Source organism: Actinocrispum sp. NPDC049592 (assembly GCF_040675465.1).
GTDB lineage: Bacteria > Actinomycetota > Actinomycetes > Mycobacteriales > Pseudonocardiaceae > Kibdelosporangium.
Genome location: NZ_JBFAPA010000002.1, coordinates 115343 through 173013, shown reverse-complemented (window position 1 = coordinate 173013; position 57671 = coordinate 115343). Strand labels below are relative to the sequence as shown.

Sequence of the window (57671 nt, the reverse complement as noted above, 5' to 3'; positions counted from 1 at the left end):
TCGGCATTTCCGGTCAAGGAGGGTGCGGCTCCGGCACCGTCCTATCCGGACACTGCCGAGGAGCTGGCTGATCTGGCCGAGCGGGAGCGGGAACTGCTCAACTCGGATGCCGCTGCGGCCGTGTGGCGGCGGTTCGACGAGATCATGCCTTCGCCTACCGGGTTGTTGCTGGCGCGGCGGCTGGATGGGCGGGTGCCTGCCGGCGATGATGACGTGGACTCGGCGCGAGAGGATTGGGAGCGCGCGGCCGAGCTGTTCGCCGAGGCCGGAGATTCGGCCCGGCGGTGGAACTCCTTTGCCCGCACTGGGTCTGCCCTGCAGCACGTCGGGCAGGTGGACGCCGGTATCGCGCGGATCGAGGCGGCGATCGCCGGTCAGGCGGGTAACGCTCTCGGGCTGCACCGCGCCTGGGGGCGGCTCGCTACGACCTACATGTCGATGGGTGAGGTCGACAAGGCCAAGGCGGCCGGCGCTCGGGCGCACGAGTTCGCCGAGCAGGTGGGGACGGCTTCGGAATTGGGGCAGTCCTTTATGAGCCTGGCGATTCTGCACGGGAGTAGCCAGGAGGACTTGGAGAAGGCTCGGGAGTTCGCTGGGCGGGCCGTGGCTTTGCTGCGGGAGGCCGGGTCGGTGGAGGGGCTGGCTCGCGTTCAGCTGTTGGAAGCTCAGATATACGCGGGAATGGGGGATTTCGAGCACGCCTACGGTTTGCTGGCTGGTGTGGTGCCGCCTGCTTCGAGTACGGCCGTGCAGGCGACTCTGCTTGATACGCGTAGTGCGTTCGCGATGGAGCTGGACCGGCCTGCTGAGGCTGTTGAGCACATCACTGCGATGACAGCCATTGCTTCACCTGGTGGGTACACGTTGTCGCGCTTGGCGGCTGCTTGCGTGGAGCTGGATCGGTATGAGCAGGCGGCGAATGCGGCGGAGCAGGCTCTTGCTTTGCTGCAGGAGGACGAGGATGAGACGGCGACTGTGAAGTTCCTGCTGTCCAAGGCTTACACGCAGCTGGGGCTTGCCGAGCAGGCGCTGGAGTTGCTGGAGGATGTCGAGGCGCACTGTCTGGCGCAGTCGAATATTGTCGGTGCTGCTCAGATGCGTGGGCTTGCTGGGGATCTTTTGGATGGTTTGGACCGGGATGCTGAGGCGGCTGTCAGTTTTACGGGGGCCGCGGATGCGTGTCGCGAGGCGGAGTGGGTTCTGGATGAGTTGATCAATCGGCGGCGCGCGGCCTTGTCGTGGCATTGGGCGCGGCGGCCGGAGGAGGCTCGTTCCGCGTTGGCTCTGGCGGACTCCCTGGCGGCGGATCTGGCTTCGTCGGCGGAGGCCGCGGTGGTTTGGGAGCGGGCGATGCTTGGGTATGACGGGGCTCGGATTTTGGCTGGGGGGCAGGAGCTTGACGCGGCTCTTGTTCGGGTTGGGCCGGTTGCTGAGGCTTTTCGGTCTGTTGGGGCTTCGACTGAGGCGGCTATTGCTGTGGCGATGCAGGGGCGGTTGCTGGCTGATCTTGGGCGCGGGTCGGAGGCGGTTCCGGTGTTGAGGCAGGCTTTGGCCGAGTTGCCTGAGGAGGCTGAGCAACAGCGGGAGGGGGTTCGGCAGCTGCTGGCCGACTTGGGTCAGTCCTGACCGCGATTGCACGGATAGCCGAGCATCTCGACGCGCGCACCGACCCGGACGCTTATGACTTCCCGGCTTTGCACGGGTTGTGTTGCGTTCTTTGGCGGCAGACGGCACTTTCTGGCGGCGCAGTCATGACCTGGAGACCGACGAACTGGTGGAGTTGGCTGGGGTGAAGAGATGTCCTCGCCGGACAGGCAGACCACCAAGAGGGGCAAGGGCAACGGATCCTTCGGATCCTTGGGTGGGGTTGGTGCGTGTCCTGTCCCTCCCGTATGGCCTGCCGGAGGTGATCACAGGTGTCAAGGGGGGATCCGTATGGCTTCCAGCGTTTGTGCTTTGGGAGGGCGGATCCCCCCTTGACACCTGTGATGAGGCTTCGCCCAGGCCATACGGGAGGGACAGAACACGAGGCCGGGGTCTGTTGCGCTGCGCTTGTGCTTGTGGGCGTGGGTCTCCTACCGTCGCTAAGCTTCTGGGTATGCACAAGTTGGTTGTTCTGTATCCGGAGCCTGTTGATCGCGAGCACTTTCGCGAGTACTACGTCAACACCCATCTGCCGCTGGTGGCCAGGATCCCTGGGGTTCTTGCCTACCGGTACAGCTTCGAGGTGCAAGCGCCCCGGGGAGAATCCCCCTACTTCGCGGTCTTTGAGGCCGACTTCGCCGACCTCGAGTCCTACCGGGCGGGGATGTCCACGCCGGAGGCCGCGGCGGTTGTCGCGGATGTGCCGAACTATGCCACCGGTGGCAGCCTCACGCTGACCTACTCCACAAAGGACTGACCGCCTGACTGACTATCAGCCTGCCAGGGCGATGGTGTGGCCGGTGTGCTCGACCTTTGCTCGGAGGTAGCTGAGGTTGGTGGGGGTGGTGAAGACGCCGGTGGGGACGTGGCCGCGGACGGTGATGCCGAGGTTGCTCAGTTGATGACCCTTGTCGGGGTTGTTCGACAGGAGGTCGATCGTGTCGATGTTCAGGGCGCGGAGCATTTGGGCTGCTGCGGTGTAGTCACGGCCGTCCTCGGGGAGACCCAGGGCGCTGTTGGCCTCATAGGTGTCCAGGCCGTGGTCCTGGAGGGCGTAGGCGTCCAGTTTGTTGTACAGGCCGATGCCTCGGCCTTCTTGGCGGAGGTAGAGCAGCACGCCGCCCGCCACTGACATGCGCTCGACGGCTTCGCGTAGCTGGGGGCCGCAGTCGCAGCGGGCCGAGCCGAACACGTCGCCGGTGAGGCATTCGCTGTGCATCCGGACCAGTGGGGTGGGGCCGGGGTCGCCGAAGACCATGGCGACGTGCTCGGCCTGGTCGGCCAGGCCGTGGAAGGTCACCGCGTCCGCGACTGTGCTGAACCCGTCGCTGAACCGCAGGGGAATCCGGACGCGGGTCCGGATGTTGGCACTGGCAGACGCAGTGGGTGTCGTCATGGTCGGCTCCGATCAATACTTGAACCTTCAACCAAGTCAGACGCTACACCGATTGTTCGAGTTTGAACAACCCATGTGATCATGGCCACTGGTAGAAAGCAGCCATGGAGACCCGGCAGCTGGAGTACTTCGTGGCTGTGGCCGAGGAGCTGAGCTTCACGAGGGCCGCGCAACGCCTGTACGCGGTCCAGTCAACCGTCTCGGCCGCAATCAAATCGCTAGAGGCGGAGGTCGGCGCGACGCTGTTCGACCGGTCCACCCGGCGGGTCACCCTCACGCCCGCAGGTCAGGCGTTTCTGGTGGAGGCGCGTGCGATGCTGGACGCGTTCGCCCGCGCGGTGGCCGCTGTCCAGGACACCGCCACGGGTCTGCGCGGCAGCCTGCGGATCGGGACGATGACCGGGATGAACGTGTTCGACCTGCCCGCCGTGCTGGGTGTGTTCCACCAGCGCCATCCGCTGGTCGACATCCACGTCACGGTCTCCACCAGCGGGTCCACCGGGCTGGCCGAGGACCTGCGGCACGGCCGGCTGGACATCGCCCTGCTCGGCCTGCCCGAGACCGACCTGACCGGGTTCACCACCCGTCCCCTCGCCCGCCGCCCTTACCTCGTGCTGCTCCCGGCCGAACACCCTCTGGCCGGCCGCGCGGAGATCGACCTGCACGACCTGATCGACGAGTCGTTCGTGGACACCCCGGCGGGGTTCGGCAACCGGATCGTGGTGGACCGCGCGTTCGAGCGGTTCGGGGTCCGCCGCCGGGTCAGCGTGGAGGTCGACAGCCTGTTCGCGATCCCCAGCTATGTGCGCACGGGTCTCGGCGTCGCGGTGACGCCTGAGCTGGACCTGCCCGAGACGCCGGGTGTGATCTCCGTGCCGGTGGCCGGGACACAACTGTGCTGGCTGATGACCGTTGCCACGGCTGGGAACAAGGAACCCAACGTCGTGACCCGGACATTGCTGGACCTCATCGACGCGGAACTAGACCGCTAGACCGATCGAGCGACAGAAACCCGGACGATAACTACACTACGTCGGCGTGCGGTTCTCACTCCTTGGCCCAATCAGGGCATGGCTGGGCGACGAGGAGCTGGAGACCGGGCCGCCCACGCAGCGGGCGCTGCTCGCGTTCCTGCTCGTTCACGCTGGTCAGCCGGTCGCATTGAGCGAGATCGTGGATGCGTTGTGGCCGGACGACCCACCACGGACCGCAGTCAACATCATCCACCGGCACATCGGCATGCTCCGCCGCCTGATCGAGCCCGACCTGCCCGCGCGGGCCAGCGGCAGCGTGCTGTTGCGCAGCTCCGGCGGCTACCGGCTCAACGCCGGCCCCGACGAGCTGGACCTGCTGCGGTTCCGCGACCTGCACTCGGCCGCGCGGGCCGCGACCGGCGCCGATGCAGCCGCTCTGTACGCCGAGGCGATCGGGCTCTGGCACGGTCACGTCGCCGCGGACCTCCCGGACAACGTCCGCGCGCACGCGGCGTTCGCCGAGGTCGAACGGGAGTACCTGGCCGCGTTGCAGGAGGCCGCGGTGCTCAGCCCCGCGCGGATGCTGTCGCGGTTGCAGCAGGCGTCGGCCGGCCACCCGCTGGACGAGGTGCTGCACGCGCGGCTGATCGAGGCGCTGGCCGCGTCCGGGTACGAGACCGAGGCCCTGCAGGCCTACGAGGCGGTCCGCGAACGGCTGGCCGACGAGCTGGGCATAGACCCGGGCGCGGAGCTGCGCGCGGCCCACTCCCGGGTCGTGCACCCGCAGGCCGCGTCCCGCAACGGCCGCCCCACCCAGCTGCCCGCCGACCTGGCCGGGTTCGCCGGGCGCGCAACGGAACTGGCGCATGCCGCCCGGGTGAACACCTCGGCGATGACCACGGTGGCGATCTTCGGGATGGCCGGGGTCGGCAAGACGACGATGGCCGTGCGGCTGGCGCACGAGGTCGCGCCCGAGTTCCCGGACGGCCAGCTTTACGTGCACCTGCGCGGGTTTGACCCGGGCGGCCAGGTGACCAGCTCGGCCGCGATCCGCGGGTTCCTTGAGGCACTGGGGGTTCCGCCGAACCGGATGCCCGGTGATCTCGAAGCTCAGGCCGCGTTGTACCGGAGTCTGCTGGCGGGTAAGCGAATGCTCGTCGTGCTCGACGACGCCCGCGACACCGAGCACGTGCGCCAGCTGCTTCCCGGCACGCCGGGGTGCATGGCGATCATCACGAGCCGCAGCCAGCTGCGTGGCCTGGTAGTTCGGACCGGAGCCATGCCGGTCGCGTTGGATGTGTTGTCCAGCAACGAAGCTCGCGATCTCCTGAGCCAACGGCTTGGCGCCGGACGGGTCGCCGCGGAGCCGGTGGCCGTCGAGGAGATCATCGACCACTGTGGACGGTTGCCGCTCGCGCTCGCGGTCGTCGCCGCCCGCGCGGCCACCTACCCGGACGTCCCACTAGCCTCGATCGCCGCCGAGCTGCACGGCTCGGCCAGCCTGGACGCGTTGGGCGACTGGGAGATCGACGTCCGCACGGTGTTCTCGTGGTCGTATCACGCGCTCAATACCCAGGCGGCGCGGCTGTTCCGGTTGCTGGGCGTGCATCCCGGGCCGGACATCTCGGTGGCCGCCGCGGCGAGCCTGGCCGGGCTGTCACTGCACCAGACAATGTCCCTTTTGGATGATCTGACCCACGCGCACCTGGTCAACGAGTTGATCTCCGGCCGGTACATGTTCCACGACCTGCTTCGCACGTATGCCGCCGAACTCGTCGACTCAGCCGAGGCCGGCCCGGCGCGGGAACGCCTGCTCGACCACTACCTGCACTCGACGGTCGCCGCGACGACGCTGCTTTTCCCGTTCCGCGAACGGGTTCCGCTGTCGGTGCCGCACGCGGGCGCGATCATCACCGACCTGGTGGACCACAACCACGCGGCGGAGTGGCTGACCGAGGAGCTCGCGGTGCTGCAGGTGTTGCCCGTGATGGCCGCGGAGGCCGGGTTCGACGGGCACGCGTGGCGGATTCCCCTGACCATAGAACGGTTTCTGGACCGCCAGGGCCGGTGGCAGGAGCAGGTCGCCCTGCAGCGCGCCGGGTTGAGCAGCGCGGAACGGGCAAACGATCGCTATGGCGTGGCGCAGGAACACCGGGCGCTCGGGTTCGGCCTGGGCCGGTGGCGGCGCTACGAAGAAGGAGTGCGGCACCTCACCCGCGCGGCGGACCTGTTCGCCGCCGAGGAGGACTTCGACAGCCAGGCGCACACCTACCGCAACCTGGCGTTCCTGTCGAACATGCAGGAACACCACGACCAGGCGCTCGAGCACTACCGGCGGGCCCGCGAACTGTACGAGATCACCGGCAACCAGAACGGCCAGGCCTTGCTGTACAACGAGGTCGGCTGGACCTACATCCTCCAGGGCGACTACGAGAAGGCGCTGCCCGAGTGCCTGCTCGCGATCGACCTGCACCGCGCGATCGGCAACCCCAACGGCGAGGCATCGGCGGCCGACAGCGTCGGCTACGCCCTGCACCACCTCGACCGAAACCTCGAAGCCATCCCCTACCTCGAACAAGCGCTGCGCATCTACCAGGACATCGCCGACCGCCCAACCGAAGCGGACACCCTCTCGCACATCGGCGACGCCCGCCTCGCCCTCGGCGACATCGAGGCCGCCCGTACCGCCTGGCAACAGGCCCTGGCGATCCTGGAGGAAGTCGGCCACTCCGACGCCGAGGAAGTCCGCGGCAAACTCCAGACCCTCGACACCCGCGCCCCGGCCTGATCGGTCCGAACAGGACGGGGCCTGCATCTCCTACGTGCTCACCGGCACAGGGCTTCGATGGTCTCCTCGAAGTCGGTGAACTCCTTGCGGGCGGCGGCGACGACCTCGGCGGCGGTCTTGCGCGCGCCGGGGGCGTGGCGTTCGGCGATGGCGGTCATCTCCTCGTTGGGTTCGAGGGGGAGGCCGTCGTTGACGTACTCGTCGACGGCTTCCATGGGGCCGAGGCCGCCGGCGAGCAGCCACAGGAAGTCGGCGAGGTTGCGGGCCACCACGCCGGTCTCGCCCTCGCTGCCGAGGAAGACCACGGGTTGCTCGGTCAGCGGTTGTCCTTCGCGGACAAGCCAGAACGCGGCGTAGCCGCCGGTGCCGTCCTGGCCGAAGACGCGGAACGCGTCCCCGGTGACGTCGGGGTTGCCGGTCCAGGAACGCAACCAGTCGGTGGTGTCCTCGGCGGAGTTGAACTCGTCGAACGGCTCGTAGTCGACGCCGCCGCCCTCCTCGTAGAACTCGAACTCGACGTCGTACACCTCGGCCAGCGCGGCCGGGAATGCTCTGTCATCCACGCGCACAGGCTAAACGTGGTACTCAGGGGCATGCTCATCACCTCCCGGTCCGCGGCCGAGTACACCGCGATGTTCGACCTGCCGGACCTGAGTGGGGTGCCGGTGCTGGACTGCTGTGCGGGGGCGTCGAGCTTCGCGGCCGAGAGCGCCGGGGAGGTGGTCGCGTGCGATCCGGGCTACCGCAACGGGTACGCGAGCCTCGCAGACGAGGTCGAGGCCGGGTTGCGCGGGGTCGAGGGGATCATCGACGACCACCGGGACGACTTCGTCTGGAGCTGGTACGGCGACCGGGACCGCCGGATCGAGCTGCGCCGGACCGCCGCGCGGCTGTTCCTCGATGACGTCCGGGACAACGCGAACCGTTATGTCGCGGGCGCATTGCCGTGTCTGCCCTTCGCGAACAAGAGTTTCGACGTGGCGCTGTGCTCGCACCTGTTGTTCACGTGGTCGGACGTGTTCGACGAGGACTGGCACCGGCGGGCTTTGGCCGAGCTGGTCCGGGTGGCCCGGCGCGAGGTGCGAGTGTTCCCGCTGGTAGTCCAGGGAACGGGGGCGCCGGTGCCGTTCCTGCCGCGGCTGCTGGACGAGCTCGGTCCGGCCGCCGAGGTGGTCAAGGTGCCGTTCTGCTTCCAGCGCGGTGCCGACGAGATGCTGCGCATTTCCATTGCACCCATTGGGTGATACGGCCCAAGTCCGGGCGGCGCAGCGGCTACAACGTAGAGATGAGCAACTCTCGCAAGATCGACCGTGGCGAAGGCGGCTGCCCCGTGCACCGCGACGCCGACGGGATCTGGCAGATACACGAGTTCAACGCCGCCAAAACCGTTCTGCGCAGCACCGACACCGTCCAGGCCGGACTCGGCGTCGAGTTCATGGACAGGATGCCGGCGAGTATCCGCAGGCCAGTGCTCTACCGGGACGGCCCGGAACACCGCGAGCACCGTCGGCAGACCGCCAAGTACTTCACCCCGCGGCACGTGGACTCGCACTACCGGGAGCTGATGGAGCGGTATGCCGACCGGGAGATCGCCGCGCTGCGCCGGGACGGCAGCGGCGACCTGGCCGAGATCAGCTTCCGGTTCGCGGTGGACGTGGCCAAGGCGATCGTCGGCCTGACCGAGAGCCGGCCCGGCACGGACAAGCGGCTCGCCCGGTTCTTCGTCGGCCGTGACGTGGCGCCCGGGTTCTCCTCGCCGACCGCGGTGTACAACCTGTGGCTGCAGGGCTGGTGGTGGACCTCGTTCTATGTCAACGACGTCCGGCCCGCGATCAAGGTCCGCCGGCACGCCCGCCAGGACGACCTGATCTCGCACCTGATCGACGAGGACTGCACGAACGTCGAGATCCTCGCCGAGTGCCTGACCTTCGCGTCCGCGGGCATGGTGACCACGCGCGAGTTCATCAGCGCCGCCGCCTGGCACCTGTTCGGCGACGTCGAGCTGCGCAAACGGTTCCACGAGGGCGACCAGGCCCAGCGGTACGCCCTGCTGCACGAGATCCTGCGCCTGGAGCCGCCGCTGGACCGGTTGAAGCGGCGCACCACGAAAACCCTTGAGCTGCCGGACGGTTCGACGATCCCCGATGGCGAGTTCGTGCACATCAAGACCTCCGCGGTGAACACCGACGAGACCGCGGTCGGCCCGGAGCCGTTGGAGGTCCAGCCCGACCGCGCGATCAGTCCCGGGCTGTCGTTCGGCGAGGGACCGCACAAGTGCCCGGGGATGTACGTGGCCATCCAGGAGACGGACATCTTCCTGACCAAGCTGTTCGCCATCGACACCCTCGACCTGGCCGCCCCGCCGAAGGTCACGCACAACGCGGTGTTCGAGAGCTACGAGATCCGCGACATGGCGGTCACCGTTCGCTGATGTACGCCCGCGCGCGGGCAGTGCGCACGGCGTTCGACAGCGTCTCGATGTCGTAGGCGCCCCGGTGCCGCCGTCCGTTGATGAAGAACGTCGGCGTGCCCGACACCCCGCTGAGGTCCGCTGAGTCGACGTCGTCCGAGATCCGGGCGGCGCCGACCCGGCGGCGCACGTGCTCGGCGAACTTCTCCACGTCCAGCTCCAGCTCCTGGCCGTAGCGCAGCAGATCATCCATGGTCAGCTCGTCCTGGTGGGTCAGCAGCAGGTCGTGCATGGGCCAGAACGCGCCCTGCTTGGCCGCCGCCTCGGCCGCCTCCGCGGCGAGCTGGGCGTTCGGGTGCACGTCGGTCAACGGCAGGTGCCGCCACACGTACCGGACATCCCCGAAGTCCGCCAGCAGTTCGCGCACAACGGGTTCGGCCAGACCGCAGTAGGGGCACTCGAAGTCGCCGTACTCGACCACCGTGACCGGGGCGTCCTCCGGGCCGCGAATGTGGTCGCGCTCGCTGACCGGTTCGCTCAGGTCGACAATGGACTCACTCGTGCCCAGCAGCAGCCGCAGCCTGAGTCGCTTGGGCAGCAACGAGGTCACCCGGAACACCAGCCAGCTCAGCAAGGCCGCGCAGACCGCCGCGGACAGCACGCCGAGCTTGGCCTCCTCCAGCCGGTCGCCGGTGAACGCCAGGGTCGCGATCAGCAGCGACACGGTGAACCCGATGCCGGCGATCGCGCCGCCGCCGGCCACGCCCGCCCAGCCGATCGGCGGCCGCAACCGGCCCCGGCTGAGCTTGGTGGCCAGCCAGGACAACCCGAGCACGCCGATGGGTTTGCCCAGGACGTAGCCGAGGAAGATGCCCCACGTGACCGGCGAGGTGAGCGCCCGCGCCAGGAAGTCGCCGTTGATCCGCAGGCCCGCGTTGGCCAGCGCGAACAGCGGCACGATCAGGTAGCTCGTCCAGGGGTGGAACAGCTGCTGCATGCGTTCGTTCGGGGAGATCGCCCTGGCCACGCCGACCTGCGCGGTCCGGGCCAGCTCCGGCGTCGGCTGCTCGCGGAAGAGCCGGAACAGGTCGGTCGCCCGTTCGAGGTCGCCGCGGGCGGCCGGGTAGGCGTACGTGACCAGGCCCATCGCCAGGCCGATCACCACCGGCTCGACCCCGGCGTGCATCAGCGCACCCCAGGACACGAGGCCGAGCAGCAGGTAGAGCCCGCCGCCGCGGATCCGGGCGAACCGGATCACCAGGGCCACCCCGAACGCGGCCACCGCCACCAGCAGGGCCGGCACCGAGATGTGCGTGCTGTAGGCGATCGCGATGACCGCCAGCGCGACGATGTCGTCGACGACCGTGACGGTCAGGAAGAACGTGCGCAGCCGGGCCGCCGAGCGGGCGGCCACCAGCGTGATCATGCCGAGCGCGAACGCGGTGTCGGTGGACATCGCGGCGCCCCAGCCGTTCACGGTCGGCGTGCCGGCGTTGATCGCCAGGTAGATCAGCACCGGGATGACCATCCCGCCGACCCCGGCCAGCAGCGGCAGCATGATCCGGCGGCGGTCGCGCAGCTCGCCCATGTCGAACTCGCGCCGCGCCTCCAGGCCGACCACGAAGAAGAACAGGGTCATCAGGCCGTTGTTCACCCACAGCCGCAGGTCCTGGCCGATCGACCAGTCACCGGCCCGGATGGACAGCTGCGTGCCCCAGAAGCCCTCGTAGGACTCCGGCGCCACGTTCACCCAGACGAGTGCGATGACAGTGGCGGCGAACATCACCACCGCGCTGCCGGTCTCGGCGCGCACGAACGCCCGCAGCGGCGTGGGGATGTTGCGTGCCCATGCCGTGCGACGGGACCATCGCCCGCCGTTGCCCTCCGTCTCGCTCATGTCAGGGATTCTGTCCGAAACATTCAAGACCGGCGTGCCATCGTGAACAGGTGGACATCAACGCAGCAGCTTCCTTCCTGACCGGCCACGGCCGGCTGCTTGACCGACGACGGTTCCAACTGCTGACGGGGCACGGAGATTCCGCGGCGGTACTGGCCGCTGTGGACGGTTACCGCAATCCGGACGGCGGCTACGGCTGGGGCATGGAACCCGACCTGCGGGCTGCCGAGAGCCAGCCCGGCGGGGCCTTGCACGCGATGGAGGTGTTCGCCGAGCTCGGCACACCCACGCCACAGGCCGCCGAGCTGTGCTCGTGGCTCGCGACGATCTCGCTGCCCGACGGTGGTGTGCCGTTCGCCCTGCCGGTGGCCGACCCGACCGCGTGCGCGCCGTTCTGGCTCGAGGCCGCGCCGGAGTCGTCCTTGCACAGCACGGCCTTCGTGACCGCGATGGCCTTGCGAGTGGCGAAGTTCGACACCGCGGTGGCCTCGCATCCCTGGCTGACCTCAGCCGTCGCCTACTGCGAACGTGAGATCGCCTCGCTGACCTCGGCGCCGCATCCGATCGCCCTCTCGTACGCCGTGCAGGTCGCGGATTGCCTGGACTCACGGGAGCTTTTGGACAAACTCGGCTCGTACCTGCCGGACGACGGGGTCCTGCACGTCACGGGCGGCGCGCCGGACGAGTACCTGCGGCCGTTGGACTTCGCGCCGTTCCCCGGCCCGGCGCGGTCGCTGTTCTCCCCCGCGGTGATCAAGGCGGATCTGGCCCGGGTCGACGGTGAGCAGCAGGCCGACGGCGGCTGGCCGGTCCCGTTCGGCAGCTTCTCCCCCATGGCCACGCTGGAGTGGCGCGGCTACGCGACCGTCAAGGCCGTCGCGGTCATAGCCAGCGGTTCTTCCTGAACACGCGGTAGAGCAGCACGCAGACCACCAGGACGATGACGATGATCGTGGGATAGCCGTAGCGCCAGTCCTTGAGCGGCAGGTTGTCGAAGTTCATCCCGTAGATGCCGAACACCATGGTCGGCACGGTGATGATGGCGACCCACGAGGAGATCCGCCGGACGTCGGTGTTCTGCTGCAGGCTGATCTTGGCCAGGGCGGCGTCGACCAGGCTGGTGAGCACCTCGTCGAAGGTCGCCACCCGCTCGGAGACCTGGATCAGGTGGTCGGCGACGTCCTGGAAGTAGGGCCGGACCTCGGCGAACAGCTCGGTCTCCGACAGCCGGCGCAGTGGCGTCAGCAGTGGCGTGACCGCGTGCCGCAGCTCGAGGACCTCGCGTTTCATCATGTAGATCTGCTCGGCACCGATCTCGCTGCGCGGCTCGAAGATGACCGACTCGACCTGCTCGATGTCCTGGCCGAACGCCTCGGTGACCGCCAGGTAGCTGTCCACCACCCGGTCGGCGATGCCGTGCAGCACGGCTGACGGGCCGCGGCTGAGCCGCTCCGGGTTGGCCTCCAGCTCCCGGCGCAGCGACCTCAGCCCGGAGTGGTCGCCGTGCCGGACCGTGACGATGAAGTCCTTGCCGACGAACGCCATGATCTCGCCGGTCTCCACGATCTCGTTGGCCGTGGTCGGCGACTCGTGCTCCAGGTAGTGCACGGTCTTGAGCACCATGAACAGGTTGTGGTCGTAGCGCTCCAGCTTGGGCCGCTGATGCGCGCACACCGCGTCCTCGACCGCCAGCGGGTGCAGGCCGTAGGTCTCGGCGACCTTCTGCATGTGCTCGAGATCGGGTTCGTACAGGCCGATCCAGGCGAACCCGTCACCCCGCCGCCGCACCTCGGCGATGGCCTCCGCGTGCGACCACCGTCCGGGCAGCCGCTTGCCGCCCACGTACACCGCGCAGTCCACGACGTACACCGACATCGGCACCGGAATGGTCACGCTCTGAGAATAGGCAGGATTCCCAGGTCACGGCAGGTCCATCCGGTAACGGGTCACGGCCGGATGGTTTCGGCGGTGTTGATCAGCTGGTCGGCGAGGGTGTGGAAGGGGTGGCCCTCGGGGGTGGCCCGGCGGATCTGCTTGGCCAGGGCGGTGGCGGTCTTGCGGTCCTGTTTGGTGCCGGTGGCCTGGTAGCGGGCGAGGTGGACGGCGCTGAGCTCGAGGGTGCGCTCGATGTGGTCGGGGTGGTCCCGGGAGGTGGCTTGCACGGCGTCCTGCCCGAGGGAGACGGCCGCGTCGAGGTCGGCGAGGTTGTGGTCGCGGTAGAAGCGGGCGTGGTGGGCCTGTTGCAGGGCGGAGATCCGGGTGCCGAGCCCCGGGTCGTCGCCGGGGGTGGTGGACACGGCGGTGGCCAGCAGCGCGAGGCCTTCGTCGAGGTCGGTGGGGACCGTGGTGCCGTAGATGTGCCGGGCGATCAGGGTGCGGCCGAGGTTGGACTGGTGCATGGGGTGGTTCTCGTGGGCCGGCGGGCTGGTCGCGAGGGCCTTGCGGAACGCCTCGGCGGACTCGTCCAGGTCCTCCGGCGTGCCGGTCAGCCCGAACCGCACCTGGTACAGGCCGCCGACCACGCTCGGCGCCTCGGGGTAGTTCGGGTCAGGCTGCGGGGTCGAGAGCATCAGCTCGATGGCGGCGGCCAGCGTCGCGTCGAGGTCGTCCAGGCAGCCGGTGCACCCGAACCGCAACCGCAGCGCGTCCACCAGATCCATCCGGGAGCGCCACGTCCCGGAGGCGCGGATCTGGTGCCTCGCCGAGAAGATCACGCGGTTGATCTCGTCCAGCGGTGATCCCATGAACGTGAACACGGCGACCTTGTGCGGATACAGCGCCACCGGCCGGTTCGCGGCCTCGTCCAGCTGCCGCAGCTGCGAGGGGATGTCCGGGAACTCGCCCCGCACCCGGTCCAGCATCGACTCGGCCAGCTCCCGTTCGGGCTCGTGCTCGTTCACCAGTGACCGGGCGTAGTGCAGCATCCCCGCCGCGTGCCACATGTCCGGAGTGCTCTCGGTGTTCGACTCCCACAGCCCTTCGATGTCGCGTACGCACGCCGGGTCCAGCAGATCATCGGGATCGGAGTACTTGGCGAACCGGCCCACCCGGCCCCGCACGGCGGCGAGCATCTCCTCGTAGGTCACCCCGCCCATTGAACCCCGCCGAGGTGACGAACAGGATACCTGTCCACAGTGGACCTCGACACTTGACAGACCGGCGGGCACACGGGATGTTGGGATCTCCGCCGCCTCGATCCGCCGCACGGACGAGGAGGAGTCCATGACCAGTGTGTTCAGCCGCCGCGCGGTGCTGCTCGCCGCCGCGGCGACCCCGATGTACCGAGCGTCCGCCGATGTCACGGCGAACGCGTTCACGCTGCGCTGGCACCCCGACCCCGCGAAGGACGGGCTGAAGGCGTTCGTGGGTGTGGAGGACGACCGGTCGAACTCGCATCCGGGGGTCAAGCACATCTTCGCCGAGGCCACGCAGTACCGGTTCGTCATGCACAAGTCCGACCGGGACGGTTCCGACCGCCAGCGCCAGGAGGTCCGCGGCATGGCGGTGAACGGCACCCGCACGGACATGAAGAAGAACGAGACCTGGCGCTACAACTACCAGATGTACATTCCGGCCTCGCTGAAGGGAACGACCAGCTTCACGCACATCTTCCAGGTCAAGCACAACGGCGTCGCCTCGCCCGCGGTGACGATGTCGCTGTTCCGCAGCGGTGGCTCCGAGACCGTGGAGACGCGTCTTTTCGGTGCGGGCCAGGCGAAACTGGGCTCGACCAACCTGGCGCCGCTGCGCGACAAGTGGATCGACGTGGAGATCGAGGTCAAGGTGGCCGACGGCTCAGCCGGCCGGGTCCGCTACGCCCTGAAGGACAACGGGAGCACGGTCGTCAACGCCAGCCGCTCGGGGATCGACACCTGGATGGGCGGCAGCGAGGCGCATCCGAAGTGGGGAATCTACCGTTCGATCAACGACTCCGGCCAGCTTCAGGACACTTATCTGTTGCTGCGCAACATGCAGGCCTACCGCGACGAATGACCCAGAGCCGCGTGGTCGGCGCTGTGCCGACCACGCGGCGCGTTGCTAGGCGGGATTGTCGGCGCGGGAACCGATTGGCGTGGCCGCCGCGGTCACAGTGTGGGTGCCAGCAAGGGTTTGCCAGCTGGTGGTGTAGGCCGGGCGGACGGTTTGGTCCACCCGCGGGTCTGGCTTGGCCGACGTTGGTGTTGAGGTGTGGTGGAAGTCGGCCTGGACGCGGTCGGGGGTCACGTCGATCAGGGTGAAGCCGTGGCCGAGGCCGTCCAGGTACTTGATCCAGGGGTTGACCTTGGTCAGGGTCGAGGTGATTCCGCGAGTCGCGGCGACGACCTGTTCGACCGGCGTTCCCGCGGGCAGCGAACCCCGCACAAGCTCGTAGAACCCGTCAGAAGTCACCGAAGGACACACGAACTCGACACCGGCGGACTTGTAGCCGGCGCCGAGGGAGGCCGGGATGTCCATCGCCCACGAGGAGTGGATGTCGCCGGTCAGCACGACCACGTTGGCCTGTTGCGCGGCGAAGTGCGAGATCAGCGCCGCCTGGTCGGCCTGGTAGCCGTCCCACTGGTCGGAGTTGATCATCGTGAGGTTCGCCGGGGCACCGAGAACCGCACCGGGGAAGCGAACCGGGGTCAGCACGACCTGGTTGCCGATGAGGTGCCACGGTTTGCGCCGGGAGACCCCGTCACGAAGCCAGCGCATCTGTTCCGGCTCCAGCAGATGCCGTGCGGGATCGGCCAGCTTGGCGTCCACCTCGGGCACGCCAAGGGGAATGAACCCGCCGCCGGTCTTGGTGTACGGCGCGAGATCCACCTGGGCGCTGCGGTTCTGCCGGGTTTCCACAATGGACAGATCGCCGAGCGGGCCGAAGGTGAACCGCCGGAAGAACCGGATCCCGCGGTGCGGCACATCCCACTGGGTCGGCAGCCGGAACGGCATCCACTCCAGGTACGCGCGATAGGCGTCCCGGCGCCGCTGCGCGAAGCTGCCCTCGCCGGCCGAGTGGTTCTCCGCGCCGGTGTCCCAGGCGTTGTTGGCCACCTCGTGGTCGTCGAAGATGGTGATCCACGGGTGCTGCCGGTGCGCCAGCGCCAGGTCGGGATCGGCCTTGTGCAACGCGTGCCGCAACCGGTATCCGGCCAGGTCAACGGTCTCGGTCGCAGGCTTGCCGTCCCGCTTGCCGATCAGCTCCGGCGGCCCGTACCGGTCGGCGCCGTTGCCGTACTCGTACACGTAGTCGCCGACGTGCAGCACGAAGTCGAGGTCGGTGCGCTCCCCCAGCGCCCGGTAGGCGGAGAAGTACCCGCCCGTGTAGTTGCTGCACGACACCAGCGCGAACCGCAACGCGTGCAGGCGGCCGTCGTCCGGCGCGGTCTGCGTGCGGCCGACCGGGCTCGTCTCACCCGACGCGCGGAACCGGTAGTAGTACCGCGTGTACGGCCGCAACCCGCACACGTCGACCTTCACCGTGTGGTCGGTCGCGGAGGTCGCCAGGGCGGTCCCCGCCTGCACGACGTGGCGGAACGAGGGGTCGCGCGCGACCTCCCACCGGACCGGGACCGGTCGCCCGATGCCACTCCCCGGCACCGCATCGGGAGACGGGGTCGCCCGGGTCCAGATCACCACGGCGTCCCCGGTCGGGTCGCCGCTGGCCACGCCGTACCCGAAGATCCCCCGGGAGGCCGGGGCGGCGGCCGCCTCGGCGTCGAACACGCGTAAGGACACGGCGGCCGCGGCCGCCCCCTTCAACACCAACCTTCTGCTGGGCGTCATGCGGACACCTTTGTTCAGGTGATCACCGCCGACAACCGCCGATCGGTGAACTCCCGGATTATTCCCGCTGTCCCACCTGCTGACACGGCACCCCGGAAAGCCGGTCCCCGGCGCAGGATGGCCGGAGAGCCTGCTGGAGGGACCACGACATGTCACGACTGCACCTCGCGGTGGCGCTGGACGGCACCGGGTGGCACCCGGCCTCCTGGCGCGAACCCGACGCCCGGCCGGACCAGCTGTTCACCGCCGGGTACTGGACCGGCCTCGTGCGCACGGCCGAGTCGGGCAAGCTCGACTTCGTCACCATCGCGGACGCCCTGCACCTGGACCGGGAGCCCGGCCGGCTGGACGCGGTGCTGATCGCGTCCCGGGTCGCGCCGCTGACCAGGAACATCGGGCTCGTGCCCGTCGCGGTGGTCACGCACACCGAGCCGTTCCACCTGTCCAAGGCGATCGCGACCCTCGACTACGTCAGCAAGGGCCGCGCGGGCATCGCCGTGCAGGTGTCCACCAGCGTGGAGGAGAACCGGCATTTCGGACGGCGTGAGTTCCCGATCGCCGAGGCCGACCTGGTCGCCGAGGCCGCGGACTACGTCGAGGTGCTGCGCCGGCTGTGGGACTCCTGGGAGGACGACGCCGAGATCCGGGACGTGGCCACCGGCCGGTTCGTCGACCGGGACAAGCTGCACTACATCGACTTCACCGGGAAGTGGTTCTCGGTCAAGGGCCCGTCGATCACGCCTCGACCGCCACAAGGCCAGCCGATCGTCGCCGCCGAAGAGCCCGTGGGCGAGGACGTCCGGTTCACCGACGCGCCCGGCGACCTCAACTTCCGTGACGTGGTGGTCTTCCTGGACACCACCGAGACCGAGGCCAGGGCCCGCAAAGCACGCCTCGATGCGCGGGCGTCCGCGCCGGAAGGGTTCGTCGGCACACCGGAGGCGTTGGCGGACCAGCTGATCGCGTGGCAGAACGAGGGCCACACCGGGTTCCGGTTGTGGCCGGGCGTGCTTCCCCACGACCTCAACGCGATCGTGGACGGTCTCGTCCCCATCTTGCAGGAGCGCGGGGTGTTCCGCACCGAGTACGAGGCGCCGGCCCTGCGCGGGCTGCTCGGCCTCGACCGGCCCAAGAACCGTTACGCCGCTTAGAAAGGACGCGCGATGCCCAAGCAGATCCACCTCGCCGCGCACTTCCCCGGCGTGAACAACACGACGGTGTGGAGCGACCCCAAGGCGGGCAGCCACATCGAGTTCGACTCGTTCGTGCACCTGGCGCAGACCGCGGAACGGGCCAAGTTCGACTTCTTCTTCCTCGCCGAGGGCCTGCGGCTGCGTGAGCAGAACGGCGTGATCTACGACCTGGACGTGGTCGGGCGGCCGGACACGTTCACCGTCCTGGCGGCGCTGGCGGCCGTGACCGACCACATTGGACTCACCGGCACGATCAACTCGACCTTCAACGAGCCCTACGAGGTGGCCCGCCAGTTCGCGTCACTGGACCACCTGTCCGAGGGGCGCGCGGGCTGGAACGTTGTCACGTCGTGGGATGCGTTCACCGGCGAGAACTTCCGGCGCGGTGGGTTCCTGCCGCAGGACCAGCGGTATGCGCGCGCCGAGACGTTCCTGCGCACCGCGTGGGAGCTGTTCGATTCGTGGCGGGGCAACGAGATCGTCGCCGACAAGCAGGCCGGCGAGTACGTCAGCTCACCGCGGGCGGGCGCGTTCCGGCACCAGGACGTCCACTTCGACATCGAGGGCCGGTTCAACGTCCCGCGCAGCCCGCAGGGCCGCCCGGTGATCCTGCAGGCCGGGGATTCCAATGAGGGCAGGGAGTTCGCCGCGGCCACCGCCGATGCGATCTTCTCGCACTACGGCACTCTCCAGGAGGGCCAAGCGTTCTACACCGACGTGAAACAGCGCCTCGCCAAGTACGGCCGGACCCCCGACCAGCTGAAGATCCTGCCCGCGGCCACGTTCGTGCTCGGCGACACCGACGCGGACGCCCGCGAACGCGCCCATGAGGTGCGCCGCCAGCAGGTCAGCGGCCAGACCGCGATCAAGTTCGCCGAACAGCTGTGGAACAAGGACCTCAGCGACCTCGACCCGGACGGCCCGCTGCCCGCCTTCGACCCGGTCGTCGGCGAGACCATCGCCAAGGGCCGCGCCAGCGTGCGGATGTACCGCGACCCGGTGAAGACCGCCCGGGAATGGCGGGAGATCGCCGCGGCCAAGAACCTCTCGCTGCGTGAGGTGATCATCGAGGTCACCGCCCGGCAGAACTTCATCGGCTCCGCGACCACCATCGCCACCAGCATCAACGAGCTCGTCCAGGCCGACGCCGCCGACGGGTTCATCCTCGTCCCGCACGTCACCCCCGGCGGCCTGGACGAGTTCGCCGACACCGTCGTCCCGATCCTGCAAGAGAAGGGCGTGTTCCGCACCGAGTACACCGGTCCGACCCTCCGCGACCACCTGGGTCTCAACCGCGAATGAACGCGATCACCTCTTCGTAGACCTTGTCGCGGTCGATTTCGTTGAGGATGTTGTGCAGGTCGTCGGGGTAGATGACGGCGCGGGCATCCGGCAGGAGTTCGGCTACGCGCTGGGCGCCCGCGGCGGGGGCCATGTCGTCCTTCTCGCCGTGGACGAGCAGCACCGGGACATCGATGGTGCCGAGCACTGTGGACACCCGGCCGGCCGCGAGTCCCAGTGCCTGCAGGGTTTCCAGGCGGATACCGCCCTGCCAGGTCAGCGGGTCGTCGCGGATCTGGTCGGCGTACCCGGCGTTGCGGGTCATCTCGCTGGGGTCCTTGCGGAGGTCCATCGGGTCGATGCCGGTCGCGAGCAGCGCCACGAGGCCGTTCGGCACGTCCGGCAGTTGAACGAGCGAGGACCCGGCCAGCACCAGGCCGTCGGGGCGGACACCGTTGGGCAGCAGCCGTTCGGCGGTCAACAGCGTGGTGACCATCGCGCCCAGGGAGTGTCCGATGAGGACGAAGGGCAGCGACGGGTGCGCCTCGCGGGCGAGACCGAGCACGGCTTCGGAGTCGTCGAGCAGGGAGTCGATGTCGTTGATGAGGACACGGGTTCCCCCGCTGCGGCCGTGCCCCGCGTGATCGTGTGCCCACAAGGCGATCCCGGCCTGGGTGAGGGCCTCGGCGAACGGTTCGTAGAGGCCGATGTGCTCGCCCAGGCCATGGTTGAACACCGCGAGAAACGAGGGGTCGTCCGGGATCCACGAACGGTAGTGGACGGTCCCGGTCGATCCGGCGAACTCAGGCACTGGATCCTCCCGCGGCCTTCAGGCCCTGGTCGAGGTCGGCGATCAGGTCGTCGGCACCCTCGATGCCGACGGACAACCGGACCAGCCCGGGCGTCACCCCGCTGGCCAGCTGCTGGTCCGGGTCGAGCTGGGCGTGCGTGGTCGACGCCGGGTGGATCACCAGGCTGCGCACGTCCCCGATGTTGGCGAGCTGGCTGAACAGCGAAAGCCCGTCCACGAACCGTTTCCCGGCGTCCACTCCCCCGGCCAGCTCGAACGCCAGCACGGCACCGGGTCCCCGCGGCAGATACCGTTGAGCCGCGGAGTACCAACGGTTCCCCGGCAGGCCCGCGTAGTGCACCTGAGTCACGCCGGGCTGCGAGGCGAGCCAAGTCGCGATCGTCTGGGCGTTCGCGGTGTGCCGTTCCATTCGCAACGACAACGTCTCGATCCCTTGCAACAGCAGGAAACTGTTGAACGGCGACACCGCCGGTCCCAGATCCCGGACCAGCTTGGTCCGCAGCCGCAGGGCATAACCGAGCTTGCCGAACGACGAGAACGCCAGCCCGTTGTAGTTCGGATCGGGATCCCGGAACTGCGGCCAGGAATCGAACGAGAATCGTCCACTGTCGACGATCACGCCACCGATCCCGGTGCCATGCCCGGACAGGAACTTCGTCGTCGAATGCACCACGATGTCGGCGCCATGGTCAACAGGCCGAGACAGGTACGGCGTGGGAACGGTGTTGTCCACGATCAAGGGCACCCCGGCCGAATGCGCGACCGAGGCCACCGCGGCCACATCGAGCACGTTGCCGAGCGGGTTGCCCACGCTCTCGGCGTACAAGGCCTTGGTGTTGGGCCGCAACGCCGCCTGCCACTCGGCCAAGGAGTCGGGATCCCGGACGAACGTCACCGAGATCCCCATGTCCTGCAACGTGTACGCGAACAGGTTGTACGTGCCGCCGTACAGCGTCGCCGCGGACACGATGTGGTCCCCGGCCCGCGCGATGTTCAGCAACGCCAACGCGGAAGCCGCCTGACCGCTGGCCACGGCGACCGAGGCGTACCCGTTCTCCAAGTCCGCCAACCGTTCCTCCACGACCGCGGTGGTCGGGTTGGACAGTCGCGTGTACGCGTGCGTCTGCAAGTCCTGCAACGCGAACACTTCGGCCGCATGGGAAGCGTCCCGGAACACGTACGAGGTCGTCTGGTAGATCGGCGTGGCCCGCGCGCCGGTGGCCGGATCGGGCTGGGCGCCGGCGTGGATCTGGCGCGTCTCGAACGACCAGCGCGTCATCCGGTCACGTCCGCCCACCAGCGCTCGGCCACCTTGGGATGCGACCGCAGCCAGCCCACCAGCGCGTTCTCGCCGAACTGCGCGTGCAGCGGGTTGTCCTTGTCCTGGCTGACACCCCGGGCCTGTGCGGCCAGAGAAGAGGGCAGCCGCAACGGTTCCACCACCGCGTCCAGGCGCGGCCCGAGGAAGAACGGCACGGAGAACCGTTCCACCCCAGCGGGTGGCGAGATCACCCGGTGCCGGGTCGCGGTCAGGTAGCCCTGGGTGGCGATCTCCAGCATCTCGCCGATGTTGAACACGAAGCTGCCCGGGATCGGCGTCGCGTCGATCCAGCCGCCGTCCCGTGCCTGGACCTGCAGCCCGCCGACCGAGTCCTGCTGCAGCAACGCCAGGTACCCGTAATCCTTGTGCGCCCCAACGCCTTGCGTGGCGTCCTCGGACGTGCGACCCGGGTACCGGACGATCTTGACGTGCGTCGAGGCCTCCTCGTCGAACCACGTGTCGAAGTAGCCCTCGTCCTGGCCCAACGCCGCCGCCAGCGCCCGCAGCACCTCCCGCGACACCCGCAGCGCCTCGTCCTGCCACGCCAGGGTGACCGTGCGCAGCTCGGGCAGCGACGACGGCCACTGGTTCGGCCCGATCAGCCGCTTCCAGGCCGGTGCGGACACATCCAGGGCCGCGCGCTCCGGGCCGATGTCGATCTGCTCCCGCCAGTCCGGTTTGCCCCCGGTGTACTCGTAACCGGTGCGCGTGTAGCCGCGGAACTGGGGCGAGTTGATGTTCTCGATCGCCAGCCGTTCCTCGACCGGCAACGCGAAGAACCTCCGCGCGACCTCGAAGATCCCCTCGGTCAACTCGTCCGGCACGCCGTGCCCGACGACGTAGAAGAAGCCGACCTCGTGGGCCGCGTGCCGCAGTTCGGCCAGGAAGGAGTCGCGGTCCGGGCCGCGCAACCGGGTCAGGTCCATCAGCGGCAGCGGCGCCTGCTCGTACGTGGTCACCTTCGCAGCGTAGGTGGCCTGCCAAGCGGCTCTCACATGCCGGACACCTGCGGCATCACCTCGGCGGCGAAGAACTCCTGGTCCTCCACCGAGCCGAGGTCCAGCGAGAGCAGGGTGAACCCGGCCGCCGCGACCCGGCGGAGCTGGTCCACAAGGGACGGAACATGCCCGAGGTTCACCCGGAGGTTGCACGCGATCCTCAGCTCGTCCGGGTCACGCCCGGCGGCCCGCGCCCCCGCCCGGACCCGTTCCAGCATGACCACCGCCTGGCCCAGACCGACGCGGTTGAGCGAGGGCAGCCAGCCGTCGGCGACCTGGCCGGTCAGCGCGAGCGCGTTGGGGCCGTGCGAGCCGAGCCAGATCGGGATCGGACCGGCCTTCGGGGAGATCTGCGCGGACCGGACCGTGAAATGCCGTCCCTCGAAGGTGGTCTCGTCGCCGGTCCACAGCCGGCGCATGATCGCGATGGCCTCGCGCTGGGCGCCGATCTTGCCGCCCGGGGTGCGCACCGGCAGGCCGAACGCGGTGAACTCGTGGTCGTGGCCGCCCGCGCCGAGCCCGAGCACCAGCCGTCCGGGCGCCATCTGGTCGAAGGTGGCCGCCATCTTGGCCAGCACGGCCGGATGGCGGTAGGGCAGGGCGAACACGTTCCCGCCGAGCTTGATCGTCCTGGTCTGCCCGGCCAGCCAGCTCAGCGTGGTCCACGGGTCGGCCGAGGGCTGCGTGCCGTGCAGGTGGTCGCTCAGGCTGAACAGCTCGAACCCCAGCTCGTCCGCGCTCTGCGCGAGGTCGAGCAGCTGGGCCGGGTCCCGGCCGGCGACCAGTCCTCCTGCCCCGAACCCCAGTCTTCGTTGCATTCCGAAATGATTTCACGACGACACGATTCTGCCCAGGCTATGGTTCCCGGCATGCGGCCACCCACCCTGCTCGCGCTGCCGTCCTATCTCGCCGGTCACGTCTCCAAGATCGGCCGCCAGCACCTTGACCAGGCACTTTCCGATCGCGGCCTGCGTCCGCCGCACTTCGCGGTGCTCGCCGCGCTGGCCGATTTCGGCCCACTTGTCCAGCACGAGGTGGCCGACCGCCTCGGTCTCAACCGCAGTCATCTCGTGGGCTACCTCGACGTGGTCGAGCACCTGGGCCTGGTCTGCCGGGAGCGCGACCCGGACGACCGGCGGCGCCAGCACGTGCTGCTGACGCCGGCCGGGCGGCAGGTGTTCGAGGACCTGGTCGGCGTGGCCGTCCGCGCGCAGGACGAGTACCTGGGCGCGCTCACCGAACCGGAGCGTGAGGTGCTGATCGACCTGCTCCGGCGGATCGTGCTGGCCGAAGACGAGGAGTGAACGTCAGCCCAGCGGCCACTTCATCAGGACCGTCGTCCCCCGCCGGTCGTGGTGCAGGTCGAACGTGCCCGCGAGGACGTTCATCAGGTACAGGCCGCGACCGCGGGTCCCCGGGTCCGCGGGCGGTTTCTGCCAGGTGCCGTTGTCCGCGACGATGATGCACACCGTGCGCCGGCGTGCGTCGTAACCGGCGAACAGCGTCACGGTGCCGGCCTCGGCCGGCGGTTCGAACGCGTGCTCGATCGCGTTGGACATCGCCTCGTCGACCGCCAGCACGATGTCGTCCGTCTGGTCGGGACTCAGCCCGACGTCGGCCGACCAGCGGGTCAGCTGCGACCGAAGCGGTCCGAGCACCCCAGGTGCCGGCTCCATGGTCACGTACACAGTGGGCTGACCAAGGTCTGCGCCCGCCAGCGCGGCAGCGGCGTGACGGGGCAGCCCACGCCCCCAGTCGCGCAGCGGCTGTCTAGTCGTCAGGAACGTGTTCGAATCCAGCATGCCGCTGCGGCCTCCAGGGGATAGTGACCATCACGGCCCCGGGGTACCCCAACCGGACGCACTTAATGCAACCCTCGTACGGCCCATGCCCGTGCGGGCAGCGAGATCCGCCCGTCCGGGCCGGCCACCAGCCGGGACCGCAACTCCTCCCGCAGCTCGGCGCGGTGGCTCTCGTCCAGGGACATCGCATAGCCGGGGGCCGGGCCGGTGCCGCCGAGGAACGGCGTCCAGTAGTCGTCGAAGTCGCTGAACACGGTCTGTACGGTGATATCGCGCACTTCGACCTGGCGCAGGCCCGCGTCCGTCCACAGCCGACTCAACGGCTGGGGTGCGCAGACCGGGAACCGGCGGCCCTCGTCCAGTTCGGCCGCGGCCGGGTCGAGATCCGCGGCGGCGTCCCAGAAGTGCCGCATCATCGCCATGCCCTCGGCGTAGTCCCAGACGTAGGCGGCGACCGTCGAGCCGACCCGCGCGAACTCGGCCACCGCCCGCTCGGGTTCCGGCACGAAGTTCAGCGCGAGACCGCTGACCACCACGTCGAAGCTACGGTCGGGAAACGGCAGCTCACGGGCGTCTGCCTGATGGAACTCGGCGCCGGGAACGGCGGCGGAGGCCACCTCCAGGAACGGGCCGGACGGGTCGACACCGACCACCTCACCGGCGGGAACGGCCGCGGTCAGCACGCCGGTCCCGCAGCCCACGTCGAGCCAACGGCCGCCGGCGGGCAGGTCCAGCCAGCGGACGAACGCCTCGGCGACCGGACGGCTCCACCGCCCGACATACCGCTGGTACGCATCCCCAGCTGCCCAAACGTCGTGTGCCACGCCGCTGAGGCTACGCGGGCCTTGACGCGGGCGCCCGGCGGCGAAAAGGTAATCCTTGATCCGCCGCGAAGTGCCAGCGAAACGTTGTCAACCAAGGAGACATCGTGGGCAGGTTAACTCGCCGGAGCATGTTCACCGCTGGGGTCGCGTTGCCGTTCGTCGGCGGCGCCCAGACAGCCCTCGCCGACCCCGTCGTCACCTACGGTCGCGTGTTCGACGTGACCAGGTTCGGTGCGAGAGGCGACGGCACCACGATCGACTCGGACGCGATCAACCGGGCGATCGACACCGCCGCGCAGAACGGCGGCACGGTCTACTTCCCGGCCGGGACGTACGCGAGCTACTCGATCCGGCTCAAGAGCAACATCGCGCTGTACCTCGCCGCGAACGCGACGATCCTCGCGGCCACCCCGGCCAACGGCAAGGGCTTCGACCTGGCCGAACCCGGTGCGGGCAACCCGTACCAGGACTACGGCCACAGCCACTGGCACAACAGTCTGATCTGGGGCGAGGGGCTGCAGAACATCACGATCCACGGACCCGGCAAGATCGACGGCAAGGGCCTGGTCAGCGGCGGCAGCCGCGAATCGGAACCGTTGCAGGGCAACAAGGCGATCTCGCTGAAGCTGTGCCGGAACGTCTACATCCAGGGCGTCACCATCGTCAACGGCGGCCACTTCGGGATCCTGCCGACGGGCGTGGACAACTTCCGGATCGAGGGTGTCGTGATCGACACCAACCGGGACGGCATCAACATCGACTGCTGCAAGAACGTGCGGATCGCCAACACGACGGTCAACTCCCCCAACGACGACGCCATCGTGCTGAAGAGCTCGTACGCGCTCAACCAGGTGCGGGACACCGAGAACGTCACCATCGACAACTGCTTCGTCAGCGGCTACGACCTCGGGACGCTGATCGACGGCACGTTCAAGACCGGCCCGTACAGCCGGACCGGGCGGGTCAAGTTCGGCACCGAGGCCAACGGCGGGTTCCGCAACATCGCCATCTCCAACGTGATCTTCGAGTACTGCCGGGGCCTGGCGCTGGAGTCGGTGGACGGCGGCCTGCTGGAGGACGTGACCATCAGCAACCTCACCATGCGGCACGTGCAGATGCCGTTGTTCCTGCGGCTGGGAGCGCGGATGCGCGGTCCGGCCGGGATCCCGGTCGGCCAGCTGCGGCGGGTGAACATCAGCAATGTCATGGCGTACAACGCCGATCCCAAGTACCCGTCCTGCATCTCCGGTATTCCCGGCCACACCATCGAGGACATCCGGATCAGCAACGTCCGCCACCACATGGCCGGCGGCCTGACCCCGAACGACGCCCCGATCAACCCACCGGAGCTGGAGAACGCCTACCCAGAGCCGTCGATGTTCGGCACGTTGCCTGCCTACGGCTTGTTCATCAGGCACGCCAAGGGCATCACGCTGGACAACGTTCAGGTCAAGTACGAGCAGCAGGACACCCGCCCGGCCTTCGTCGTGCGCGACGTGACGGACCTCGACGTCCACCACTGCCGCGCCGACAAAGCCGCTGGTACCCCGACCTTCTGGCTCGACGCGGTGAACGACTTCGCGGTGACCACAAGCCGTCCCGTGGCCGATACCTACCTGGACCACGTGGACCACAAGGAGCTGTGATCCCCGGGGCCCGGCCGGGATATTCGCTTCGTATCCCGGCCGGGCCCTGCGCATCACCGGAAAGACCTAGCACTGCTCCCGCGGCGGGAACCCTGAGGTGTCTGGGGTTCGGTCGCGGTAGGTGTGTTCGGCGAAGGACAGGAAGCGGTCGAGGTCCTGGAGGGTGGAGGCCAGGCCGAAGGAGACGCGGACGGCACCGGCGGTGGGCAGGCCGATGAGGCGCAGGTAGTCGTCCAAAGTGGAGGATCGGAGCCTGCGGAGGCCGCGCAGGCGCTCCTTGTGCAGGTCGAAGGCGTTCTCGCCGGCGCCGGGGTTGCAGAAGCAGCCGGTGCGCAGGGAGATGTTGGCGTCGGTGGATTCGGCGGCGATCAGGCGTTCGTCGACGATGTCGCCGGTGGGCGTGAGGAAGTTGAAAGTCACGGTGCCGCCGCGGGCTTCGGTCGTCGAGGGGCCGTAGCGGCGGATCATGGGTTCGCCGTTGCTGTGCCTGAGTTCCGCGATCCGGTCGAGGAACCAGCCGGTCAGGCAGCGCACGCGTTGGCCGATCAGCGGCACGCCGATGCCCGCGAGCCAGTTCAGGCCCACCTCGATGTCCGGGATGGCCAGGAAGTTCACCGTGCCGTCCTCGAACGCGGCCTCGGCCGGGGCCATCGTGTGCCAGTCGGCCTGGACGCTCACGGCCTGGATCGTGCCGCCGGAGAACCACGGGCGATGCAGGCGCGCCAACGCATCCCGCCGGGCGACGAGGGCACCGACGCCCGTGGGGTAACCGAACAGCTTGTACCAGCTGATGATCACGAACTCCGGCCGGACCGCGCTCAGGTCCAGCAGGTTCGTCGGGAGGTACGCGGCCGCGTCGAGCAGCACGTCATAACCCTGCCGTTGAGCCAGAGCGACCCAGTCGAGGGGATGCTGGACACCGGTGAAGTTGCTCTGCGCGGGATACGCGAACAGGCCACGGCCGCGGGACAGCGCCTGGTGGATACGGGCGGTGGGGACGCGCAGGTCCGGCGGCACCATCGGCACATATGTCGTGCGGGCGTGCCGTTGCTTGGCGAACTCGCGGATCCCGTTGATGGAGTTGTGGTTGTCGAACGTCAGCACCAGACGGTTGGTGCGGGAGAACGGATACGCCTCACCGACCAGACGCGCGGCGGCGGTGGCGTTCGCGGTGAAGATGACCACGTAGTCGTCCGGCGAGGCGTTCAGGTGCCGCAGGACTCGGTGGCGGGCGCTCTCGACCAGTTCGGTGGCCGCCAGCGAGGTCGGGTTGACCGAGTGCGGGTTGCCGAACAGCTTGCCGCTCAACCGGTCCTGGTGCGCCCGCAGCTGACTCCGGGCCGCGAGCCCGGAACCGGTGTAGTCCAGGTAGATGTGATCGTGCTCGTCCAGATAGCCGTACTCGGTCGAGCGCAACTCATCCAGCACGTGCGTCACCGCGTAATCCGGGTAGCGGGCCAGGAAAGACTCGCCGGTGATGGTCATCGCCGCACACCCACCTTGCGCCGCAGCACAGCGACCGTGCCGACGCTGGACGCGACGGCGAACGCGGCCAGGATCACCCAGTCCACCCAGGGCGCGGTCGCGAAACTGTCCCCATAGGACGCCAGCAGCGGCGGGCCGAGCGGGGATCCGCCGTTCTGCCACAGGTTCGGCAGCCCGGCGATGTTGCCCAGGGCTTCGAAAGCCCACCGGTTGGTCATGGCGTAGCTCAGCCACCGCCCGACCTCGGCCATCACCGGCACCGGCAGGAACGCGCCCACGAACAACACCTGCGGGAAGCAGAGCATCGGCAGCATCAACGCCGCCTGCGACGGGTTGTTCACCACGGCCGCCGACAACAACCCCAAAGTCAAGGCACACAACGAGGTCAGCGCGAGCGTCAGGAACATCGCCCCGGTGTCGGCGGACGGCAACCGATCCGTCGCACTGAGCAAGCCCAGCAACAGAGCATCAACGACGAGCAGCAACGGCAGCAGAGACGCCACTTTGGACAGGACGTACGGCAACAACCGAAGCCCGGCCCGGCGTTCGGTCCGGAGAATGGCGAACTCGTCGGCGATCTGCGACAGACCATAGGTGAGCCCGAAGAAGAACCCGCCGAACGCGATCCAGAACAGGATCATCACCGTGGTGCTCGGGCTCGGGTGCGCGAAGTCGAACGCGCCCGGCTGGAACAGCATCAGGAACATCAGCGCGATCACCACCGGCGACCCGGCCAGGATCGCGAGCGTGAGCTTGTTGCGCACCAACAATTCGGCGTTGCGGCGCGTGAGCAACCACCACTGCCGCCAGGCCCCGACCGACGGAGCCACCACCGGGCGGGCGACGGACTCCATGACGCGGTTCGTCTGCGGCCACGGCGAAACGCCCTCGGCGAGCCGGTCGTAGATCTCCTCGTAGCTGGCCGCCTGGAAGTGTTCCCGCGCCTGCAAAGGAGGTCCGGCGAAGGCCAACTGGCCACCGAAGGCGACCGCGAGCACCTCGTCGCTGAACGAGATGTCCCCGGGATTGTGCGTCGTGAACACGACTGTGCTGCCCCGCGCCGCAATGGCCTTGAGGTGCCGCATGACATCACGCGCGGTCACCGGGTCGAGACCGCTGGTGGGTTCGTCCAGGAACAACACCGCCGGATGGCCCAGCAGTTCAACGGCGACGCTCGCGCGCTTGCGTTCGCCGCCGCTGAGCGTGGCCACGCGTTGCGTGCGCAGATGCGTGAGCCCAAGCACGTCAAGCACTTCGGCGACAAGCGACGAGACCTTGCCAGGGCTTGCGTCCGAACGCAGTAACGCCGCGTACGTCAGCGCGCTCTCCAACGGCAGCTGTGAGTGCACGATGTCCTGCTGCGGCACGTATCCGACGCCGGTGGCGTTGTGCCGGACCTGGCCCGCGCTCGGCGCGCGCACCCCGGCCAGCACCTCGAGCAGCGTGGTCTTTCCCGCTCCGCTCGGGCCGATGATGGCGACCAGTTGGCCGGCCGCGATGTCCAGGGTCACCGGCTGCAGGATCGTCTCGCCCTTGCCCGCGACCCAGGACGCCGCACTGGATTCCACACGCAGTTCCCCGCTGGCAGTCACCTCCCCATGATGAGAGCGCGATCATGTAGTTCGCCCGGAACCGAAGAAATGTTGGCGAGTTGTAGCCCGATCTGGCGATAAATGTGGCTCAACCAAGCCAATTGGGCGTCACCAAAGCGTCACTTCCGTTACCATGCCATGAGATCCTCAGGTGCCCGCGCGCAGGGCGTCGACCGGTTGCATCCGGGCTGCGCGCAACGCCGGGTAAACGCCTGCCAGCAGGCCGACGATCGCGCCGGCGACCGGCGCCCCGGCGGCCAGCCGGAGATCCAGCACGGGTGTCCACTCGCGACTGACCGACACCACGACGACGGTGATCATCCCGGCGCTGGCACCGAGAATGCCGCCGAGCAGGCCGATCGCGCTGGACTCGACCAGGAACTGGGCCGCGATGTGCCGCCGGGCCGCGCCCAGCGCGCGGCGCAGCCCGATCTCACCGGTCCGTTCCAGCACGGTCACCAACGTGACGTTCGCGATCCCGATCGCCCCGACCACCAGCGATACCAGGCCCAGCACCAGGAACAGGCCGTTGACGTCATGCTCGACCCCGCCGCGCAGGGACGCCGGATCCGGCGGGGCGAGCACCCGCAGCTGGGCGTGGTCGTTGGGGCTCAAGGCAAGCGGCGCCTGACCGGCGACCAGCTGGGCCGCGCCGAGGGCGGTGTGGATCAGTACCTCGGTTGGGTTGCCGGTGCGCAGGCGGTCGTTCGCGCTGGTGTACGGCAGGATCACGGCGCTGGCCATGCCCAGCTCGGACGCGCGGCCGATGTTGTCGATGATGCCGATCACGGTGAACGGCTCGTTGTTGACGAACACCGTGGGCGCGTCGTCGATCCGGGTGATGCCAACGAGTTTCGCCGCGGACTCACCCAGGACCGCGACCCGGTCGTGCCGGGCGACATGGCCGTCGTCGAAGAACCGGCCCTGTTTGATCGACGCATCAAGCACCTTGAGCAGGCCTGAAGTCGCCGCCACCGCGGGCAGCGTCCGGTCGGTGACGGCGGTCGGGTCCTTCAGGTCGTTGGCCCGGACCTGTGCGCTGCTCGTCCGCGTAGGCCGGGCGACGGCGGCGGCCGACTCGACGCCGTTCAACCTGGTCAGATCGGGCAGGGCGGCCCACGTGACGTACGGCGGCGCTGAAGGGTCTCGCTGGTCCGGGATGGCGACGGTGACCTCGGTGGCGCTGGCCTCGTCGAACCGCCCGGCGATCTGGTTGCCCGCGGTCGCGGCGACGCCGAGCGTGATCACCAGCGTCGTGATGCCCAGCACCGTCCCCAGCACGGTCAAAGCCGAACGCAACGGCCGCGCGGCGATCCCCGCCAACGCCTCGCTGGCGAGATCCCGCCAGCCCATCGTCGGTTTCACCTGAGAACGCTGCCCTGGAACGAAGTACTGCCGTCGGATAGCACACCGTCGTCGATCCGGACCCGCCGGTCGGCCCGCATGCTCACCTCTTCGTCGTGTGTGATCACCACGAGCGTCACGCCCTGGGCGCGCAGCTCGTCGAACAGGTCCAGGACCGCGTTGGTGTTAGCCTTGTCCAGGTTTCCGGTCGGCTCGTCACACAACAGCAGCGACGGCTCGCCCAGCAACGCCCGCGCGATCGCGACACGCTGACGTTCCCCGCCGGACAACCGGTCCGGCCGGAACAGCGTCCGGTGCCCCAGCCCGACCCGCTGCAAGGCCGCCTCCGCGCGCTGGGTGCGGCTGCGGCGCTCACCTTTCTGGTACAGCTCGGCAAGGCCGACGTTGTCGACGGCGCTTCGGTGCGCCAGCAGGTGGAACGCCTGGAACACGAACCCGATCCGGTTGCCCCGCAACGCCGTCCGGCGGGCGTCGTCGAGCTCGGTGGTCTCGATGCCGTCCAGCCGGTAGCTGCCCTTGTCCGGCCGGTCGAGCAGGCCGAGCGTGGTGAGCAGGGTGGACTTGCCGGACCCGGACGGGCCCACAATCGAGAGGTACTCCCCTTTCTCGACCCGCAGCCGCACGTTCTTCAAGGCGCGCACGGGTGGGTCGGCGTCGAAGGTCCGCTCGATCTCGGTCAGCTCGATGACTGGGGTCATGACGTGCCCACCACCACTCGGTCGCCTGCGTTGAGCGAGCCCTCCTCGGGTGTCACCTGCACCGAACCCTGAGCCGTCAGGCCAAGTTTGACCTGCACATCCCGGGTCTGGCCGGGTGCGGACTCGACGTGGACCCGGGCCCGGCCATCGGAGTTCGTCACGACCGCCGCGACCGGCACAGTGAGCACATCCCCGTCGGTCGCCCCGACTTCGACGGTCACCTTGATCGCCTGCCCGGAAAAGGGCGCCAGCGCGGCGGGATCGTTGGCCACGAACCGCAGTGGCGTCGACGGCGGCCCGGAGGACGAGGAGTCGTCCGGCTTGGCCGGCGCTTGTCCGCTGGCCGGTGGCGACTGTTGCGTTTGGACAGCAGCGTCCCGGCCCATCGCGTCCAGCTTGCCCGGCAACGCGTTCCCGTCGGGCAGCTGAAGTGAGGCTGTGAGTCCAGTGTGGAGCAACTGGGCGTCCTGGTTGGGCAGCGAGCTCTGTACGACGACCGTCGAGTCGGTGACTGTGCCGATCTGGCCGGTCGCCGGGGCGCCCGCCTTGGCGGACACGGTGTCCAGCCGCACTGGCAGCTGGGGCAGGAACAACACCTCCCCGGACGGCACGCTGACCTGCGCGGGATCGTTGGGCGCGGTGACCGGATCGTAGCCTGCCTTGGTGTACAAGCGTTTCACCGCGGTCGCCGTAGCCGCGTCGAAGGTCCCGTTCACCGGCGAGCTGTGTCCCAGTGCCTTCAACGCCTTCTGCAGTTGCTTGACGTCATCGCCCTTGGCGTTCAAGGCGAGCGTCCGGTACATCGGCACGGCGCCGGTCAGCACGAACACCGGCCGGCCGCTCACCTCCAGGGCCACGTCGCCCTGTTTGAGGGTGGTGCCCGCGGCAGGCGCCTTGGTGATCAGCTGGGTTCCTTCCACCCCGCCGACGGTTCCGGTGAGCTGCAAGGGGGACGGCGCTCCATAGGCGACCGTTCCCTGTGCCACCACCGTGCTTTTCAACGTCTTGCGCTCAACCGGCGCGGTCACCAGCGACGCAGGCGGTGGCTGGTGTGCGGCGGCCGCGTCGGCGGGCGACTGGACGTGGCTGCCCACGAACCAGCCACCCGCCCCGGCCACCACCGCGATACCGGCGACCAGCAGGATCACCCGTTTCGGGTTGGCCGCGAAGGGTCCTGGCATGTCAGCCGTTGCCCCCTGGCGCGGCCAGCAGCGCGGCCATCAACGGCTTTTCCACCTTCAGGTAGTCCTTGCCGCACTCCAGGTCGTCCAGCGACTTGCGGATCTCGTCCTGCAGGCCCTGCTGGGCGCGGGCGGGGTCGATCTTGTCGCCCAGGTCGGTGCGTTCCTTGAGGATCGCCTGCTGAACGGTCGACTCGACCACCCCGGGTTTGGTCGACGGCACCTGGAAACCCTTCTGGCGCAGGCAGGACCCGTAAGCGGCGGCGGCCGACAGCAGTTGCGGGTCGGTGTCGAACTTCTGCTTGACCTTCTGGTACTCGGCCTCCTTGGCCGGGTCCGGCTTCTGCTCGGGCCGCGGGGGGTAGACCTGCTCGGCGGCTTTGCCCACGCAGCCCAGGTCGACGGGGCCGGTCGGCTTCTTGCCCGCGTTGGCCTTGAGCGACTGGACGTCACCGTTCAGCGCCTTGTCGTAGGCGTCGCGGCGGGCCGGGTCCAGGCCGTTGCGGATCGGTTCGTTGGGGTCGGGCGGGATGGGGGTGTTGCCGACCGCCGGGTCGTCCGGGAACACGTCCCGGCCGTACACACCGTATCCGTACTTCTCGCGGTACTTCTTGAGGTCCTCGTAGGGCGCCTGGGACGGGTCCCCGACGCCAGCGGTCGACCGGTTGGCGTCGATGTGGGTGACCGGGCGCGGGATATAGGTGAAGCCCTGGGCCTTCATGCAGTCCGCGGTCAGGTTCTGCACCTTGGCCTGGTCCTGCTCGTCCTTGGTCTGCGCCTGGGCCGCGGCGGCGCTGCCGGACGGCTGCTGCTGCGGCTGCTGCTCGGGCGCGTTGCTGGAGCACCCCGCGGCCAACGCGAGCACGACGGCCAATCCACTCAAAACACGCATGCAAGATCCCTTCTCGTGTGCAGAGGGTTACGAGCGGCATCGCGCGAAAGTTGACCGGCGGGGTTGTCAACCTTTTGGCACACTCGCCCGTAGTAGAGGGGCGTGATGACTGGCAAGGGCACGCATGGCCGCAGCTGACGAGCAGTTCGTCGAGTTCGTGCAGGCGTACTCGACGCGGCTGCTGCACGCCGCCTTCCTGATGACCGGCGACCGCCACCAGGCCGAGGACGCGGTGCAGACCGCCCTCGCGCGCACTTACGCAGCGTGGTCACGCGTCCAGCGCGACGACGCCTACGCGTACACCCGCAAGGTGCTGGCGAACCACGTCATCGACGCCTGGCGCAGACCCATCCGCGAGCACGCGACCGACCACGTGCCGGAGCGGCCGGTGCGAGGCGACGTGGCACACGAGGTGATCCAGCGGCAGTGGCTGCTGCGCGCGCTGGACTCGCTGGGCGCGCGGGAACGCACGATCGTGGTCATGCGGCACTTCTTCGACCTGTCCGAGGCCGAGGTCGCGCGGGAGCTGCGGGTGACGGTCGGCACAGTGAAGCGCGCGAACTCACGGGCACTGGCCAAGCTGCGGGTCACCGTCCAGCCGGGACAGACATCCATGGTCGCTGGGGAGGGAACGGCATGACGGACCTCGAGGCGCTGCGCCGCGCGTTGCAGGCGCCGCCGGACGAGCAGTTCGGCGAGCTGGACGTCACCAAGATCATGGCCACCGGCACGCGGATCCGGCGGCGCCGCCGGGTGCTGGTCGGCGGCGGCGCGATGCTGGCCACGGCGGCCGTGCTGGTCGGCGTGGCCGTGATCCCGCAGCTCGGCGGCCCGGCTCCGGCCCCTCCGGCCGACACCCTGACGACCGCCCCACCGCCGTCGTCGACCGCTCCGTACACACCTCCGCCACGGCCGCCGCTGGGCGACGTCGTGTACACCGGGATCAAGGACGCGCAGGGCGAGGTGATCCTCTACTTCGTGCGGACCGACGTGCCCAATGTGCCGTTCGGGCTGGTGGCAGCGCACATGACCGCCTCCGGTCCCCGCTCCGGGGTGCTCAACAACGAGACCCAGCGAGCGGGCGACGCGCCGGGATTCCACCCGATCATGGGCGGCGGCTCGGAGACGGGCACGTTCCTGCCGGTGTTCGGGTACTTCGTGGGGCCGGCGGCCCGGATCGAGACCAAGGTGCTCGGCAAGACCTACCGTGCCCGGCTCGCGCGGTGGAGCGAGAACCCCTCCGTCGTGGTGTTCTGGTGGCCGCGGGAGGCCGTGCCGGACCAGGAGCTGCTGAGCAAACCGGTGGCCTACGACGCGAACGGACGGCGGCTCAACTGAGCTGCTGGAAGACCTTGTCCAGCTTGCCGAGCGCGGGCACGAGGTGGGTCGTCGCGTCCGGCAACCGGGCGGTGACTAGCTGAGGGTACGGCTGTCGGCGAGTTTCACAGCCTGCGCAACGCCTCATGCGTCGGAGTGCCTGGCTCGGCGGTGTACAGGATCACGCGGTGGTCGGTTCCGGGCACATCCAGGATCTCGCAGTCCAGCTCCAGTTCACCCACCACCGGGTGAACTGTCCGTTTAGTCAGGCTTCGCTGCACCCCCACATCCCCCGCCGCCCACACCCGCGCGAACTCCGGACTGTCCGCCATCAACCCGTCCACCAACCGCTTCACCCCCACATCCCGCGGATACCGCCCACCCGCCCGCAGATCCGCGACACACCGCCGAGCCAACTCCCGCTTGTGCCCATCCCGGAAGTCGGACTCGTCGAACAACCACCGCAACATATTCCGCGGCGCCCTCCCCTCCCCCACCAACGCTGTCATCACTCCGTTCACAGCCACCACGTCATAGCACCCGTCAATCACCATCGCGGGAACATCCCCAAGCCGCCCAAGCAACCGCAACACACTGCCCGGCACCTCTCCGGTGCGCTCAATCCGCCCCGGATGCACCAACCGCAACAGGTAATCGCGCTCCTCCCCCGTCAACCGCAACGCATCCGCCAACGCCCCCACCACCTGATCGGACGGCTGAGGCCCTCGCCCCTGCTCCAACCGCACGTAGTAGTCAACGGAAATCCCCGCCAACAACGCCACCTCCTCCCGCCGCAACCCCGGCGTCTGCCGCCTCCCACCCCCAACCAACCCAACCTCCGCAGGCCCCACCCGCGCCCGCCGGCTCCGCAAGAACTCCCCCAACGCCACCCGATCCATGCCCCCATTGTTCCGGAAGAACCAAGGACCACGCGCGCAAGCGCGCCAGACCCCGGCCTCGTGTTCCACCCAGCCAAACCCAAACAGGGTGGTACAACCAGTCCTACCCCACCCACCTCCACCCCTACCAAACTAAAACCATGACGATCTTGGTAACCGGAGCCCGAGGAAGAGTCGCCCGCAGTCTCATCCAGCAACTGCAGGCAGCGGGACACGAGGTACGCACGACCTCAACCACAGACCCAGCAACGGATCTCAACGGAATCCACAAAGCCTTCCTCTACGCCACAACCCCCGAGCGATACCTCTCCATCCCAACCCTGAAGCACGTAGTCCTGCTGTCCGCCCTAGGAGCCACCAACAACAACGACGCCATCCAAAGACTCCACGCCGAAGCCGAACAAACCGTGGCCGAGTCCGACATCCCGTGGACCTTCCTACGCCCAGGCGGTTTCGCCACCAACCGCCTCAGGTGGGCAGAATCGATCCGCACCGAAGGCGTGGTCCGCAGCCCGTTCGGAGACTCACACTCGGCGTTGATCCACGAGGCCGACATCGCCGCAGTCGCGTTGCACGCCCTGACAGAACCCGGCCACGAGAAGGCAATCCACACACTCACAGGACCCGAGTCCCTCACCGAACGACAGCAAGCCGAACTGATCGCCAAAGCAACCGGCCGCCCCATCGTCTTCGAGCCGCAGTCCATCAACGACTTCCGCAACTCCCTCCACATAGGACCCCCAGAGGTGGTCGACGCGGTAGTGAACCGGCTCACGGCACTCATCGACCACCCCCACGAAACAACCAACACCGTCACCGAAATCACCGGCCGCGCCCGAACATTCGCCGACTGGGCCAAAGACCACGCCGAAGACTTCACCCCGCGCAACGAAGGATAGCCGCCACGGTCTTGTCCACATCGGACTCAGTCGTATTCCAGCCCGAGACACTGATCCGCATGACCCGACGCCCCCGCCACACAGACGGCCCACACCAACAAGTCCCATCAGCCTGAACATCGGCAATCAACCGAGCCGTCGCCGAGTCCGAACCAGCGGCAACGAGAACCTGGTTCAGCACAACATCGTTGAGCACCTCCAACCGCCCCCGCACCCCATCGGCGATGTCCCGGGCAAACCGGCAGGACCGCGACACCAGATCTGCCACCCCAGCACGCCCGAGAGTCCGCAAAACGGCCCAAATCTCGATCTGCCGGGCGCGCTGGGATGACTGAGGTGTGTGATGCATGGCCTCGAAGGCGTCGTCCGGCGGCAAGTACCCAGCACTGGCAGCAAAGCTACGACGGAGATCAGCGGGATCCCGCACGAACACGATCCCGCTGTCATAACTGACGTTCAGCCACTTGTGCGCATCTGTAGCCCACGAGTCAAACCCATCCAAGCCCGAAGTCGAAGCGCCAAGCGAGGGATCAGCAAGAGCCCACAACCCAAAAGCCCCATCGACGTGCAACCAGGCATCCCGCTCCCGCCCCCAGGAAACGATGTCCTCAAAAGGATCGAACGCCCCCGTGTTCACCTCCCCCGCCTGAGCACACACAATCACCGGCCCCGACAACGCGGGCAGAGCGGAAGCGATCATGCGCCCCTGCGAGTCCACCGGAACCCGATGCACCCGGGAACGCCCAAGCCCCACCATCCCCAAGGCCTTGAGCAAAGTGGAATGCGCAGCCTCCCCGACGACCACGGAAACCGGAGGCGCCCCGAAAAGCCCGTCCGCCTGAACATCCCACCCAGCACGAGCCAGCTGCCGATCCCGAGCAGCCGCCAACGCGGCGGTGTTGGCCATCGACGCCCCACTCACGAACAAGGCCGTCGCAGGCAACCCCAGCAAGGAACTCAGCCACGCCGAAACCACCGAGTGCAGCTTCGCCGCAACGGGACTCATCACCGGCAAAGCGGAGTTCTGGTCCCAAGCCATCCCCAGCCAGCCGCTGGCCAGAGCGACCGGCAAGGTCCCACCAGTCACGAAACCGAAGTACCGCGGCCCAGTCGAAGCAGTCGTCCCCGGCGACCCGAAGTCGTCCAGCAGAGCCAAAGTCTCCATCGGATCACACGACATCTCCGGCAGCGCCTCATCGAACGCCGAAAGGTCAGCGGTCGAGGCCACCGGCCGCGAGGAGACACCAGAGACATACCGCTGACCGCGAGCAGCGGCCTCAGCCAGCAACCGGGACACGTCCATGCCGATCAGTCTCCCTCGAACAACCCCGAAACCGTACGCAACCCGGCCACCAAATCCGCGCTGGACAACGCATCCGAAGGATCGATCAGCCACTGAGCCATCACACCCAGCAACAGCGCGTGATAAACCGACCCGACCACACGCCTGTCCCCCGCCGAGGGCTGGAAGATGCCGGCCAGCTCCCGCCGCCCCTCCCGCAACGCGGTGACCAGGAACTCCCCCTGGTCCGGCAGCTCCCGCAGCTCGGCGAGCAGCCGGAACTGGGCCAGCCACATGCCGCGCTGGGTGGAGAACGACTCGATCACCCGCCGCCAGGTCTCCTCGAACCGTTCGACCGCGGACATCCCCGGGTCCAGCGAGGCGGCGAGCGCCCGTTCCATCTCCTCGCCCCATTCCTTGGCCGACTCGACCAGGGCGAGGTTCAGCAGGTTGTCCTTGCCGCCGAAGTGGTAGCCGATGGCCGCCAGGCTGGTGCCTGCGGCGGTCGCGATGTCCCGCGCGCTGGTCCGGCGGTAGCCCTTCTCGATCAGGCACTGCTTCGCCCCGGCCAGCAGATCTTCCCTATTTCCCATGGTCAGAGGCTAACACAGATCGTCTAAGACATTTCGTCCTAGACAAGCGTATAAAAGTGCCCTACCGTTGCTCCCATGACAAAGAAGATCCTGATCAGCGGCGCCGGTATCGCAGGGCTCACCACCGCGTACTGGCTCACCGAGCACGGCCACCAGGTCACCGTCGTCGAACGGGCGACCGAGATCCGCGATGGCGGCTACAAGGTCGACATCCGGGGCGCCGCGGTCGATGTCATCCGGCGGATGGGCTTACTCGAGGACGTGCGCCGGCTGAGCACCGAGGTGCGGGAGGCGGCGTTCGTCGACAAGGACGGCAAGACCGTGGCGACCATGGACGCGGACCTGTTCGGCGGCCGGGCGCACGACGACGTCGAGGTCCTCCGCGGCGACCTGACCCAGCTGCTGTACCGGAAGACCAAGGCGGAGCTCGTCTTCGGTGACTCCATTGTGGACATCAACGACACCCGCGTAACCTTCGAAAGCGGCCGGACGGACACGTTCGACATCGTCATCGGCGCGGACGGTCTGCGGTCGGTCACAAGGGAACTCGTCTTCGGCGACGGCGGACTGCGCGAACTGGGTTACTACGTCTCGATCTTCGACGTGCCCAACCACCTGGGCCTGGACCGCGAGGAACGCACCTACGTCGAACCCGGCCGCACCGCGCTGATGTACAGCACCCGTGGCGACGCCAACGCCAAGGCGATGTTCCTGTTCGCGTCCGAGCCCCTCGACTACAACCGCCGTGACGCCGCCCAGCAGCGAAAACTCCTCGCCGACGCGTTCACCGGCGCGGGCTGGGAGGTCGAACGCCTGCTGGCCGCCGCACCCGAGGCCAAGGGCTTCTACTTCGACTCGTTGAGTCTGGTCGAACTGGACACCTGGTCGAAGGGCCGGGTCGTGCTCACCGGTGATGCCGCGTTCTGCGCGACGCCCGCCTCGGGCCAGGGAACCAGCCTGGCGCTGGTCGGCGCGTACGTGCTGGCCGGTGAGATCGCCGCGAACGACACCCACGAGCAGGCGTTTGCCGCCTACGAGCAGCAGATGCGCGGTTTCGCCGAGGCGAACCAGAAGCTGGGCCCGGAGAACGTGCGCGGCATGGTGATCGGCAAGCGCTGGCAGATCCGCGCCCAACTGGCCGTGCTGCGGATGCTGCCCAAGCTGCCGGGCAAGGAGAAGATGGCCGGCCGGATCGCGGACAAGATCCACCGCGCGGCCACGGCGATCACGCTCAAGGACTACTGATACCGAGCGGCAACGCCGCATACCCACACAGTCATGGGACGACGACAGTCCGAACTGGACGCTGAGGTCGGGCACGAAGCCGTTGGCGTGGCCGGCGATGTGACCAAACTCGAGGACATGGACCGGTTGTACTCGGCGTCCAAGGCGGCTGTCCGCTCGTTGACGCGGACCTGGGCGAACGGCGATCTTGTTCCTCGCGTCAGCCGACAGCAGCTACGTCACCGGCGTCGAACTGGCGGCCGACGGCGGCGCCACGCAGACCGGCGACTGGCTGTAGGAGGTTGCGGGCAGTCCGCACCAACGCGGTCACGGCCGGGCCTTTAGCCGGCCACGCAAGGACGAGGTCGGTGGTGGGCACGTCGGTCACCGGGACGAAGTACGCCAGCTCGCGTGTCACGACCCGTTCCACGCCCTTAAAGTAACAATCACTATGGAGATCTGGATCAACCCGAGGTGCTCGAAGTGCCGCTCGGCGCTAACGCAACTGGACGCTGAGCAGGCCGAGTACACCGTCCGCCGATACCTGGACGACCCGCCGACCGAGGCCGAGCTCACCGACGTGCTGGCCCGCCTCGGCCTCGAACCGTGGGACATCACCCGCGTCGAGGAGCCGGTGGCCAAGGACCTGGGCATCAAGCAGTGGCCCAAGGACCGCGACCGCTGGATCAAGGCCCTGGCCGAGCACCCCATCCTGATCCAGCGCCCCATCATCACCGCCGACGACGGCACAGCCACCGTCGCCCGCACCCCCGAGGCCGTCCAGGACGCCATCCACCGCCGCTAGCCCACCAGCCGGCTCGCCTCCACCCAACCAATCGCCGCCGCCCCCGCGTGTCCCCCTTTCCTCCGGGCCGTGTCCCCCTTTCCTCCCCCGCGTGTCCCCCTTTCGTGCGGGGTGTGTCCCCCATTCGCGGCCCTCGAGTTCGACGTTCGCGGCCCCCGAGTTCCGCGTTCGGCCGCCCCGTTTCCAGTGCCGGGGATTTCGGGGTCGCCGAATGTGGGACACACCCCCCGCGAACGGGGGACACGCGGGTGGGCGGGGTTATGTGGCTGATCATCCGGGTGTCCGCCTGACCTCGAACGGCTCGAACCCGATCGTCGTCACCCCGCCCGCCCACCGGACCGTGATCTCGTCCGCGGTCGCTTCCGGCACCTCGGCGTCGACTTCGGGTTCGGTCTCGGCCAGAACGGCGATCGCGGCGAAGATCGTCGTGCCCGCGATGGGCGCGCAGAGGCGGGGCATCCGGGCCCACGGGGTGAAGGCCGTGCCTTGCGGGGCGCGGGCTTCGTCCTGGTCGGTCCAGCCGTGGATGCCGGTCAGGAACGTCGTCAACGGGTCGTCCGGGCCGGTGGCCCAGCCGGTCTCCTCGGCCCAGGCGCCGTGCGGTGCGCCGGTCACGCGGTGCACCCGGAGCTCGTAGGGTCCACTTGCGACGGTCACGCTCTCGACCTTGAGCCCGGGCACCATCGGGGCGATGTCCGGGAACGCGGGCAGGTGCCAGGAGGCGGCCCAGGTATCCTGGGCGTCGATGGGGTGCATCCGGCGGCGGACACTGCGGGCGTCGCCGATCCGGACGCAGAAGTGGTTGTCCGGGTGGTTGGCCTTGGCCGTGGGGCCGGTCCGGGTGGAGTAGGCCAGGCGGCTGTAGTGCGGGTCGACACCGGCCGCGACCTCGGCCTCGTCCGGCTTGACGTGGTCGCTGCCGTGGTTGTGCAGGCGGACGATCCCGTCCGCGGTGGTCTGGATCAGCAGTCCGGGCGCGGGCAGTGCCAGAACACGGTCGTCCGGCTGAAGGTCCTCAGTGGACGTCCATAGTGGATGGTCATCGTCCGCGAGCAGGCACACGAACGCCTTGGCGGCCCAGTACGGTGAGGCCGGGCCGGAGTAGTTCTGCAGGGTGGCCGCGTGCGGACCGTGCCAGCCCAGGCTGAGCAGGCCGTCCGGGCCGACTGAGCCTCGGTCGAGGAAGTACCGCAGCGCGCCGCTGATCACCCGCCGCGACTCCCCCGGCGTCAACGGGGTGTGCCCGGTGACAGCGCCCAGACCGACCGCCGAGGCAGCAGCGAACCTGTATGTCAGCGACCGTCCGAAGTGGATCGGGGCGCCGTTGCTGTCGAACAGCAGACCGAAGCTCTCCAGGTGTTCACGCAACCGTGAGCCATGGACGCCGGTGGTTCCGGCCAGGTGGGCGTCGAGGACCGGATAGAGGTGCAGGGCCCAGCCGTTGTAGTGGTCGAAGGCCCGGCCGTCGCCGTCGGCGTACCAGCCCTGGCCGCGGTACCAGGTCTCCAGGAGTTCCAAGGCGCGGGAACGAGCGCGCGCGGTCTCGGCGTCCGCCCGGCCGACCGACTCGAGGAATCCCGCGACCGTGTACGGGAAGAGGTACCAGTTGTTGGGCGCGGGGACGTGCCGGAGGGCGCCTCGGAGCCACTCCTCGGCGCGGTCCTTGGCGTCGTTGTCCAAGCGATCCCAGAGCCATGGGCGGGTCAGCCGCAGTCCCAATGCGACAGACGCCGACTCGACCATCGGCTGACCGAACACGGTGTGGTCACGGATGAGCGGCCACGACTCGGCGTCATCCCGGCCCGGCGTCAGCGTTCCGGCGACCAAACCGGACGCATACCGGTCGAGCCGGCCGTGCGGGTCGTCGCCGTTCGAACCGGCAACCCGGAAGGCCGCGGCGAGGAACGTTCGCGCGTAGCCCTCCAGACCGTCGGATCGGACGCCGCTCTTGGACGGCGGCCCGGGCAGGTCGAGCAGCGCCCCTTGGGGCGTGGCCCAGCGCCAGGCCGCGTCGAGCAGGCCGTCGGCGGCGGCCACCCAGTGGTCGCGGGTGAAGCCGGTGTGCGGGCTGAGCTCGCGGTCATCGCCAGGCAGTTTCATGCGAGCTGGCCGAGCCTTTCGCGCAGGACGGGATGGGCGAACCCGGCACCGGCGGCCCACCGGCCGACCTCGCCGACCGCGAGCTCGGCCAGCCGCCGCCATTCGTTGCCCTGGGAGCCGGCGAGGTGCGGGGTGATGATCACGTTGTCGCAGCGGAACAACGGGTGGTCCGGTGGCAGGTTCTCGGGTTCGGTGACGTCCAGGATGGCGCGGATCCGGCCGTCGACGGCGGCCTCGGTGAGCGCGTCCTGGTCGATCACGGCTCCCCGGGCGGTGTTGATCAGCACCGCGTCCGGCGGCATCGAACCGATCAGCTCCCGGCTCACCAGACCCGTTGTGCTGGGCAGCAACGGGGTGTGCACGCTGACGATGTCGCTGCGCGTGAACAGCTCCCCGATGCTCACGCCCACCGCGCCCAGCGCCGAGGCCTCGTCGTCGCTGACGAAGGGGTCATGCAGCAGGATCCGCAAGTCGTAGGGGCGCAACAGCTCGATCACCCGGCGGCCGATCAGCGAGGCCGACAGGATGCCCACCGTGCGCCCGTAGTTGCCGACCTGTCTGGCCGTACGGAGGAAATCGTCCCGTGCGCCGGTGCGCAGCTCGCGGGCGCGTTCGAGGACTCGCTTGCCGGACAACAGGATCATCGCGACCGTGTACTCCGCGACCGGCAGCGCGTTGGCCGAGGCCGCGGAGGACACCTCGATCCCCCGGTCCCAGCATGCTTCGGTGACGTGCCCACGCACCGAACCGGCGGCGTGCACGATCGCACGCAGCTTGGGCGCGAGGTCCAGGGCGGCCTCGTCGACCGGCGGGCAGCCCCAGCCGGTGACGAGGACCTCCACGTCCTTCAGGACAGTGGCGGCGTGTCCGGTGCCGAAGTCGTCCAGAACCGGCGGCGGAGCGAGGTCACAGACACCCCGTAAGGCGGCCAGGGCACTCGGGTCGAGTACTGCCTCGGCTGCTTTCGGCGCCATGGCCAGCGCGGCGCGCGGTTTGTTCACTTGACGGCTCCCGCGGTCAGACCTGATCTCCAGAACCTTTGCAGTAGGACAAAAGCGATGATGAGAGGCAAGATCGCCAGCAGGGCGCCCATGATCACGACCGGGTAGTACTCCGGCGAGACCGTGGCCGAGCTGTTCCACTGGAACAGTCCCAGACTCACCGGGTAGAGCTTCTGGTTGGACAGCATCACCATGGGCAGGAAGAAGTTGTTCCAGATCGCCGTGAGCTGGAACAGGAAGATGGTGATCACGCCGGGCAGCAGCATCCGCAGCGACACCCTGGCGTACATCTTCAGCTCGCCGGCACCGTCCATCCGCGCGGCCTCGAGCACTTCGTTGGGCACATAACCCTGGCTGAAGATCCGTCCCAGGTAGACGCCGAACGGGTTGAACAGCACCGGGATGAACACCGCCCAGAACGTGTTCACCAGGCCGGTCGCCGAGGCGATCAGGTACAGCGGCAGCGCGAGCACGGTCTGCGGCACCATCACCGCGGCCAGCACCAGCCCGAACGCCTTCTCCTTGTGCCGGAAGTGGTACTTGTCGAACGCGTACCCCGCCGCGACGCTGATCATCGCCGCGAGCGCGGCGCCCAGCACGGCGTACAGCAGGCTGTTGACGTACCAGCGGCCGTAGAGCCCACCGTCCATTGTGAACACGTTGCGCAGGTTGTCGAAGAACGAGAAATCCTTGAACGACAGCACGTCGCTGTTGAACAGGGCGTCCCGGTTCTTGGTCGCGGCCAGCAGCAGCCAGAGCACGGGCAGCAGCGTGTACAGGACCGCGATGCCCATCACGAGGTTGACGGCCGTGCGGCCGAGGACGCGGTTCATCGGGCCTCCTGCTGACCGGCCTTGTTGGTCCACCGGGTCACGCCGTAGGACAGCGCGATCGTGAAGACCAGCAGCACCACGGCGGCGGCCGCGGCCAGGCTGTAGTTGTTGCGGGTGAAGGCGGCGTCGAAGATGTACATGTTCGGCGTGAACCGGGAGTTGATCATCGGCGTGGACTGGTTGAGCAGCATCGGTTCGGTGAACAGCTGCAACGCCCAGATCAGGGTGAACATCGTGACCATCACGATCGACGCCCGCACCAGCGGGGTCTTGACCTGGACGGCGACCCGGACCGGCCCGGCGCCGTCCATCACCGCGGCCTCGATGGTCTCGTGCGGGATCGCCTGCAGCGCCGCGTAGAAGATCACCATGTTGTAGCCGAGGTTGCTCCACAACGCGATGTTCACAATGGACGGCAGGACCGTGCTGATGCCCAGGAAGTTGACGGTGATGTCGGCCTTGCCCAGCAGGTCGATGATCGGGCTGAGCCCGGGTGTGTAGAGATACAGCCAGATGATCGCGGCGATGATGCCGGGAATGGCGTGCGGCAGGAACAACGCCAGCTGCGACCACCGCTTCAGCCGCGCCACACCGGAGTCGAGCAGCAGCGCCAGCGCGAGCGCGCCGACGACCATCAACGGGATGTAGATCAAACAGTAGAGCACCACGACCAGCAGTCCATTGAGGAACGTCGGATCCCCGAGAACCGCGAGGTAACTGCGCAACCCGATGAAGATGGTCCGCTCCGGCCCGAAGCCGAGCCCCGGCTCGTCCGCGCTGAACAGGCTGAGCCACAACGCGGTGCCCAGCGGGACCAGGAACACGAGCACGAACAACACGAAGAACGGCGCCATCAGGATGACACCCGCTTTGCGGTCCCGCCGCTGGGTACTGGCCCTCGTCCCGGCCGACGGGGCGGACTCGGCCACCGCGGGCCGGTTGACTGTCATGGTCATCGCGAACCCCCGTTCAGCTGCTGTGCTCGGTCGTGGACAGACCGAGGGACTTCAGGTCGGGAATGGTGCCGTCCTGGGCGGCGCGCAGGCTGTCGATGATCGTGCCGTCGCCGCCGCTCATGTGCGCGAACCCGTCGTTGCAGACCCGTTGTGTCGCGGACATTCGCGGGCCCCAGGTCCAGCCGTCGCGGATCTTCTCCGCCTCCTCGGCGAACAGCTTGTAGATGTCCTGGCCGCCGTAGTAGGCACGGTCGAACGCCGCGTTGCCGACCGGGACGAGCGCGGGATAGGCCGGGAAGGCGCTACTCGCGCCGCTGGTCAGGCGGGCTTTCAGCGAGTCGGGGTTGGTCACCTGCCACTCGATGAACGCCATCGCGGCCTCCGCCCGCTTGCTGTCCTTGCTGATGGCGAAGGTCGAGCCGCCCTGGGTGCCGAGAACCGGCTTGTCCCACACCGGCAGCGGCGCGATCCGCCACTGGCCCTTCTGCTTGGGCCGGGCCTTCATCTGGGCGGCGGCGTCCCAGGCGCCGGAGAACCGCACGAGCACCTGGCCGTTGCCGATCTGCGCGTCGCTTTGCTTGCTGGCGCCCGGGTTCACCCACACCAGGTCCTCGTCGACCAGCTTCTGCCAGTACTCCGAGACCTTCCGGGTGGGCGCGTCGGCCATGGACACGTTCCAGGCGCCGCCACTGATGTCGAACCACTGGGCCCCGGCCTGCCAGCAGTGCGCGGCGTAGGTCATGAACCCGTCCGTGGCGAACAGCACGGCCCGTTTCCGCGCGTCCTTCTGCCGCACGGTCCGGGCCAGCTCGGCGAACTCGTCCCAGGTGGCAGGCGGGTGCAGGCCGAACTTCTCGAACAGGTCGCCGCGGTAGTGCATGACCATCGGCTCTACGTCGAACGGGATGCTGAAGATCTTGTTGTCGAACGTGGTCAGCCGCAGCGCCTGGGGCAGGACCTGAGCGCGCAGACGGTCGCTCATCAGCGAGGTCAGGTCGGTGGCCACGCCGTCGATGGCGAAGCCGGGCAGCTGCGGGTACTCGATGGTGCAGACGTCCGGGGCGTTGCCGGCGCGGGCGGCGTTGCTCAGCTTCGCGTAGCCGCCCTGGTCCCCGCCGGGGATCTGCTGGAAGACGACTTTGATCTTGTTCTGGCTCTTGTTGAACGCGTCCACCACCGGCTGGCTGCCCCGCAGGGCCGACCAGAAGGTGATCTCCACGGGTCCGCTGGCGGACTTGGCCGTGCTCGGCGAGCACGCGCCTAGGAAAGGCAGCGCGAGTCCGGCTGCGAGCACGGACCGTCGACTGGGCATCGGTGCCTCCCACGACTGCAGGGCGAGCACCCATCCTGATCGGCTGAGCGATAAACGGTCAATAGAACAGCGTCAATCGGTCAAACGATCAGTCGATCCGCGGACGGTCAGCTCGGGCAGCAGCTCGATCCGCCGCGGCCGCCACGCCCCGGGCCTGGCCAGGCGCTCCAGCAGCAGTTCGGCGGCCACCCGGCCCACCTCGGCCTTCGGCGGTGCGATCGCGGTCAGCGGCGTGCTGCCCAGAGCGGCCACCACATCGTCGTACGCGACCACCGGGCAGTCCTGCGGCACCCGGATCCCGGCCTCGGCCAGCTGCTGGACGATCATCAGCGCGTCCTCGTCGCCGTGCAGGATCGCCGCGGTCGCCCGGCGGGACCGCAGCACCGAGGCGAACTCGGGCGGCTCCTCGTCCGGGTCGGCCCCGGCGCCGGGCGCGCTGAGCACGATGGTCCAGTCCTCCAGCCGGGCCGCGGCGATCTCCGCGAACGCCGCCCGCAGCACCCGCGCGGTCGGGCTGTCGTCCCGCGCGGCCAGCACGATCCGCCGGTGCCCCAGTGACAACAGGTGCTCGACGGCCAGCTGCATGCCGTACCAATGGTCCGAGCACACCGAGTCGGCCGCGTGCAGCGCACTCCCCCGCCGCGGCCGCCGCTCCATCACCACGATCGGCAGGTCCACCCGGGCCAGCCAGCCGTAGGCGTCCTCCTCCTCGGCCAGGGTCCGCCACCGGGGCGCGATCAGCAGGCCCTGGACGCCCTCGGCCAGCGCGCGTTCGACGATCGGCCGCTCGGCGCCGGCCACCTTGGGCACGATGTGCAGCACGATCCGCAGCCCGGCGTCCTCCAGCGCGGACCGGGCGCCGTGCAGGGTCTCGTAGAGATAGGTGTGCCGCTCGGGCACCATCAGCGCGACCGCTCCGCCGTCCACCGAAGCCGGCGCGCCCGGGCTCTCGACCGGCAGCAGCGACCGGGCGACCCCGTGACCGCGGCGCAGCTTGCCGGCCCGGGCCAGCTCCTCCACGTCCCGGCGCACGGTGACGATGGAGACCTGCAGCTCCTCGGCCAGATCGGCGACCCTGGCCGCGCCACGGGACCGGACCACCGCGAGGATCCGCTGGCGCCTGGCGTCACTCGGTTGTCTCATCGCCTGCCCGTGTTCGTTTGAGCGTTTCTGGAACAGGGTATCGATCGATTACACCATTTGCGAGGGGGTTTGCATGCGGTCGACGCGCCCCCGCCTTTCGTTCGGCGGATGATCCCCATAACCTCGCGTCGTGCTGCAACCACCCGTCCGGCGCGCGGGCGTCTTCACGCTGCTGCTCGTCGGCACCATCACCGCCTGCCTGGTCGCCATCGGACTGGTCGCCCTGACCAGCGCGCAGACCGGCGGTACCGGGCAGGACCCGTTCACCCTCAACGTCATCCTGGTGATCCGGGTGCTCGCCGAGGCCGGTGGCGTGCTCACCGCCGGCTTCTTCCTGTTCGCCGCTTTCCTTGTGCCGCCGCAGGAATCGGGTGTGCTGTCGGTCGACGGGTACCGCGCGCTGCGGGCGGCGAGCTGGGCGGCGGCATTGTGGTGTGTGGCCGCGGTGGTGTCGGTGCCGTTCACCGTGGCGGACGCGTTCCTCCGGCCGCTCACCACGTTCTCGGACCTCGGACGGCTGCTGACGCTGGCCTTCGAGCTGGAGCAGACCAAAGCGTGGATGCTCACCGCGGGAGTCGCCCTGCTGCTGGCGATCGCGGCCCGGGTCACGCTGATGTGGCGCTCTACCCCGGCTTTGCTGGCGCTGGCGGTGCTGGGTCTGGCGCCGGTCGCGGCCAGCGGGCACTCGTCCAGCGGCGGCGACCACGACTGGGCCACCGCGAGTCTGTTGTGGCACTTGGCCGGCGCGGCACTCTGGGTCGGCGGGCTGGTCGCGTTGCTCGCCTACGGCCGCCGCAAGGGCGCGCATCTCGGGCTGGCCGCCCGGCGGTTCTCCGCAGTGGCGTTGACCTGCTGGATCGTGATGGCGTTGTCGGGGGTCATCAACGCGTTGGTGCGGTTGAAGATCTCGAACCTGTTCGTGACCCCGTACGGGTGGCTGACGGTGGCGAAGATCTCGGCGCTGGTGGCGCTGGGCGTGTTCGGGTACTTCCAGCGCGAGCGCGGGGTCAAGGGCATCGAACGGACCGGCAGCGGGCGCGCGCTCGTGCGGCTGGCCGGGTTCGAGGTGCTGCTGATGCTGGTGACGATCGGCCTGGCGACCGCACTGTCCCGCACGCCACCACCGGACCACGGCGCCGACAATCCGTCCACTGTAGAGCTTCGGATCGGCTACACCCTCGACGGGCCGCCGAGCCTGAGCCGGACCTTTGTGGACTGGCGGTTCGACCTGATCCTCGGCACGGCCGCGCTGGCAATGGCCGCGCTCTACCTGCTCGGCGTGCGCCGGGTGCGGAACTGGCCGGTGGCCAAGACCATCGCGTGGCTGGGCGGCTGCGCGGAGCTGGTGCTGGCCACGTCGTCCGGGATCGGCCGGTACGCGCCCGCGGTGTTCAGCATCGACATGGTCAGCAACATGCTGCTGTCCATCCTGGCGCCGGTCCTGCTGGCCATGGGCGCGCCGTTCTCGCTTGCCCTGGAATGCAAGCCGAAGCTGCGCAAGTGGTTCGGCGAGCTCGCCTGCGGCCGGGTCGCGCAGCTGCTCACCCATCCGGCGACCGTGCTGACGTTCTTCGCCGGGTCGTTCTTCGTGCTCTACTACTCGGGTTTGTACGCCTGGTCGCTCGATGTGCCGCTGGCTCATGTCGGCATGAACGCGTACTTCCTGGTGACCGGCTTCGTGTTCTTCTGGGCCGTACTCGGCCTCGACCCGTTCCCCCGGCCGCTTTCCCTGGCACAGCGCCGGAAGATGGCGATGATCGCGGTCCCGGTGCAGGCGCTGTTCGGGGTGACCCTGTTGCTCACGGACACCGTCATCGGCGCCCGATTCTATGGAACCCTTGGCCTGCCATGGACTTCGGACCTGCTGGAGATCCAGCGCGTCGGCGGTGGCGTCGCCTGGGGCGCCGGGGTGGTGCCGCTGCTGCTCGTGGCCGCCGGCCTGCTCCTCAACCCCGCCAAGGCGGAGGTCAAGGAGCCGGCCGGCGTCTAGCCGGACCTCAGCTGGAGACGCGGATCTCCAGCAGGGTGGCGGAGTGCCCGCCGGAGCCCTCGCCGATGCCCTCGGCACCGCCCGGGGCCACGGTCTTCGTGCCGCCCTGACCGTCCACTGTGTAGTTCGCCACGGTGGTGTGCCGGGTGTCACTGAAGATCAGGTACGTGTCGTTCAGCTCCAGCGTCAGGTAGCCGGTCGCGCCGGTCACCTTGAAGCAGAACGGGTCCCTGTTGCGCGCCCGGACCTCCAGGTAGTCACCGCTGGGCGAGCAACTGGTGAACAGAATGTGCCCGTCGCCCTTCTTGAGCAGGATGCCCTTCTCGGCGAAGATCTGCGCCGCGCCCGGGTAGTCGTAGGTCTCCTCGAGCGTGGGCGGTTCGTCGGCCGCGGCGGCGGTGTGCACCACCGGAGCCGCGGAAACGCTTGCCGGAACAAGGAAGGCCGCCGCACCGGCAGCAACGAGAACACCCAGTTGCGCACGAGTCCGCACTGGTTCAACCCCCCATATGTGTCATGTGTGCATCGCGGGACGCATGAATCGTCCCGACCCCAGAGCATGACCTAAGCAGGCGACGGCCGGACACCGCAACTGTGAGGACTGACACAGCCGAGTCGAATCGGAACACGGTTACTCTCCGTGCGGCAGAGTCTGACCGACTCAAAGTTCTCTTGGGGGATAACTTGCGCATGCGCAGATTCATGCTGCCCTCGTCGCGTTCCGTCATCGCGGCATCCCTCGTGGCCTCGCTGGCACTGGGACTCGTCCCGATGCAGGCCACGCAGGCGGCAGCGGAGGAAACACCGGTCAGTGCCCGTTCGCAGGCACTGACGTACATGAAGACCGGCGGCCCGGGTGTGGCCAAGGCGGCCGAGGCCGCGCTCGCCGGGACCGACGCCGACGTGCAGGCGTTCCTGGACACCGGGCGCGCCAAGGCGGAGGCCGACGACGTCCAGGTCCGGGTGGCCCAGCTGTTGTCGGCGGGCGGTCCGGGCGTCAAGGCGGCGGCCCAGAAGGCGCTCGGCGCAACCGTCGAGGACCAGAAGAAGTTCGTCGCGAGCGGCTGGCAGCGGCCGGCCCAGGACGACCTGCAGATCCGCGTCACCGACGCGATGAACCAGGGCGGCCCGGGCGTGAAGGCCGCCGCGCAGAAGGCGTTGCGCGGCACGGTGGACGACCAGCGGCGGTTCCTGCTGGCCGGCCAGTTCGACGCCAAGGACGACGACGACGAGATCCGCGTCGCCCAGATCATGACCATCGGCGGCCCCGAGGTCCGCAAGGCGGCGCAGCGCGCGCTCGACGGGACCCGCGACGACGTCCAGTACTTCCTGGTCTATGGCTACGAAGTGGCCGCCGCCCGCGACCAGGAGACGCAGTCGGTCTCGCAGCTGGTCGACATCGCCCAGCTGGCCGGGGACCGCAGCGCCGAGCAGACCAGGGCCGCCCAGGCCGCGGCCGAGCAGGCGATCAACGCGGCCAGGCTGGCCAAGGAGGCGGCCCAGCGCGCGGCCGCGGAGACCAAGGCGGCACAGGACTCCTCGATCCGCGCGGCGGACGCGGCCGGCCGGGCGGCGGATGCCGCCAAGCGGGCCGCGGCGGCCGCGCAGACCGCGATTCGTGCTGCCGCGGCGGCGAATGAGGCCGCTCGGGTGGCCTCGAACGCGGCCAGCCAGGCAGCCCAGGCGGCCAACATGGCCGGGCAGGCGGCGGCTCGCGCGAGCAGTGCGGCAGCCGCGGCGGCCAACGACCGCAGCCAGGCCGACGCGGCTTCGGCAGCGGCGAAGGCCGCCCGTGACGTGGCCAAGGGTGCGCGTCTCGCCGCCGAAGCCGCCGACCAGGCAAGCAAAGCAGCGACCGCCGCGGGTCAGGCCGCGGCCGCCGCGAGCTCTGCCGGTGCCAACGCCGACGCGGCCGCTGGTGCCGCGGGCGAAGCCGGTGACTGGGCGGCCAAGGCGGGCGCGAGCGCGGACCAGGCCCGCAACGCCAGTGCCCAGGCCAAGCGCAAGGCCGCCGAGGCCACCCGCGCCGCGGGCCAGGCACAGGCCATCGCCAACGAGGCGGCCCGTTATGCCGCCCAGGCAAGGGATGCCGCCAACCAGGCCGCCCAGCACGCCGACAATGCCGCTGCCGCGGCGGACGAAGCGGTGAAGCACGCGGGTGAGGCGCAGGGCGCGGCCGACCGGGCACAGGCGTCGGCCGATCTGGCCAAGCAGTCCGCGGCCGAGGCACAGGGCGCTTCGGACCTGGCGCACACCATCGCCGACACCGCCCGCAAGTCCGAGGCGGAGCGGCTGGCCCAGCAGAAGGCCAGGGCCATCGAGGAGGCCAAGGACGCCAAGGAGGCGGAAGCCGCGCAGCAGGCCCAGTCCGCGTGGGTCGCGGGCCGCACGGCCGCGCTGGACGCGGAGGCCCAGCGCCTGCTGACCGAGGCGCAGCAGCCCGGTGCGCCACAGTCCACTGTGGTCACCAACGGCCGCAAGGTCGCCGCCAGGGCCACCCACACCGGTGGCGGCTGGATCAAGGCAGCGGCCGACGTCGCCCTGGTGGGCAACGACACCGACGTGGTCAAGTTCGTCCAAACTGGACTCGCCGTGGCGACCGAGCAGGACGACCGCGCGAGCGTCGGCCACATCGCCAACAACACCGGCAGCCCGGCCGAGCGGGTCGCCGCGATCGACGCGCTCAGCAGCGACTACGGCTGGGTCAAGGACTTCCTGACCGACCGGCACTACGCGGGCAAGGACGACGACGACCAGATCGCCATCGCGCAGATGATGAACAGCGGTGGCGCCGGGCTCAAGGCGGCGGCCCAGGCGGCGCTGCGCGGCACCCCGGCCGACCGGGAGAAGTTCCTCACCGTGGGCCAGTACAAGGCCCGCCAGGAGGACGACCAGGTCGCGGTCACCGCCGCGATGAACACCGGCGGGCCCGAGGTCAAGGCGGCCGCCCAGGCGGCCCTGTCCGGCCCGGCCTCCTACCAGCGGACGTTCCTGCAGGTGGGCCTGGTCAAGGCGCAGCAGCGGGACGCCGACACGGCCAGCCACGTCGCGCAGATCGAGTCCTACCTGGCCCAGGCCGCCAAGATCGCCGCGACGGCCAGGCAGAACGCCGCCGAGGCACAGGCCGCGGCCTACCGGGCCAAGGGCGCCGCGCAGGAGGCCCAGGACTGGGCCAACCAAGCGCTCGACTCGGCCAAGAAGGCCCGTGATTTCGCCGACGCCGCCAAGGCCTCCGCGGACCAGGCGCAGCGGTCGGCCGACCAGGCGGCGGAGTCCGCGCGGCAGGCCAAGCAGGCCGAGGCCGACGCCCAGCAGGCGGCGGCAGCGGCGGCCCGTTCAGCCAGCCAGGCCGAGGCGAGCGCGTCGCAGGCCCGGACCTTCGCCGCGCAGGCCAGCGCGGCGGCGGCACAGGCACGTGCCGACGCCATCGCCGCGGGCAAGTCCGCCGACGAGGCCGCCGCGGCGGCGTCCGAGGCGGCGCAGATCGCGGCGGACAAGCAGGCGCTTGAGGATGCGGCGACCCAGCAGGCCGACGCGGAACGCCGGGCCAACGGCGAGCTGACCTCGTCCGACGAGGAGGCGCTGCGGGCGCAGGGCGGCCAGGCCGCGGTGGACGAGTACCGCCAGGCCCTCAAGGACGCCAACAAGTCCATCGGCGACTGGCTGGTCGAGAACGGCGCCGAGATCCTGATCTCGTTGCTGGGCATCGACAACATCATCAAGTGCGTCAGCGAGGGCGACATCGGCAGCTGCCTGTGGAGCATCGTCGACGTCGGCAGCTTCGTGCTGGCCATCGGCAAGCTGCCCGCGGTGGGCAAGGCGATCATCCGGGTGATCGACGGCATCGCCGGGTTCTTCGAGGCGGGTTCCAAGGCGCGCAAGGTCCTTGACCGCGCTGGGAAGTTCATCCAGGACTTCCGCAACAGCCGCAAGCCGGACATCGAGGTCTGCGAACTGGACCTCGGCGGCCGGGCCTCCTTCGCGCCGCACGCCGAGAGCCGCGCGGCCGTCGCCGCGATGGCGAAGAAGAAGTGCAAGTTCGGTAAGGTCGACCTGCCCGCACCGGACTACGGCACGAAGGGTGCGCACATCCACATGGATGACGGCGTGACCGAGGTGGGCATCTCGGTCAACAAGAAGGGCGAGCTCGTCGGCACCCCGATCAACGCCAACGGCAAGTGGGCCAGCGACAAGGACATCAAGGCCGCGCTGGACCACCTCAACGATCCGAAGAACGCCGCGGACCGCAAGAAGCTGCTGGACAACACCAAGACGGCACTGGAACGGATCAAGAACAAGGACTTCAAGGTGAACGATCCCGGCCGGATCCGTCAGATGGAGGAACTGGTCGAGGTACTGGAGAACTGGCCGTAACCATGTCTTATCCGGACTTCTTCGCCGATCTGGCCACCAGTGGCCGGATCCTGGGCCTCGGGCTGGGCAGCCGGCCCGAGGACTGGGCGGCCGCCCTCGGCGGCACGTTTTTCGAGGGCAGCCACTACGAGGGGCACCTGTCCCGTGAGTTCGGCATGCTCGAGGTGAACTTCGAGGGCGGCCCCGGCGAATGGTCCTGCACGTTTCTCAATGTCCGGGTGGAACAGCTGAGCTGGCCGCCCGAGCGGGTGCCCGGGGTCGCGATGGCCCCGGGCGCTTTGCGCGATGTTTACGGCCCGTTTCCGCAACGGATCGGGTTCGACGAGATCGCCGACCGGCTGGCGGCCGACGGTGTACCGGTCTGGAAACTCAACCAGATCAGCGCCGCCGAACCGGACCTGTTCTGGGTCGCCGACGGCGGGGCGATGTTCCACGTTCTGACGCCCGCCACCGCGGGCGACGGGCTGCGGCCGGGTGACATTCACTCCGTGTCGGTGATGTCCGGGCGAGCGATTCGTGTGATAGAACACATCCGCTATCGGTGAAAGGGTCTGCCCGGGATCTGGCGAGTTCGAGCCAAGATCACGGTAGGCACACGTCAGAATGGTCTACAGTGGACTGGACCCGGAGGCGCGGTCCGCGACGGCGCTACTCCGGTGACATATAAGGGTAACGTTAACATCGACTGTTGAAAAGCCCATCATCCCACACTTTTCACATTCCCCCTCGGCTGTGATAAAACTCCCGGGCTTCGCTTTGTCCGTGCCGGTCGCCTGGAGGAGTGCGTGGGAGCGTCGTGAAGAACAAGGATGAATCCGGCAGGGGCCATGACAAGTCGATCCGCAAGCGCCTCACCAGAACCGTACTGATCCCCAGCATCACCCTGCTCGTCCTGTGGCTGGCGGTGTCCGGGTACTTCGTGTTCAGCGGCCTGTACTCCAAGCTGGTGGCCGACTCGGTGCGGCAGGTGTCCATTCCCGCCGTGACCGCGCTGGCGTCCATCCAGGCCGAGCGCCAGGTGGCCGTGGAGTTCGTGGACAACAACGGCGCGGGCCAGGCCGACCTGCTGGCCCGCGAACAGCAGACCGACCAGAAACTCAATGACCTGCAAGCGGTCTTCGGCCCGGCCATCGAAAGTGCGCCGGACGAGATTGCTACGCGCATGAAGGAATTGAAGGGGAAGTTCGACCAGCTGCCGGTGTTCCGTTCCCAGGTCGGCTTCCGCGCGGTGGCGAAGGCTCAGGTCAACGAGTTCTACAACGGGATTCAGGACACCGCCGCGACCCTGTTCGACGTCCAGGCGCGCATCGTGCCGGACGAGGTGGCGGTGCAGGGCGCGATCGGCGCGACCACGGTGTTCCGTGCCGCCGACACGATGGCCAGGGAAGCTTCACTGGTCAACAGCGCGTTCGCGGCCGGGGCTTTCACGCCCGACGACTACCTGTTGTTCACCAATTATGTCGGCAAATACCGCTCGGAACTGAGTACCACCGCGCCGTTCCTCGAGCCGAGCACGCAGGCGCAGTACCAGCAGCTGACCGGCAGCGAGTCCTGGAAACGCTTGGCAGCGGCGGAAGACGCGCTGATCAAGCGGGGTCCGTGGACCTCGAAGGACAAGAACGCGGTCCCGGTCGCGCAGGCCGACTGGCGCACCGCGAGCTCCGATGTGGCCGCCGCGCTCACCGCGCTGACCATCGACCAGGCCGACAAGGTCTCCGCCAAGGCCATCGTGTCCGGTCAGGACAAACTGTGGAACGCGATCATCGGCAGTGTGGTCGCGCTGCTGATCTCGGTGATCTCGGTGATCATCGCGGTCCGGGTGTCGCGCACCCTGGTCGACCGGACGCTCGTCACCCGGCTGGAGCAACTGCGCGACGACTCGCTCGACCTGGCCGGCAAACGCCTGCCGGACATCGTGTCCCGGCTCAAGGGCGGCGAGGCGGTCGACGTCGGCGCCGAGCTGCCGCGGCTGGACCACGGCCGCGACGAGATCGGGCAGGTGGCCGAGGCGCTGAACATCGCGCAGCTGACCGCGGTCAACGCGGCGGTGAGCGAGGCCAAGGCGCGCAGCGGTGTGCACAACGTGTTCCTCGGTATCGCGCACCGCAACCAGGTTCTGGTGCACCGGCAGCTGCAGATCCTCGACGAGATGGAGAAGCGCGAGGAGGACTCCACCCAGCTGGCGTCGCTGTTCCAGCTCGACCACCTGGCCACCCGGGCCCGGCGGACCACCGAGAACCTGATCATCCTCGGCGGCAAGCAGCCCGGCCGCCGGTGGCGCAAACCCGTGCCGCTGATGGAGATCCTGCGCGCCTCGGTGTCCGAGACCGAGCAGTACTCCCGGGTCACCGTGGACGGCATCCCGGACGTGCAGATCACCGGGTCCGCGGTGGCCGACACCATCCACCTGGTGGCCGAGCTGGTGGACAACGCGACCTCGTTCTCCCCGCCGGGGTCCCAGGTCGAGGTGACCGGCACCGCGGTCGCCCGCGGCGTCGTGGTGGACGTGTCCGACCAGGGCCTCGGCATGACCGACGCCGCCCGCGAGTGGGCCAACGAGATGATGGCCGACGCGCCCGAGTTCGACGCGATGGCGCTGCGCGCCGACTCCAGCCTTGGCCTGTTCGTGGTGGCCCGGCTGGCGTCCCGGCTGGGGATCAAGGTCACCTTCGACCCGTCGCGCTACGGCGGGCTGCGGGCCACCGTGCTGATCCCCGCCGCCCTGCTCGTCACCGAAGGCCAGACCGACGACGAGGACGTGCCCGTGAGCGAACCGGCCCAACCCGCCCAGCAGCCCGTGCCCCCGGTGTTAGCCAGCCGGATCGCGCCCGCGAGCGAGCGGCCCGCCGCGCAGGCGGTCGCCACCCGCACCGAACCGGCACCATCCACTGTGGACACTCCTGTTGAGACCCCGGCGCCGAAGCCGAGTCCCCGGCCGCAGCTGCCACAGCGCACCCCGCAGCACAACCTGGTCGCGCA

The 57671-nt window shown here is 68.9% G+C and carries 50 protein-coding genes (2 of these 50 running past the window's edge); 21 read left to right on the top strand and 29 right to left on the bottom strand.

The annotated features are described in order from the left end of the window. On the top strand, positions 1-1626 hold the 3' portion of the coding sequence (locus AB0J95_RS07420) for a hypothetical protein (RefSeq protein ID WP_364753750.1). The gene continues 1089 nt to the left of window position 1, outside the view; 1626 of the gene's 2715 nt are visible here — the last part of the coding sequence; the start codon falls outside the window, past its left edge; its stop codon occupies positions 1624-1626. Positions 1627-2098: 472 nt separating this feature from the next. Further along, positions 2099-2401, top strand: a complete 303-nt coding sequence (locus AB0J95_RS07415; RefSeq protein WP_364753747.1) for an EthD family reductase — start codon at positions 2099-2101, stop codon at positions 2399-2401. A gap of 15 nt (positions 2402-2416) precedes the next feature. On the opposite strand, the gene ribA is transcribed toward AB0J95_RS07415, so the two are convergent. Then, entirely contained in the window at positions 2417-3040 is a 624-nt protein-coding gene (ribA, locus tag AB0J95_RS07410) for a GTP cyclohydrolase II (RefSeq protein WP_364753744.1), read from the bottom strand. A gap of 104 nt (positions 3041-3144) precedes the next feature. Between ribA and AB0J95_RS07405 the strand changes: the two genes are divergently transcribed. Both AB0J95_RS07405 and AB0J95_RS07400 read left to right on the top strand, forming a co-directional pair. Further along, on the top strand, positions 3145-4032 hold the full coding sequence (locus AB0J95_RS07405; protein WP_364753742.1) for a LysR family transcriptional regulator: 888 nt from the start codon (positions 3145-3147) through the stop codon (positions 4030-4032). A gap of 46 nt (positions 4033-4078) precedes the next feature. Further along, entirely contained in the window at positions 4079-6802 is a 2724-nt protein-coding gene (locus AB0J95_RS07400) for a tetratricopeptide repeat protein (RefSeq protein WP_364753740.1), read from the top strand. Positions 6803-6840: 38 nt separating this feature from the next. Here AB0J95_RS07400 and AB0J95_RS07395 read toward each other — a convergent pair whose 3' ends face one another. Beyond that, a complete protein-coding gene (locus AB0J95_RS07395) occupies positions 6841-7365 on the bottom strand; it encodes an SMI1/KNR4 family protein (protein ID WP_364753737.1) in 525 nt (174 codons plus the stop codon). A gap of 30 nt (positions 7366-7395) precedes the next feature. On the opposite strand from AB0J95_RS07395, the gene AB0J95_RS07390 reads away from it, so the two are divergent. Continuing rightward, positions 7396-8046 (top strand): methyltransferase domain-containing protein, encoded by a 651-nt coding sequence (locus tag AB0J95_RS07390; RefSeq protein ID WP_364753735.1) that lies wholly within the window; start codon positions 7396-7398, stop codon positions 8044-8046. A 41-nt stretch (positions 8047-8087) separates the two neighbouring features. Further along, positions 8088-9233 carry a cytochrome P450 gene (locus AB0J95_RS07385; RefSeq protein ID WP_364753733.1) on the top strand — a complete coding sequence of 382 codons (1146 nt, stop codon included), beginning with the start codon at positions 8088-8090 and terminating at the stop codon, positions 9231-9233. On the opposite strand, the gene nhaA is transcribed toward AB0J95_RS07385, so the two are convergent. Beyond that, on the bottom strand, positions 9220-11109 hold the full coding sequence (gene nhaA / locus AB0J95_RS07380) for a Na+/H+ antiporter NhaA (protein ID WP_364753731.1): 1890 nt from the start codon (positions 11107-11109) through the stop codon (positions 9220-9222). The genes AB0J95_RS07385 and nhaA overlap by 14 nt on opposite strands. A gap of 50 nt (positions 11110-11159) precedes the next feature. Here nhaA and AB0J95_RS07375 point away from each other — a divergent pair, with 50 nt between their 5' ends. Further along, positions 11160-12014 carry a hypothetical protein gene (locus AB0J95_RS07375; RefSeq protein ID WP_364753729.1) on the top strand — a complete coding sequence of 285 codons (855 nt, stop codon included), beginning with the start codon at positions 11160-11162 and terminating at the stop codon, positions 12012-12014. On the opposite strand, the gene AB0J95_RS07370 is transcribed toward AB0J95_RS07375, so the two are convergent. Both AB0J95_RS07370 and AB0J95_RS07365 read right to left on the bottom strand, forming a co-directional pair. Then, positions 11992-12984 carry a magnesium and cobalt transport protein CorA gene (locus tag AB0J95_RS07370; protein ID WP_364754997.1) on the bottom strand — a complete coding sequence of 331 codons (993 nt, stop codon included), beginning with the start codon at positions 12982-12984 and terminating at the stop codon, positions 11992-11994. The genes AB0J95_RS07375 and AB0J95_RS07370 overlap by 23 nt on opposite strands. A gap of 71 nt (positions 12985-13055) precedes the next feature. Beyond that, positions 13056-14195: a hypothetical protein gene (locus tag AB0J95_RS07365; RefSeq protein ID WP_364753727.1), complete on the bottom strand. Its 1140-nt coding sequence runs from the start codon at positions 14193-14195 to the stop codon at positions 13056-13058. A gap of 136 nt (positions 14196-14331) precedes the next feature. On the opposite strand from AB0J95_RS07365, the gene AB0J95_RS07360 reads away from it, so the two are divergent. Beyond that, entirely contained in the window at positions 14332-15102 is a 771-nt protein-coding gene (locus AB0J95_RS07360; RefSeq protein WP_364753724.1) for a heparin lyase I family protein, read from the top strand. Between the two features lie 45 nt (positions 15103-15147). On the opposite strand, the gene AB0J95_RS07355 is transcribed toward AB0J95_RS07360, so the two are convergent. Next, positions 15148-16875 carry an alkaline phosphatase D family protein gene (locus AB0J95_RS07355; RefSeq protein WP_364753722.1) on the bottom strand — a complete coding sequence of 576 codons (1728 nt, stop codon included), beginning with the start codon at positions 16873-16875 and terminating at the stop codon, positions 15148-15150. A gap of 149 nt (positions 16876-17024) precedes the next feature. Here AB0J95_RS07355 and AB0J95_RS07350 point away from each other — a divergent pair, with 149 nt between their 5' ends. Both AB0J95_RS07350 and AB0J95_RS07345 read left to right on the top strand, forming a co-directional pair. Beyond that, positions 17025-18026, top strand: a complete 1002-nt coding sequence (locus AB0J95_RS07350; RefSeq protein ID WP_364753719.1) for an LLM class flavin-dependent oxidoreductase — start codon at positions 17025-17027, stop codon at positions 18024-18026. Positions 18027-18038: 12 nt separating this feature from the next. Further along, positions 18039-19370 (top strand): NtaA/DmoA family FMN-dependent monooxygenase, encoded by a 1332-nt coding sequence (locus AB0J95_RS07345; RefSeq protein WP_364753717.1) that lies wholly within the window; start codon positions 18039-18041, stop codon positions 19368-19370. On the opposite strand, the gene AB0J95_RS07340 is transcribed toward AB0J95_RS07345, so the two are convergent. Genes AB0J95_RS07340 through AB0J95_RS07325 form a run of 4 tightly spaced genes read right to left on the bottom strand, consistent with a single transcriptional unit; the run spans position 19357 to position 23297 of the window. Further along, entirely contained in the window at positions 19357-20160 is an 804-nt protein-coding gene (locus AB0J95_RS07340) for an alpha/beta fold hydrolase (protein WP_364753715.1), read from the bottom strand. The two genes, AB0J95_RS07345 and AB0J95_RS07340, sit on opposite strands and share 14 nt — an antisense overlap. Further along, complete coding sequence (locus AB0J95_RS07335) at positions 20153-21439, bottom strand: bifunctional o-acetylhomoserine/o-acetylserine sulfhydrylase (protein WP_364754995.1); 1287 nt, start codon at positions 21437-21439, stop codon at positions 20153-20155. Before AB0J95_RS07335 ends, AB0J95_RS07340 begins: the two co-directional genes overlap by 8 nt. After that, positions 21436-22440, bottom strand: a complete 1005-nt coding sequence (locus AB0J95_RS07330) for a 2-oxoglutarate and iron-dependent oxygenase domain-containing protein (protein ID WP_364753713.1) — start codon at positions 22438-22440, stop codon at positions 21436-21438. Before AB0J95_RS07330 ends, AB0J95_RS07335 begins: the two co-directional genes overlap by 4 nt. Positions 22441-22472: 32 nt before the next feature. After that, positions 22473-23297, bottom strand: a complete 825-nt coding sequence (locus tag AB0J95_RS07325; RefSeq protein WP_364753710.1) for an LLM class flavin-dependent oxidoreductase — start codon at positions 23295-23297, stop codon at positions 22473-22475. Positions 23298-23348: 51 nt separating this feature from the next. On the opposite strand from AB0J95_RS07325, the gene AB0J95_RS07320 reads away from it, so the two are divergent. Beyond that, positions 23349-23783, top strand: coding sequence for a MarR family winged helix-turn-helix transcriptional regulator (locus tag AB0J95_RS07320; RefSeq protein ID WP_364753707.1), 435 nt, complete (start codon positions 23349-23351; stop codon positions 23781-23783). Positions 23784-23786: 3 nt separating this feature from the next. Here the strand turns inward: AB0J95_RS07320 and AB0J95_RS07315 are convergent, their stop codons facing one another. Both AB0J95_RS07315 and AB0J95_RS07310 read right to left on the bottom strand, forming a co-directional pair. Next, positions 23787-24281, bottom strand: coding sequence for an ATP-binding protein (locus AB0J95_RS07315; protein WP_364753705.1), 495 nt, complete (start codon positions 24279-24281; stop codon positions 23787-23789). A 62-nt stretch (positions 24282-24343) separates the two neighbouring features. Then, positions 24344-25105, bottom strand: coding sequence for a class I SAM-dependent methyltransferase (locus tag AB0J95_RS07310; RefSeq protein WP_364753703.1), 762 nt, complete (start codon positions 25103-25105; stop codon positions 24344-24346). A 101-nt stretch (positions 25106-25206) separates the two neighbouring features. On the opposite strand from AB0J95_RS07310, the gene AB0J95_RS07305 reads away from it, so the two are divergent. Beyond that, positions 25207-26751: a glycoside hydrolase family 28 protein gene (locus tag AB0J95_RS07305; RefSeq protein ID WP_364754993.1), complete on the top strand. Its 1545-nt coding sequence runs from the start codon at positions 25207-25209 to the stop codon at positions 26749-26751. 66 nt (positions 26752-26817) lie between these two features. Here AB0J95_RS07305 and AB0J95_RS07300 read toward each other — a convergent pair whose 3' ends face one another. The 6 genes from AB0J95_RS07300 to AB0J95_RS07275 all read right to left on the bottom strand — a co-directional run bounded on the left by AB0J95_RS07300 (position 26818) and on the right by AB0J95_RS07275 (position 33964). Continuing rightward, positions 26818-28236, bottom strand: a complete 1419-nt coding sequence (locus AB0J95_RS07300; protein WP_364753700.1) for an aminotransferase class V-fold PLP-dependent enzyme — start codon at positions 28234-28236, stop codon at positions 26818-26820. Further along, positions 28233-29828, bottom strand: coding sequence for an ATP-binding cassette domain-containing protein (locus AB0J95_RS07295; RefSeq protein ID WP_364753698.1), 1596 nt, complete (start codon positions 29826-29828; stop codon positions 28233-28235). Before AB0J95_RS07295 ends, AB0J95_RS07300 begins: the two co-directional genes overlap by 4 nt. Positions 29829-29975: 147 nt before the next feature. Further along, positions 29976-31193 (bottom strand): ABC transporter permease, encoded by a 1218-nt coding sequence (locus AB0J95_RS07290; RefSeq protein WP_364753695.1) that lies wholly within the window; start codon positions 31191-31193, stop codon positions 29976-29978. Continuing rightward, positions 31190-31891: an ABC transporter ATP-binding protein gene (locus tag AB0J95_RS07285; RefSeq protein WP_364753693.1), complete on the bottom strand. Its 702-nt coding sequence runs from the start codon at positions 31889-31891 to the stop codon at positions 31190-31192. The genes AB0J95_RS07290 and AB0J95_RS07285 overlap by 4 nt, the downstream gene beginning before the upstream one ends. Beyond that, on the bottom strand, positions 31888-33072 hold the full coding sequence (locus AB0J95_RS07280; protein WP_364753690.1) for a peptidoglycan-binding domain-containing protein: 1185 nt from the start codon (positions 33070-33072) through the stop codon (positions 31888-31890). The genes AB0J95_RS07285 and AB0J95_RS07280 overlap by 4 nt, the downstream gene beginning before the upstream one ends. Position 33073: 1 nt before the next feature. Then, positions 33074-33964, bottom strand: a complete 891-nt coding sequence (locus AB0J95_RS07275) for a hypothetical protein (RefSeq protein ID WP_364753687.1) — start codon at positions 33962-33964, stop codon at positions 33074-33076. A gap of 124 nt (positions 33965-34088) precedes the next feature. Here AB0J95_RS07275 and AB0J95_RS07270 point away from each other — a divergent pair, with 124 nt between their 5' ends. Together AB0J95_RS07270 and AB0J95_RS07265 are read left to right on the top strand one after the other, a co-directional pair. Further along, positions 34089-34604 carry a SigE family RNA polymerase sigma factor gene (locus AB0J95_RS07270; RefSeq protein ID WP_364753685.1) on the top strand — a complete coding sequence of 172 codons (516 nt, stop codon included), beginning with the start codon at positions 34089-34091 and terminating at the stop codon, positions 34602-34604. Further along, complete coding sequence (locus AB0J95_RS07265; protein ID WP_364753682.1) at positions 34601-35302, top strand: hypothetical protein; 702 nt, start codon at positions 34601-34603, stop codon at positions 35300-35302. The genes AB0J95_RS07270 and AB0J95_RS07265 overlap by 4 nt, the downstream gene beginning before the upstream one ends. Positions 35303-35406: 104 nt before the next feature. Here the strand turns inward: AB0J95_RS07265 and AB0J95_RS07260 are convergent, their stop codons facing one another. After that, positions 35407-36180, bottom strand: coding sequence for a helix-turn-helix transcriptional regulator (locus AB0J95_RS07260; RefSeq protein ID WP_364753680.1), 774 nt, complete (start codon positions 36178-36180; stop codon positions 35407-35409). 140 nt (positions 36181-36320) lie between these two features. On the opposite strand from AB0J95_RS07260, the gene AB0J95_RS07255 reads away from it, so the two are divergent. Further along, a complete protein-coding gene (locus AB0J95_RS07255) occupies positions 36321-37079 on the top strand; it encodes an NAD(P)H-binding protein (protein WP_364753677.1) in 759 nt (252 codons plus the stop codon). Here AB0J95_RS07255 and AB0J95_RS07250 read toward each other — a convergent pair. Further along, positions 37057-38382, bottom strand: coding sequence for a pyridoxal-dependent decarboxylase (locus tag AB0J95_RS07250; protein ID WP_364753675.1), 1326 nt, complete (start codon positions 38380-38382; stop codon positions 37057-37059). The genes AB0J95_RS07255 and AB0J95_RS07250 overlap by 23 nt on opposite strands. A 5-nt stretch (positions 38383-38387) precedes the next feature. Next, on the bottom strand, positions 38388-38954 hold the full coding sequence (locus AB0J95_RS07245; RefSeq protein ID WP_364753672.1) for a TetR/AcrR family transcriptional regulator: 567 nt from the start codon (positions 38952-38954) through the stop codon (positions 38388-38390). Positions 38955-39029: 75 nt separating this feature from the next. Between AB0J95_RS07245 and AB0J95_RS07240 the strand changes: the two genes are divergently transcribed. Further along, positions 39030-40199, top strand: a complete 1170-nt coding sequence (locus tag AB0J95_RS07240) for an FAD-dependent oxidoreductase (protein WP_364753669.1) — start codon at positions 39030-39032, stop codon at positions 40197-40199. A 199-nt stretch (positions 40200-40398) separates the two neighbouring features. Here AB0J95_RS07240 and AB0J95_RS07235 read toward each other — a convergent pair whose 3' ends face one another. Beyond that, positions 40399-40608 (bottom strand): hypothetical protein, encoded by a 210-nt coding sequence (locus AB0J95_RS07235; protein WP_364753666.1) that lies wholly within the window; start codon positions 40606-40608, stop codon positions 40399-40401. 21 nt (positions 40609-40629) lie between these two features. Between AB0J95_RS07235 and AB0J95_RS07230 the strand changes: the two genes are divergently transcribed. Beyond that, positions 40630-40983, top strand: coding sequence for an arsenate reductase family protein (locus tag AB0J95_RS07230; protein WP_364753663.1), 354 nt, complete (start codon positions 40630-40632; stop codon positions 40981-40983). A gap of 270 nt (positions 40984-41253) precedes the next feature. Here AB0J95_RS07230 and AB0J95_RS07225 read toward each other — a convergent pair whose 3' ends face one another. The 6 genes from AB0J95_RS07225 to AB0J95_RS07200 form a co-directional block, all read right to left on the bottom strand. After that, complete coding sequence (locus tag AB0J95_RS07225; protein ID WP_364753660.1) at positions 41254-43083, bottom strand: DUF2264 domain-containing protein; 1830 nt, start codon at positions 43081-43083, stop codon at positions 41254-41256. Next, positions 43080-44084: a hydroxyacid dehydrogenase gene (locus AB0J95_RS07220; RefSeq protein WP_364753658.1), complete on the bottom strand. Its 1005-nt coding sequence runs from the start codon at positions 44082-44084 to the stop codon at positions 43080-43082. The genes AB0J95_RS07225 and AB0J95_RS07220 overlap by 4 nt, the downstream gene beginning before the upstream one ends. After that, positions 44081-44917: a carbohydrate ABC transporter permease gene (locus tag AB0J95_RS07215; RefSeq protein WP_364753655.1), complete on the bottom strand. Its 837-nt coding sequence runs from the start codon at positions 44915-44917 to the stop codon at positions 44081-44083. The genes AB0J95_RS07220 and AB0J95_RS07215 overlap by 4 nt, the downstream gene beginning before the upstream one ends. Beyond that, positions 44914-45873: a sugar ABC transporter permease gene (locus AB0J95_RS07210; protein WP_364753652.1), complete on the bottom strand. Its 960-nt coding sequence runs from the start codon at positions 45871-45873 to the stop codon at positions 44914-44916. Before AB0J95_RS07210 ends, AB0J95_RS07215 begins: the two co-directional genes overlap by 4 nt. Before the next feature lie 13 nt (positions 45874-45886). After that, the gene (locus AB0J95_RS07205) at positions 45887-47185 is read right to left on the bottom strand and encodes a sugar ABC transporter substrate-binding protein (RefSeq protein ID WP_364753649.1); all 1299 of its coding nucleotides are present in this window, start codon (positions 47183-47185) and stop codon (positions 45887-45889) included. Between the two features lie 72 nt (positions 47186-47257). Next, entirely contained in the window at positions 47258-48328 is a 1071-nt protein-coding gene (locus AB0J95_RS07200; RefSeq protein WP_364753646.1) for a substrate-binding domain-containing protein, read from the bottom strand. Positions 48329-48458: 130 nt separating this feature from the next. On the opposite strand from AB0J95_RS07200, the gene AB0J95_RS07195 reads away from it, so the two are divergent. Next, positions 48459-50318, top strand: coding sequence for a cytochrome c oxidase assembly protein (locus tag AB0J95_RS07195; protein ID WP_364753643.1), 1860 nt, complete (start codon positions 48459-48461; stop codon positions 50316-50318). 7 nt (positions 50319-50325) lie between these two features. Here AB0J95_RS07195 and AB0J95_RS07190 read toward each other — a convergent pair whose 3' ends face one another. Next, positions 50326-50811, bottom strand: coding sequence for a hypothetical protein (locus tag AB0J95_RS07190; RefSeq protein WP_364753640.1), 486 nt, complete (start codon positions 50809-50811; stop codon positions 50326-50328). 197 nt (positions 50812-51008) lie between these two features. Here AB0J95_RS07190 and AB0J95_RS07185 point away from each other — a divergent pair, with 197 nt between their 5' ends. The 3 genes from AB0J95_RS07185 to AB0J95_RS07175 all read left to right on the top strand — a co-directional run. Next, on the top strand, positions 51009-54692 hold the full coding sequence (locus AB0J95_RS07185; RefSeq protein ID WP_364753638.1) for a chemotaxis protein: 3684 nt from the start codon (positions 51009-51011) through the stop codon (positions 54690-54692). A 2-nt stretch (positions 54693-54694) separates the two neighbouring features. Beyond that, the gene (locus AB0J95_RS07180; RefSeq protein WP_364753635.1) at positions 54695-55237 is read left to right on the top strand and encodes a hypothetical protein; all 543 of its coding nucleotides are present in this window, start codon (positions 54695-54697) and stop codon (positions 55235-55237) included. 251 nt (positions 55238-55488) lie between these two features. Then, positions 55489-57671, top strand: partial view of a nitrate- and nitrite sensing domain-containing protein gene (locus AB0J95_RS07175; protein ID WP_364753632.1) — the 5' portion only. 115 nt of this gene lie beyond the right edge of the window; 2183 of the gene's 2298 nt are visible here — the first part of the coding sequence; its start codon is at positions 55489-55491; its stop codon lies beyond the right edge, outside the window.

Bases quoted from the DNA above. Each gene is read 5' to 3' on its own strand.
- AB0J95_RS07250 (WP_364753675.1), bottom strand. From the start codon at position 38,382: ATGGACGTGTCCCGGTTGCTGGCTGAGGCCGCTGCTCGCGGTCAGCGG.
- AB0J95_RS07225 (WP_364753660.1), bottom strand. From the start codon at position 43,083: ATGAAACTGCCTGGCGATGACCGCGAGCTCAGCCCGCACACCGGCTTC.
- AB0J95_RS07230 (WP_364753663.1), top strand. From the start codon at position 40,630: ATGGAGATCTGGATCAACCCGAGGTGCTCGAAGTGCCGCTCGGCGCTA.
- AB0J95_RS07350 (WP_364753719.1), top strand. From the start codon at position 17,025: ATGTCACGACTGCACCTCGCGGTGGCGCTGGACGGCACCGGGTGGCAC.
- AB0J95_RS07185 (WP_364753638.1), top strand. From the start codon at position 51,009: ATGCGCAGATTCATGCTGCCCTCGTCGCGTTCCGTCATCGCGGCATCC.
- AB0J95_RS07385 (WP_364753733.1), top strand. From the start codon at position 8,088: ATGAGCAACTCTCGCAAGATCGACCGTGGCGAAGGCGGCTGCCCCGTG.
- AB0J95_RS07405 (WP_364753742.1), top strand. From the start codon at position 3,145: ATGGAGACCCGGCAGCTGGAGTACTTCGTGGCTGTGGCCGAGGAGCTG.
- AB0J95_RS07335 (WP_364754995.1), bottom strand. From the start codon at position 21,439: ATGACGCGCTGGTCGTTCGAGACGCGCCAGATCCACGCCGGCGCCCAG.
- AB0J95_RS07345 (WP_364753717.1), top strand. From the start codon at position 18,039: ATGCCCAAGCAGATCCACCTCGCCGCGCACTTCCCCGGCGTGAACAAC.
- AB0J95_RS07370 (WP_364754997.1), bottom strand. From the start codon at position 12,984: ATGTCGGTGTACGTCGTGGACTGCGCGGTGTACGTGGGCGGCAAGCGG.
- nhaA (WP_364753731.1), bottom strand. From the start codon at position 11,109: ATGAGCGAGACGGAGGGCAACGGCGGGCGATGGTCCCGTCGCACGGCA.
- AB0J95_RS07265 (WP_364753682.1), top strand. From the start codon at position 34,601: ATGACGGACCTCGAGGCGCTGCGCCGCGCGTTGCAGGCGCCGCCGGAC.
- AB0J95_RS07260 (WP_364753680.1), bottom strand. From the start codon at position 36,180: ATGGATCGGGTGGCGTTGGGGGAGTTCTTGCGGAGCCGGCGGGCGCGG.
- AB0J95_RS07315 (WP_364753705.1), bottom strand. From the start codon at position 24,281: ATGCTGGATTCGAACACGTTCCTGACGACTAGACAGCCGCTGCGCGAC.
- AB0J95_RS07180 (WP_364753635.1), top strand. From the start codon at position 54,695: ATGTCTTATCCGGACTTCTTCGCCGATCTGGCCACCAGTGGCCGGATC.
- AB0J95_RS07360 (WP_364753724.1), top strand. From the start codon at position 14,332: ATGACCAGTGTGTTCAGCCGCCGCGCGGTGCTGCTCGCCGCCGCGGCG.
- AB0J95_RS07205 (WP_364753649.1), bottom strand. From the start codon at position 47,185: ATGCCCAGTCGACGGTCCGTGCTCGCAGCCGGACTCGCGCTGCCTTTC.
- AB0J95_RS07280 (WP_364753690.1), bottom strand. From the start codon at position 33,072: ATGCCAGGACCCTTCGCGGCCAACCCGAAACGGGTGATCCTGCTGGTC.
- AB0J95_RS07285 (WP_364753693.1), bottom strand. From the start codon at position 31,891: ATGACCCCAGTCATCGAGCTGACCGAGATCGAGCGGACCTTCGACGCC.
- AB0J95_RS07255 (WP_364753677.1), top strand. From the start codon at position 36,321: ATGACGATCTTGGTAACCGGAGCCCGAGGAAGAGTCGCCCGCAGTCTC.
- AB0J95_RS07245 (WP_364753672.1), bottom strand. From the start codon at position 38,954: ATGGGAAATAGGGAAGATCTGCTGGCCGGGGCGAAGCAGTGCCTGATC.
- AB0J95_RS07300 (WP_364753700.1), bottom strand. From the start codon at position 28,236: ATGACCATCACCGGCGAGTCTTTCCTGGCCCGCTACCCGGATTACGCG.
- AB0J95_RS07415 (WP_364753747.1), top strand. From the start codon at position 2,099: ATGCACAAGTTGGTTGTTCTGTATCCGGAGCCTGTTGATCGCGAGCAC.
- AB0J95_RS07240 (WP_364753669.1), top strand. From the start codon at position 39,030: ATGACAAAGAAGATCCTGATCAGCGGCGCCGGTATCGCAGGGCTCACC.
- ribA (WP_364753744.1), bottom strand. From the start codon at position 3,040: ATGACGACACCCACTGCGTCTGCCAGTGCCAACATCCGGACCCGCGTC.
- AB0J95_RS07275 (WP_364753687.1), bottom strand. From the start codon at position 33,964: ATGCGTGTTTTGAGTGGATTGGCCGTCGTGCTCGCGTTGGCCGCGGGG.
- AB0J95_RS07320 (WP_364753707.1), top strand. From the start codon at position 23,349: ATGCGGCCACCCACCCTGCTCGCGCTGCCGTCCTATCTCGCCGGTCAC.
- AB0J95_RS07200 (WP_364753646.1), bottom strand. From the start codon at position 48,328: ATGAGACAACCGAGTGACGCCAGGCGCCAGCGGATCCTCGCGGTGGTC.
- AB0J95_RS07215 (WP_364753655.1), bottom strand. From the start codon at position 44,917: ATGAACCGCGTCCTCGGCCGCACGGCCGTCAACCTCGTGATGGGCATC.
- AB0J95_RS07325 (WP_364753710.1), bottom strand. From the start codon at position 23,297: ATGCAACGAAGACTGGGGTTCGGGGCAGGAGGACTGGTCGCCGGCCGG.
- AB0J95_RS07390 (WP_364753735.1), top strand. From the start codon at position 7,396: ATGCTCATCACCTCCCGGTCCGCGGCCGAGTACACCGCGATGTTCGAC.
- AB0J95_RS07355 (WP_364753722.1), bottom strand. From the start codon at position 16,875: ATGACGCCCAGCAGAAGGTTGGTGTTGAAGGGGGCGGCCGCGGCCGCC.
- AB0J95_RS07270 (WP_364753685.1), top strand. From the start codon at position 34,089: ATGGCCGCAGCTGACGAGCAGTTCGTCGAGTTCGTGCAGGCGTACTCG.
- AB0J95_RS07210 (WP_364753652.1), bottom strand. From the start codon at position 45,873: ATGACCATGACAGTCAACCGGCCCGCGGTGGCCGAGTCCGCCCCGTCG.